The sequence below is a fragment of the Labrenzia sp. C1B70 genome, from assembly GCF_000475395.1.
GTDB classification, from domain to species: domain Bacteria; phylum Pseudomonadota; class Alphaproteobacteria; order Rhizobiales; family Stappiaceae; genus Roseibium; species Roseibium algicola.
On sequence record NZ_AXCE01000012.1, the window covers coordinates 684,929 to 742,599 of the forward strand.

General features: G+C 58.6%; 50 protein-coding genes and 1 other RNA gene (1 of these 51 cut by a window edge). 14 read left to right on the forward strand and 37 right to left on the reverse strand.

What is annotated here, in order from left to right:
• Window positions 1-246: 246 nt before the first annotated feature.
• Complete coding sequence (locus tag Q666_RS51455; RefSeq protein ID WP_023000505.1) at window positions 247-543, reverse strand: GIY-YIG nuclease family protein; 297 nt, start codon at window positions 541-543, stop codon at window positions 247-249.
• A gap of 323 nt (window positions 544-866) precedes the next feature.
• Entirely contained in the window at window positions 867-3,020 is a 2,154-nt protein-coding gene (gene ligA / locus Q666_RS51460) for an NAD-dependent DNA ligase LigA (RefSeq protein WP_023000504.1), read from the reverse strand.
• A gap of 148 nt (window positions 3,021-3,168) precedes the next feature.
• Here ligA and Q666_RS51465 point away from each other — a divergent pair, with 148 nt between their 5' ends.
• On the forward strand, window positions 3,169-3,402 hold the full coding sequence (locus tag Q666_RS51465; protein ID WP_023000503.1) for a hypothetical protein: 234 nt from the start codon (window positions 3,169-3,171) through the stop codon (window positions 3,400-3,402).
• 87 nt (window positions 3,403-3,489) lie between these two features.
• On the opposite strand, the gene recN is transcribed toward Q666_RS51465, so the two are convergent.
• The 20 genes from recN to Q666_RS51565 all read right to left on the reverse strand — a co-directional run bounded on the left by recN (window position 3,490) and on the right by Q666_RS51565 (window position 27,812).
• The gene (recN, locus tag Q666_RS51470; protein ID WP_023000502.1) at window positions 3,490-5,157 is read right to left on the reverse strand and encodes a DNA repair protein RecN; all 1,668 of its coding nucleotides are present in this window, start codon (window positions 5,155-5,157) and stop codon (window positions 3,490-3,492) included.
• Between the two features lie 122 nt (window positions 5,158-5,279).
• Window positions 5,280-6,128, reverse strand: a complete 849-nt coding sequence (locus Q666_RS51475) for an outer membrane protein assembly factor BamD (protein ID WP_051990129.1) — start codon at window positions 6,126-6,128, stop codon at window positions 5,280-5,282.
• Window positions 6,129-6,356: 228 nt separating this feature from the next.
• Entirely contained in the window at window positions 6,357-7,301 is a 945-nt protein-coding gene (gene lpxC, locus Q666_RS51480) for a UDP-3-O-acyl-N-acetylglucosamine deacetylase (protein ID WP_023000500.1), read from the reverse strand.
• A gap of 257 nt (window positions 7,302-7,558) precedes the next feature.
• Window positions 7,559-9,337 (reverse strand): cell division protein FtsZ, encoded by a 1,779-nt coding sequence (gene ftsZ, locus Q666_RS51485; RefSeq protein ID WP_031269121.1) that lies wholly within the window; start codon window positions 9,335-9,337, stop codon window positions 7,559-7,561.
• Window positions 9,338-9,452: 115 nt separating this feature from the next.
• Entirely contained in the window at window positions 9,453-10,775 is a 1,323-nt protein-coding gene (gene ftsA, locus Q666_RS51490) for a cell division protein FtsA (protein WP_023000498.1), read from the reverse strand.
• The gene (locus Q666_RS51495) at window positions 10,772-11,686 is read right to left on the reverse strand and encodes a cell division protein FtsQ/DivIB (protein WP_031269118.1); all 915 of its coding nucleotides are present in this window, start codon (window positions 11,684-11,686) and stop codon (window positions 10,772-10,774) included. The genes ftsA and Q666_RS51495 overlap by 4 nt, the downstream gene beginning before the upstream one ends.
• Window positions 11,674-12,600, reverse strand: a complete 927-nt coding sequence (locus Q666_RS51500; protein WP_023000496.1) for a D-alanine--D-alanine ligase — start codon at window positions 12,598-12,600, stop codon at window positions 11,674-11,676. Before Q666_RS51500 ends, Q666_RS51495 begins: the two co-directional genes overlap by 13 nt.
• Window positions 12,600-13,571, reverse strand: coding sequence for a UDP-N-acetylmuramate dehydrogenase (gene murB / locus Q666_RS51505; protein ID WP_023000495.1), 972 nt, complete (start codon window positions 13,569-13,571; stop codon window positions 12,600-12,602). The genes Q666_RS51500 and murB overlap by 1 nt, the downstream gene beginning before the upstream one ends.
• Before the next feature lie 12 nt (window positions 13,572-13,583).
• Window positions 13,584-14,984, reverse strand: a complete 1,401-nt coding sequence (gene murC / locus Q666_RS51510) for a UDP-N-acetylmuramate--L-alanine ligase (protein ID WP_023000494.1) — start codon at window positions 14,982-14,984, stop codon at window positions 13,584-13,586.
• Window positions 14,981-16,087, reverse strand: a complete 1,107-nt coding sequence (gene murG, locus Q666_RS51515; protein ID WP_023000493.1) for an undecaprenyldiphospho-muramoylpentapeptide beta-N-acetylglucosaminyltransferase — start codon at window positions 16,085-16,087, stop codon at window positions 14,981-14,983. Before murG ends, murC begins: the two co-directional genes overlap by 4 nt.
• 17 nt (window positions 16,088-16,104) lie before the next feature.
• Window positions 16,105-17,262: a putative lipid II flippase FtsW gene (gene ftsW / locus Q666_RS51520; protein ID WP_023000492.1), complete on the reverse strand. Its 1,158-nt coding sequence runs from the start codon at window positions 17,260-17,262 to the stop codon at window positions 16,105-16,107.
• A 1-nt stretch (window position 17,263) separates the two neighbouring features.
• Window positions 17,264-18,664 (reverse strand): UDP-N-acetylmuramoyl-L-alanine--D-glutamate ligase, encoded by a 1,401-nt coding sequence (murD, locus tag Q666_RS51525; protein WP_023000491.1) that lies wholly within the window; start codon window positions 18,662-18,664, stop codon window positions 17,264-17,266.
• A gap of 4 nt (window positions 18,665-18,668) precedes the next feature.
• Window positions 18,669-19,754: a phospho-N-acetylmuramoyl-pentapeptide-transferase gene (gene mraY, locus Q666_RS51530; RefSeq protein WP_023000490.1), complete on the reverse strand. Its 1,086-nt coding sequence runs from the start codon at window positions 19,752-19,754 to the stop codon at window positions 18,669-18,671.
• A gap of 10 nt (window positions 19,755-19,764) precedes the next feature.
• Entirely contained in the window at window positions 19,765-21,195 is a 1,431-nt protein-coding gene (locus tag Q666_RS51535; protein ID WP_023000489.1) for a UDP-N-acetylmuramoylalanyl-D-glutamyl-2,6-diaminopimelate--D-alanyl-D-alanine ligase, read from the reverse strand.
• Window positions 21,192-22,661, reverse strand: a complete 1,470-nt coding sequence (locus Q666_RS51540; RefSeq protein ID WP_023000488.1) for a UDP-N-acetylmuramoyl-L-alanyl-D-glutamate--2,6-diaminopimelate ligase — start codon at window positions 22,659-22,661, stop codon at window positions 21,192-21,194. Before Q666_RS51540 ends, Q666_RS51535 begins: the two co-directional genes overlap by 4 nt.
• A gap of 101 nt (window positions 22,662-22,762) precedes the next feature.
• Window positions 22,763-24,475, reverse strand: a complete 1,713-nt coding sequence (locus Q666_RS51545; protein WP_023014553.1) for a penicillin-binding protein 2 — start codon at window positions 24,473-24,475, stop codon at window positions 22,763-22,765.
• A 10-nt stretch (window positions 24,476-24,485) separates the two neighbouring features.
• Window positions 24,486-24,839 (reverse strand): hypothetical protein, encoded by a 354-nt coding sequence (locus tag Q666_RS51550; RefSeq protein WP_023000486.1) that lies wholly within the window; start codon window positions 24,837-24,839, stop codon window positions 24,486-24,488.
• Between the two features lies 1 nt (window position 24,840).
• On the reverse strand, window positions 24,841-25,881 hold the full coding sequence (gene rsmH, locus Q666_RS51555; protein WP_023000485.1) for a 16S rRNA (cytosine(1402)-N(4))-methyltransferase RsmH: 1,041 nt from the start codon (window positions 25,879-25,881) through the stop codon (window positions 24,841-24,843).
• The gene (locus Q666_RS51560) at window positions 25,878-26,345 is read right to left on the reverse strand and encodes a cell division protein MraZ (protein WP_023000484.1); all 468 of its coding nucleotides are present in this window, start codon (window positions 26,343-26,345) and stop codon (window positions 25,878-25,880) included. Before Q666_RS51560 ends, rsmH begins: the two co-directional genes overlap by 4 nt.
• 414 nt (window positions 26,346-26,759) lie before the next feature.
• On the reverse strand, window positions 26,760-27,812 hold the full coding sequence (locus Q666_RS51565) for an AraC family transcriptional regulator (protein ID WP_023000482.1): 1,053 nt from the start codon (window positions 27,810-27,812) through the stop codon (window positions 26,760-26,762).
• A gap of 125 nt (window positions 27,813-27,937) precedes the next feature.
• Here Q666_RS51565 and Q666_RS51570 point away from each other — a divergent pair, with 125 nt between their 5' ends.
• Both Q666_RS51570 and Q666_RS51575 read left to right on the forward strand, forming a co-directional pair.
• Complete coding sequence (locus tag Q666_RS51570; protein WP_031269111.1) at window positions 27,938-28,384, forward strand: cupin domain-containing protein; 447 nt, start codon at window positions 27,938-27,940, stop codon at window positions 28,382-28,384.
• Window positions 28,385-28,478: 94 nt separating this feature from the next.
• Window positions 28,479-29,966 (forward strand): NAD(P)/FAD-dependent oxidoreductase, encoded by a 1,488-nt coding sequence (locus Q666_RS51575; protein ID WP_023000480.1) that lies wholly within the window; start codon window positions 28,479-28,481, stop codon window positions 29,964-29,966.
• A 13-nt stretch (window positions 29,967-29,979) separates the two neighbouring features.
• Here the strand turns inward: Q666_RS51575 and rnpB are convergent.
• An RNA gene (gene rnpB / locus Q666_RS65000) (RNase P RNA component class A) lies at window positions 29,980-30,402 on the reverse strand.
• Window positions 30,403-30,830: 428 nt separating this feature from the next.
• Between rnpB and Q666_RS51580 the strand changes: the two genes are divergently transcribed.
• From Q666_RS51580 to Q666_RS51595, 4 genes are all read left to right on the forward strand, one after another.
• Window positions 30,831-31,433 (forward strand): hypothetical protein, encoded by a 603-nt coding sequence (locus Q666_RS51580; RefSeq protein ID WP_035908842.1) that lies wholly within the window; start codon window positions 30,831-30,833, stop codon window positions 31,431-31,433.
• A 12-nt stretch (window positions 31,434-31,445) separates the two neighbouring features.
• A complete protein-coding gene (locus Q666_RS51585; protein WP_023000478.1) occupies window positions 31,446-33,131 on the forward strand; it encodes a methyl-accepting chemotaxis protein in 1,686 nt (561 codons plus the stop codon).
• Window positions 33,132-33,261: 130 nt separating this feature from the next.
• Complete coding sequence (locus tag Q666_RS51590) at window positions 33,262-33,915, forward strand: 3-oxoacid CoA-transferase subunit A (RefSeq protein WP_023000477.1); 654 nt, start codon at window positions 33,262-33,264, stop codon at window positions 33,913-33,915.
• Entirely contained in the window at window positions 33,915-34,565 is a 651-nt protein-coding gene (locus Q666_RS51595; protein ID WP_023000476.1) for a 3-oxoacid CoA-transferase subunit B, read from the forward strand. Before Q666_RS51590 ends, Q666_RS51595 begins: the two co-directional genes overlap by 1 nt.
• An 11-nt stretch (window positions 34,566-34,576) precedes the next feature.
• Here the strand turns inward: Q666_RS51595 and Q666_RS51600 are convergent, their stop codons facing one another.
• Window positions 34,577-36,049, reverse strand: a complete 1,473-nt coding sequence (locus Q666_RS51600) for a PLP-dependent aminotransferase family protein (RefSeq protein WP_023000475.1) — start codon at window positions 36,047-36,049, stop codon at window positions 34,577-34,579.
• Window positions 36,050-36,133: 84 nt separating this feature from the next.
• Here Q666_RS51600 and Q666_RS51605 point away from each other — a divergent pair, with 84 nt between their 5' ends.
• Window positions 36,134-36,808 carry a pyridoxamine 5'-phosphate oxidase family protein gene (locus tag Q666_RS51605; protein ID WP_023000474.1) on the forward strand — a complete coding sequence of 225 codons (675 nt, stop codon included), beginning with the start codon at window positions 36,134-36,136 and terminating at the stop codon, window positions 36,806-36,808.
• 89 nt (window positions 36,809-36,897) lie between these two features.
• On the opposite strand, the gene Q666_RS51610 is transcribed toward Q666_RS51605, so the two are convergent.
• From Q666_RS51610 to Q666_RS51620, 3 genes are all read right to left on the reverse strand, one after another.
• Entirely contained in the window at window positions 36,898-37,497 is a 600-nt protein-coding gene (locus Q666_RS51610) for a lytic transglycosylase domain-containing protein (RefSeq protein WP_023000473.1), read from the reverse strand.
• 413 nt (window positions 37,498-37,910) lie between these two features.
• Entirely contained in the window at window positions 37,911-38,675 is a 765-nt protein-coding gene (locus Q666_RS51615; RefSeq protein ID WP_023000472.1) for an N-acetylmuramoyl-L-alanine amidase, read from the reverse strand.
• On the reverse strand, window positions 38,672-39,364 hold the full coding sequence (locus Q666_RS51620) for a DnaJ family molecular chaperone (RefSeq protein ID WP_023000471.1): 693 nt from the start codon (window positions 39,362-39,364) through the stop codon (window positions 38,672-38,674). Before Q666_RS51620 ends, Q666_RS51615 begins: the two co-directional genes overlap by 4 nt.
• Before the next feature lie 366 nt (window positions 39,365-39,730).
• Here Q666_RS51620 and Q666_RS64965 point away from each other — a divergent pair, with 366 nt between their 5' ends.
• Window positions 39,731-41,935 carry a bifunctional diguanylate cyclase/phosphodiesterase gene (locus Q666_RS64965; RefSeq protein ID WP_023000470.1) on the forward strand — a complete coding sequence of 735 codons (2,205 nt, stop codon included), beginning with the start codon at window positions 39,731-39,733 and terminating at the stop codon, window positions 41,933-41,935.
• Between the two features lie 18 nt (window positions 41,936-41,953).
• Here the strand turns inward: Q666_RS64965 and arsH are convergent, their stop codons facing one another.
• From arsH to Q666_RS51660, 7 genes are all read right to left on the reverse strand, one after another.
• Window positions 41,954-42,694 carry an arsenical resistance protein ArsH gene (arsH, locus tag Q666_RS51630; protein WP_023000469.1) on the reverse strand — a complete coding sequence of 247 codons (741 nt, stop codon included), beginning with the start codon at window positions 42,692-42,694 and terminating at the stop codon, window positions 41,954-41,956.
• Window positions 42,687-43,100, reverse strand: coding sequence for an arsenate reductase (glutaredoxin) (arsC, locus tag Q666_RS51635; protein WP_023000468.1), 414 nt, complete (start codon window positions 43,098-43,100; stop codon window positions 42,687-42,689). Before arsC ends, arsH begins: the two co-directional genes overlap by 8 nt.
• Before the next feature lie 16 nt (window positions 43,101-43,116).
• Window positions 43,117-43,455 (reverse strand): metalloregulator ArsR/SmtB family transcription factor, encoded by a 339-nt coding sequence (locus tag Q666_RS51640; protein WP_023000467.1) that lies wholly within the window; start codon window positions 43,453-43,455, stop codon window positions 43,117-43,119.
• Window positions 43,456-43,522: 67 nt separating this feature from the next.
• A complete protein-coding gene (locus Q666_RS51645; protein WP_031269106.1) occupies window positions 43,523-44,059 on the reverse strand; it encodes a winged helix DNA-binding protein in 537 nt (178 codons plus the stop codon).
• A gap of 124 nt (window positions 44,060-44,183) precedes the next feature.
• A complete protein-coding gene (locus Q666_RS51650) occupies window positions 44,184-45,488 on the reverse strand; it encodes a TRAP transporter large permease subunit (RefSeq protein ID WP_023000465.1) in 1,305 nt (434 codons plus the stop codon).
• Window positions 45,488-46,045 (reverse strand): TRAP transporter small permease, encoded by a 558-nt coding sequence (locus Q666_RS51655; RefSeq protein ID WP_031269105.1) that lies wholly within the window; start codon window positions 46,043-46,045, stop codon window positions 45,488-45,490. Before Q666_RS51655 ends, Q666_RS51650 begins: the two co-directional genes overlap by 1 nt.
• Before the next feature lie 75 nt (window positions 46,046-46,120).
• Window positions 46,121-47,116 (reverse strand): TRAP transporter substrate-binding protein, encoded by a 996-nt coding sequence (locus Q666_RS51660; RefSeq protein WP_023000463.1) that lies wholly within the window; start codon window positions 47,114-47,116, stop codon window positions 46,121-46,123.
• 223 nt (window positions 47,117-47,339) lie between these two features.
• Here Q666_RS51660 and Q666_RS51665 point away from each other — a divergent pair, with 223 nt between their 5' ends.
• From Q666_RS51665 to Q666_RS51680, 3 genes are all read left to right on the forward strand, one after another.
• Window positions 47,340-48,791 (forward strand): glycosyltransferase family 39 protein, encoded by a 1,452-nt coding sequence (locus Q666_RS51665; protein ID WP_152533358.1) that lies wholly within the window; start codon window positions 47,340-47,342, stop codon window positions 48,789-48,791.
• A 447-nt stretch (window positions 48,792-49,238) separates the two neighbouring features.
• Window positions 49,239-52,823 (forward strand): hydantoinase B/oxoprolinase family protein, encoded by a 3,585-nt coding sequence (locus Q666_RS51675; protein ID WP_031269104.1) that lies wholly within the window; start codon window positions 49,239-49,241, stop codon window positions 52,821-52,823.
• A 222-nt stretch (window positions 52,824-53,045) separates the two neighbouring features.
• Window positions 53,046-54,800, forward strand: a complete 1,755-nt coding sequence (locus Q666_RS51680; protein ID WP_023000459.1) for a methyl-accepting chemotaxis protein — start codon at window positions 53,046-53,048, stop codon at window positions 54,798-54,800.
• A 115-nt stretch (window positions 54,801-54,915) separates the two neighbouring features.
• On the opposite strand, the gene Q666_RS51685 is transcribed toward Q666_RS51680, so the two are convergent.
• On the reverse strand, window positions 54,916-55,536 hold the full coding sequence (locus Q666_RS51685) for a DUF1062 domain-containing protein (RefSeq protein WP_081713284.1): 621 nt from the start codon (window positions 55,534-55,536) through the stop codon (window positions 54,916-54,918).
• Here Q666_RS51685 and Q666_RS66770 point away from each other — a divergent pair.
• Entirely contained in the window at window positions 55,517-55,639 is a 123-nt protein-coding gene (locus tag Q666_RS66770; protein WP_286133777.1) for a hypothetical protein, read from the forward strand. The genes Q666_RS51685 and Q666_RS66770 overlap by 20 nt on opposite strands.
• Window positions 55,640-55,875: 236 nt before the next feature.
• On the opposite strand, the gene Q666_RS51690 is transcribed toward Q666_RS66770, so the two are convergent.
• Complete coding sequence (locus Q666_RS51690; protein WP_023000456.1) at window positions 55,876-56,640, reverse strand: DUF2470 domain-containing protein; 765 nt, start codon at window positions 56,638-56,640, stop codon at window positions 55,876-55,878.
• A 183-nt stretch (window positions 56,641-56,823) separates the two neighbouring features.
• Between Q666_RS51690 and Q666_RS65555 the strand changes: the two genes are divergently transcribed.
• On the forward strand, window positions 56,824-57,264 hold the full coding sequence (locus tag Q666_RS65555; protein WP_062488097.1) for a BA14K family protein: 441 nt from the start codon (window positions 56,824-56,826) through the stop codon (window positions 57,262-57,264).
• Window positions 57,265-57,434: 170 nt separating this feature from the next.
• Here Q666_RS65555 and Q666_RS51700 read toward each other — a convergent pair whose 3' ends face one another.
• Window positions 57,435-57,671 carry the 3' portion of an alanine racemase gene (locus tag Q666_RS51700; RefSeq protein ID WP_023000454.1) on the reverse strand. Its footprint extends 984 nt past the window's final position, so 237 of the gene's 1,221 nt are visible here — the last part of the coding sequence; its start codon lies beyond the right edge, outside the window; it ends in the stop codon at window positions 57,435-57,437.

The window sequence follows — 57,671 nt, forward strand, 5'->3', positions numbered from 1 at the left end:
TGACAAAGCCGCGACAGATTTCAGGAACACCAGAGGTTTGCGGTTCCGGCAAGCACAGGGGTTACTGGATCCCGGTCTTACCGCTGCGCGTCAAACCGGGATGACAAGAAGCAAAGCCATGCTCTGAAGCCTCTTCCTTGTCATCCCCGCGCAGGCGGGGATCCTGTAAACAAGGGAGCCTGTTGCTTGACCAAGCGGCGTGAGAACAAGCCATGCGCAGCAAACGATCGAACCAACGCAAAAGTGTCAAGCCAGTTTAGCAAACAGGTCGTCCCAGTTTGGGTTCCGTTCTTCGATCAAACGGATCTTCCAGGCACGATTCCAGCGTTTGAGCTGTTTTTCCCGCTTGATCGCCCACTCGATTTCCTCGTGGACTTCGTAATACACCAACCGATGCACGCCATATTTCGCGGTAAACTGGCTTCCGATGCTTTCACGGTGCTGCGAAACCCTGCCCAACAGATCATTCGTCACCCCGACATAGAGCGTGCCGCCCAGTCCGCTTGCAAGAATGTAGACATAGTATTGCTGATCAAGGTGCAACGTGGAGCCTTCGTTGAAATTCTTCCCGGATAAACGTTAGTCCTGCTGATATGACGCAGCCGATACCGGTTTCGGGAAACCCGGAGGTTTGTGATTCCTGCGAGCACAGGGGGTACTGGATCCCGGTCTTGCCGCTGCGCGTCAAACCGGGATGACAATGGATGGCGGGGTAATGTGAAATGAAAACAGAGCCCACCTCCCCATTTTGTCATCCCCGCGCAGGCGGGGATCCAGTAAACGCAGGCACCGGTGGAACAAAATGCCTCTGCCTCGGGCCTTTCGTCAAAAAAACCCGGATGACAAAACACGAAGGGAATACCCGCTCAGGCCCCCACCAGATCGAACCAGTCATCCTCGGAGATGACTTCGATCTCCAGTTCCTGCGCCTTTTTCAGCTTTGAACCAGCTCTAGGTCCGGCCACCACCAGGTCGGTCTTTTTCGACACGGAACCGGCTGTCTTGGCACCAAAGCGTTCGGCCATGGCCTTGGCTTCGTCGCGGGTCATACGTTCCAGCGAGCCGGTGAAAACCACTGTCTTGCCTGCGACCGGCGAGCCGGAGGCGTTGATCTTTTCAGCGTCCTTGGGTGACACCTCGACCAGAAGCGCATCGAGTTGGTCGAGATTGTGTTGCTCGGCAAAGAACTCCGCCAGCGCCTCGGCAACGATATGGCCGATGCCGTCGATGTCATTGAGCTCTGTCCAGGCTTCACCCGCCGTGTCATGCGCCCCCTTCATGGCTGCATAGAACGCCGCCCAAGAGCCATAGGCACGTGCCAGAAGCTTGGCGTTGCCCTCGCCCACGTGACGGATGCCAAGGGCGAAGATGAAACGATGAAGGTCAATCTCTCGCCGCGCGTTGATTGCCTCGAAAAGGTTCTTCGCCGAAACGGCACCCCAGCCTTCCCGGTTGCGCAACTTGGTGAGAGAGCGCTTGTCCCGCTCCTCCAGCGTGAAGATGTCCGCCGGTGCCATCACAAGGCCTTCCTTGTAGAAGGCGTCGACCTGCTTGTCGCCGAAGCCTTCGATGTCGAAGGCATTGCGCGAGACGAAATGCTTGAGCTTTTCCGTTGCCTGGGCCGGGCAAATCAGACCGCCGGTGCAGCGGCGCACCGCATCGCGGCGCCCGGTTTTTTCCTTTTCCTCGCGCACCGCGTGGCTACCGCAGGCGGGGCAGATCGTCGGAAACTCGAAGGCTTCCGCCCCATCGGGGCGTTTGTCCAGATCGATATCGACAATCTGCGGAATGACGTCGCCGGCACGCTGGATCTTCACCGTGTCACCGATGCGAAGATCCTTGCCGCCGCGGATCGACTCTCCGTCCTGGCCAATACCCTTGATATAGTCTTCGTTGTGGAGGGTCGCGTTTGAAACGACGACACCGCCCACCGTGATCGGCTCCAGCTTGGCAACCGGCGTCAGGGCACCTGTTCGGCCAACCTGGATCTCGATGTCGTTGAGGATGGTGTAGGCCTGTTCGGCCGGGAACTTGTGAGCGATCGCCCACCGGGGAGACCGCGAGACAAAGCCGAGGCGCTCCTGAAGGTCCAGCCGGTCGACCTTGTAGACCACACCATCGATATCATAATCGAGCTGGGCGCGGCTTTCCTCGATGCCGTGATAGACCCCGAGAAGCTCTTCCACGGTTTCGCAGCGTTTCATCAGCGGGTTGACCTGAAAGCCCCAGGCTTCCAGCTGCTTGACCATGCCGAACTGGGTGTCTTCCGGCAGCTCGCTCATCTCGCCCCAGGCATAAGCGAAGAACCGCAGTGGGCGGGAGGCCGTGATTTCGGATTTCAGCTGGCGCAACGAGCCCGCCGCCGCGTTGCGCGGGTTAGCGAAAACCTTGCCACCATTGGCTGCCATGCGCTCGTTCAGCGCCTGAAAATCCTTGTGCGCCATATAGACTTCGCCGCGCACTTCAACGACACCCGGCACCGTGCCGAACAGCTTCTCCGGAATATCCTTGATCGTCTTCGCGTTCTCGGTGACGTTTTCACCTGTGGTGCCGTCACCTCGCGTTGCGGCGTAAACCAGAGTGCCGTTTTCATACCGAAGAGACAGCGACAGACCGTCGATCTTCGGCTCCGCGGTAACCGCCAGAGCCCCCATCAACGGATCGAACTTCAGAAACCGGCGCACGCGGCCGACGAAGTCCCGGACGTCGTCATCGTTGAACGCATTGTCCAGCGACAGCATCGGCACCCGGTGAGTAATCTTGCCGAAACCGGACGCAGGGGCCGCCCCCACCTGCGCAGAGGGACCGTCTTCAAGAATGAGATTGGGAAACCGGGCCTCGATGGACGCGTTCCGCCGGCGCAGCGCGTCATAGTCCGCATCCGAGATCACCGGGGCATCTTCCTGGTGATAGCGGCGGTCGTGCTCGGCGATTTCCGCCGCCAGCCGTTTCAGCTCGACCTGTGCTTCCTCCTGCGTCAGGGCGTCGATGTCGGTTTGGGCGAAGGAAGTGTCAGTCATGATGTCTTCACGAAATGTGTCAGCGGGACAGGCCGAGTTGATGACCGGATTAAATCGGATACCGGAACCGAATGGCGGGCTCAAGCGTTGATAGCACATCGAACCGGCAAAACTCGATGCTGGTCAATGTTGGAATGAGGAGACACGAATGGCTTATCAGGACCGTGAAACGCATTATGTCGAGAAGACGAACGGCAACAGCGCTGGCTGGTTCATGGCCGGAGCGCTTGTCGTCGCGCTGATCGCAGGCGGCCTGCTCTATGCCAATGGCTTTTTCACGAACGACGAAGAGCTGAGCATCGAGCTGAATGTCCCCAATCTGGGAGAAGGTGAACTGAAGCTGCCTGACATGAAGGAAGCACCGCTCGTCAAGGAGCCGTAAGACCATTTCTCATTTGTAAACTGCACCACAGGGCGGGAGCTTCGGCTAACCCGCCCTTTTTTTGTCCACCGCGCCGGATCCTATTTCCTATTCCGCAGCCGTCAGCAGCCGGCGCGCCGCGGCGCGGGCTTCTTCCGTGATAACGCTGCCGGCAAGCATCCGGGCGATTTCCTCGCTGCGGTGGTCTTCATCAATACGCTGAACGCGTGTTGCCACCCGGTCCTTCTTGGTCGCTTCCTTGGCGATCAGGAAATGCCCTGCAGCGCGAGCTGCCACCTGCGGGGCGTGGGTAACCGTCAGAACCTGAACGCTGCCGGCAAGTCGTGCCAGACGCAGGCCGATGGCCTCGGCGACGGCACCGCCCACACCTGTGTCGATCTCGTCAAAAACCAGCGTCGGGGCCGAGCCCTTGTCGGCGAGAGACACCTTCAGTGCCAAGAGGAAACGGGAAAGCTCGCCACCGGACGCAACCTTCATCATCGGCCCCGGCTTCGTGCCTGGGTTCGTCTGGACATGGAACTCCAGCTGATCGATGCCCGAACGGCTGCGGCTTTCCGGATTGCTTTCAACTTCGACGATGAATTTTGCCCGCTCCAGCTTGAGGTCGGGCAACTCCATTTCAACAGCCTTTTCCAGTGCCTTGGCTGTCTTTCGTCGCTTGTCCGAGAGGCTGGCTGCCTTCTTGTCGTATTCGGCGCGGGCCTTTCCAGCAGCACTCACCAGCGCCGCCAACTTGTCTTCACCCGCATCGAGATCGGCCAGATCGCCGCTCATGCGGGAACACAGGGCGGACAGCTCGTCAACCGGCACCGAGAACTTGCGGGAGGCAGCACGAAGCGCAAACAACCGCTCTTCGACAGCTTCCAGTTCGCGTGGATCATATTCGGTCTCACGCAATGCGCTTTCCAGTCCGCCGCGGGTTTCTTCGAGAAGATCCATCGCCTCTGCAAGCGTGCGGACAGGCTGGCCGAGAAGATTCGGCACCTGGTCGGCCTTGCGTTCCAGACGTCGCAGCAAGCTGGCCAGTTCCGGGATTGGCGACGCAGTGCCGTTCAAGGTTTCAAAGGCTTCGTTCAGATCACCGGCAATCTTTTCGACCGCCATCATGTCCGTCCGCCGGGCCGCCAGGTGCTCCTCTTCGCCGGCTTCCGGCTTGAGGGCTGACAGTTCATCGACGGCAGCACGCAGGAAATCAGCCTCGTTGCGCGCGGCTTCTATACGTTTCTCGTGATCGGTCACTGCCTTGTCGGCAGCGCGATAGGTGGCAAAGGCCTGTGCCACGGCCTCGGCTTCGGCCGTCAGCCCTCCGAAAACATCAATGAGGGCCCGGTGGCTTTCCGGGTCAACCAGGGCACGGTCATCGTGCTGTCCGTGGATTTCCACCAGGAGCGCACCCGCCTGACGCAGCAGTCCTGCACTGACGGGTTGATCGTTGACGAAGGCCCGGGTGCGGCCGTCTGACGTCTGGATACGGCGCAGGATGATGTCGCCATCGTCATCGACATCGTTCTCGCGCAGGAACATGCGAACGGGATGATCCGCCGCCACATCAAAGACAGCCGTCACCTGTCCTTGCGCCTCGCCATGCCGCACGAGATCGGCATCACCACGCGCGCCGAGTGCCAGCGACAAGGAGTCGAGAAGGATGGATTTGCCCGCGCCGGTTTCGCCGGTGAGAACCGACATGCCGGCGGCAAATTCGAGGTCAAGACGGTCGATCAGAACGATGTCACGGATAGACAGCGCGACCAGCATGAAGGGATGCTCCTTAAAGTTCGGCCCACCATATAGGAGGACCGAAGCGTCTTGAAAGAGCCTGTTTGAGCCTTTTCAACCTCATTTGCGAGGCTGAGGCCATTTCGGGATTAAACCAGGCGTCAGATGCTCTTGAAGGCGCGGCTGATCCAGCTGCCGCTGTCTTCGGAAGGCTCGTACCCACCCTTGTTGAGCAGCGAATAGGCATCCTTGTACCACTGGCTGTCCGGGTAGTTGTGCCCGAGCACGGCTGCGGCCGTCTGCGCTTCGTTGACGACACCGAGTGCGTAGTAGGCTTCGGTCAGGCGGAACAGGGCTTCTTCCACGTGCCGCGTGGTCTGGTAATCGACGACAACTGTCTTGAAGCGGTTGATCCCCGCGATGTAGTTGCGCTTCTTCAGGTAGAAGCGACCGACCTGCATTTCCTTGCCGCCAAGCTGGTCATGCACGATGCGCAGCTTGCTTTCGGCATCCGGCACATATTCCGATTCCGGGAAGCGCTGGATCAGCTCGTTGAACGCACCGGCTGCCTTGCGGGTCACGGCCTGATCGCGGGTAATGTCCGGCATCTGGCGGAAATAGGCCTGACCGGCGAGATACAGCATGTAGGCTGAATCCTCGTCCCCCGGATAGAGCGTCACGAACCGCTTCGCCGCAGTTACGGTTTCCGTGTACTTGCCGCGCGAGTAGTTCAGGAACGCCAGGTTCACCAGCGACTTCTTGGAGTATTCAGAATAGGGATAGAGCTTGTCGAGCTCTTCGAATTTCTGGGTCGAATCGCGCAGTTTGCCTTGCGCGCGCAGGGACAGGCCTTCGTTGAACAGAACTTCCGGCGGCGTATCGTTGAGTGCCAACTCATCGAGATCGTCCTTGCCACCGCATGCGGCAAGCGCAAGCGGTACAGCCAGAACGGCCAATCTCAGGAAGGTTTTCATGTGTTTGGCTCTGTTCACTTCAGAACCAGTATCCATTCCGTTCACGCCTATACTCCCGGACCTTTCCGGCCCCTAAGGCCCATGTCATGCGGCCTTGCAAATTTATCGACAGGAGTGTTTAGCGGAAATCACCGGTCCCCGTCACGTCCTCATCGGCCATCTGACGGTTTTTTTGAGCAATTTTATGGCAACCGGTCCAAATAGGTTCCGAATTCCGCCGAAAAGAAAACGGCCGCTTCATCAAAGCGGCCGATCAAAATTATATCAGGAGACGTCAGGTCCGAAAGCAGCAGCGGCTGCGATACCGCCCTTGTCGACCTGGCCGACCTTGCGGAATGCAGGCGACTCGACGATTTCGAACGCGCTCGGATCTTCAAACAGCTTGACCAGGATCGCGTGGTTCATCTTGTGCCCGCCCTTGTAGGAGCGGTAGAGACCCAGGATCGGCAGACCGGCAAGAGCCAGGTCGCCAACCGCGTCGAGCGCCTTGTGACGTGCAAACTCGTCCGGCCAGCGGGTGCCTTCCGGATTGAGAACCTTGTCCTCGGCAATCGCCACGGAATTTTCCAGCGACGATCCCAGGGCAAAGCCCATCTTCCAAAGCTGCTCGACATCCTTCACGTAGCCGAAGGTGCGCGCACGGGAAAGCTCGTCACGGAACACGTCCGGGGTGATGTCGGAAGAGAACTGCTGGCGACCGATCAGCGGCGTGTCGAAGTCGATGGTGATATCGAACTTGGTGCCGTTGTAGGGGTGCAGCTCGCACCATGCCGTACCGTTGTCGACGCGAACGGTCTTCTTCACCTTCAGGTACCGGCGTCCCCGGTCCAGGCGTTTCAGGCCGATCTGCTCGATTGCTTCGACAAACGCAACGCTGCTGCCGTCCATGACCGGCATTTCCGGACCGTCGATTTCCACGATCAGGTTGTCGACACCCATGCCGAAAAGAGCTGCCATGAGATGTTCAACGGTCGCGACACCTTCACTGGAAGGATCGCCGAGAACGGTGCAAAGTGCTGTTGCGGATACCTTGTTCCAGAGTGCCGGAACTTCGGTGGAGTTTTCCTGGTCGGTGCGGGTGAACACAATCCCCACACCAGCTTCGGCCGGTACGAGAGTGATCGACGCGGGTTTGCCCGAATGAACGCCAATCCCGGTCAGGGTCACCTGATCGGCTAGCGTCGTCTGTCGGTCAACATATGCGGTCATAAAACCCTGCCCTTCCGGTTTGCGGCGGAAACAAGCCCTCTATTTGCCCTTAAAGGGTTACGGACTTTTAACGATCCCGCGTTGGCTGGGAACATAGTCCCGAACCCCAATTGGGCGAAATAAAGCTTTATTACGATTTGTAACGATTCACAGGCTTTCAAATCACTGAATTAAAACGCGAATTTGTTCCGTTACGGAAACAGCCCGGAGCGTGAACTCCGGGCTGTAACGATCAGGGAAGATGATCGGGTCTCGAATCAGTTGGCCTGACGGCGAAGAAACGCCGGAATTTCCAACTGTTCGTCTTCTGTTGCAGTTACCGGCTTCGGCGTTGCCCGCCCGGTGTTGTCCAGCTGGCCTGCAGCGCCATGAGCTGCGGGACGTTGCTGGGGCGCACGCGGGGCGGCCTGCTGGGCCGGCTGCATCTGCGGAGCAGGACGGGCAACCGGTGCGGCAGCCATGTCATGTTCCTGATCTTCTTCGTGATGGCGGCCAAGGCCGCTTGCAAGGCGACGCAGCAGCCCCATCGGGCGGCGGTCGTCTTCAGCGTGCTCTTCATAGCTCGGTGCCGGAGCAGGCTGCTGAGGACGCTGCTGGGCAACGGCCTGCTGAGGCTGGGCTACATTTGCAGTCTGCTGCTTTGCCTGGATTTCACGCTGAGCGATCGGCGGGAAATCCTCCACCCGCGGCATGCGCGGTGCAGGGTTATGCTCGGCGGCAACCGGCGGAATGTAAGGCTGGCTGACCGGCATGTCTTCTGCAACAGGTGCCCGGGCTTCGTCTTCGATGTCGAGCATCTGCGGCTTGGCTGCAAGCGAACCTGCTGCCGGCTGCACTTTCTTGATCTCGACAGCCGGATCGCTTGCAACGGCGACCGGCTGCGGATCCGGAATGGCAAGTTCCCGTTCCAGATTGGCAACGGCCTTGGCAGCGGCATTTTCGGCGTGGGCCTTTTCAGCCAGAGCGGCCGGGCGCTGAGTGTTGATTTCCGGCGTCCGGCTTGCTGCCGGAGCTTCCGCCTTCACAGGCTGAGATGCTGTTCCGGGAAACGTGTTGGCCGCAAGGCCTTCCTCCCTGTCAATGCCGGTTGCAACGACAGACACGCGGATGAGACCATCCAGCGTCTCGTCGAAGGTCGCGCCCAGAATGATGTTGGCGTCGGCGTCAACTTCCTCGCGGATGCGGGTAGCTGCTTCATCCACTTCGAACAGCGTCAGGTCGTTGCCGCCCGTAATGGAGATGAGCAGGCCTCTTGCGCCCTTCATCGAGGATTCGTCGAGCAGCGGGTTGGCAATGGCAGCTTCCGCCGCCTGCTGTGCACGCTTTTCGCCGCTGGCTTCGCCGGTGCCCATCATGGCCTTGCCCATGCCGCGCATCACGGAGCGAACGTCGGCGAAGTCGAGGTTGATGAGACCTTCCTTCACCATCAGGTCGGTGATGCAGGCAACACCAGAGTAGAGCACCTGGTCGGCCATCGCGAATGCGTCGGCGAAGGTGGTCTGGGCATTGGCAATCCGGAACAGGTTCTGGTTCGGAATGACGATCAGTGTGTCGACACTCCGCTGCAGTTCCTCGATACCGGAATCGGCGATCCGCATACGGCGAGCGCCTTCGAACTGGAACGGTTTGGTCACCACACCTACCGTCAGTATACCCTGCTCGCGTGCCGCCCGTGCGATAACGGGTGCGGCACCGGTGCCGGTTCCACCGCCCATGCCGGCGGTGATGAACACCATGTGCGATCCGGACAGGTGATCGTTGATTTCGTCGATCACTTCCTCGGCGGCTGCGCAGCCGACTTCCGGCTGGGAGCCTGCGCCAAGACCTTCAGTCACTGCCACGCCCATTTGGACGAGCCTGTCTGAATGGTTCATGGCCAGTGCCTGGGCATCCGTATTGGCAACGACGAAGTCGCAGCCCTGGAGACCTGCAGTGATCATGTTATTGACGGCGTTTCCGCCCGCGCCGCCGACGCCGAAGACCGTAATGCGTGGCTTCAGCTCCTGAATGTCGGGCATCTTCAGGTTGATGGTCATATTATCCTCGCGACCCACTGGCGCCCCCGGTACGGGAGTAGCCTCTTCTTCCCTAATCTCCTCTGCCATTTCTGGCAGCTCAACTTCCTGGATGTCGTCTTCTTGGCTCATGTCGTCAGAAGCTTTCCCTGATCCATTGGCCCACACGGGCCAGGTAACCAGATTGCCCGCCCCACCCTGATCTCCGGTTCTTGTGTTCGAACTGTTCGATCTGAGCGACCTGCGGATAAATCAAGAGACCGACAGCGGCGGCAAAAGCCGGACCTTTGGCAGCCTCGGGAAGACCGGCGACGCCTAGAGGCCGGCCAAGACGGACGTTGCGCCCCAGGATGTGACGCGCAACTTCTCCAAGACCCGTGAGCTGACTTGCGCCCCCGGTCAGAACGATCTGCTTACCGACACGCCCGGCAAAGCCGGACGCCGTAAGCCGATCCCTCACGAGTTCAAGGATTTCTTCCACGCGCGGCCGGATAACCCGGGTCAACGCCGAGCGTGGGATCTGGTTAGGCAGGTCGCTGTCGCTTTCCAGCGGCGGTACCGTGAGCATGTCACGATCGTCCGAGCTGGACGCCAGCGGCGAGCCGTAAAGGGTTTTCAGGCGCTCCGCATCCTGCAGACGGGTTGCGAAAGCGCGGGCGATATCGGTGGTGACGTGATTGCCGCCAACGGCAATCGCATCCAGGTGCACCATGTGGCCATCGACGAAGACCGACAATGTCGTCGTACCGCCGCCCATGTCGATGCAGGCGACGCCAAGCTCGGCTTCGTCATCCACGATGGTGGACAGGCCGCTGGCAAACGGCGTCGCCACCATGGTTTCCACATGAAGGTGACCGCGGTTGATGCACAGTTCCAGATTGCGCACAGGCGGAACTTCCGCCGTCACGACCTGCATGTCGACGCCCAGCTTGTGGCCCATCATGCCACGCGGATCGCGGATGCCGCGGCTGCCGTCCAGCGAATAGGAGATCGGCAAGGCGTGTGTGACGGCCCGGCCGTCGGTCACCGAGTGGCTGGAGCCGGCGGAAAGCACCCGCTGGATATCGGCTTCAGACACGCTGTCGCCTGCCAGCGGAACGTTGGCGCTGTAGATCTCGCTCTGCAGGCGTCCGCAGCTGATGTTTGCGATCAGCGACTCGACCGTCACGCCGGCCATGCGCTCGGCACTGTCGACTGCCAGACGGATGGCCTGTTCGGCAGCATCCATGTCGACAACGACGCCGGACTTGATCCCGCGCGAGCGCTGATAACCGTACCCCAGCACTTCCACCTTGTGGGAGCGGCTGGAAAGAATTGCCTTTTCTTCCTGCGGCACCAGTTTGGCGATCAGGCAGCAGACCTTCGTGGAGCCCACGTCCAGAACCGACATGATGACGGCACGACGGCTCGGCAGCGGCCGCATCTTCGGCAGGTAGAGGTTGTTGTCGGAGCGGCTCATGTGTCACGCTCCTTTTTGCCTGAGCGGCCCTTGCCGCCCGTCATGACCTTGCGCTGTTCGGCAGCCTCGTCGGAGAGGCGCACGGTCACGCGATCTGCCAGACGCATGTCGATGGCAACGATATCCCGGGACAGGAGCCCGCTTTCTTCATCCATTTTCACCAGATCTGCCAAGGCGGCGTCGATGTTGTCTTGGGGCAAGCGGATCGAAATCCCGTTCTCAAGCTGCAGGTCCCAGCGGCGATCGCTGATCAGGAACGCCGCGCGCACGCGCGGACGCAGGCCCGGAACCTTCTCCAGCGCGGTGTTGATCTCGGATGCCCTGCGCTGAGCACCGTGGTTCACGACAAGCAGCAGATTGGCATAACGCCCATCCACCTCGTCGGTGATCACGTCACCTGATTCGTTTACGATCGAGACCATGTCGCCGCGCTGCCACAGCGCATAGGGCACCCGTTCCTCGATGTTGATCTGCAGCGTGCTCGGATAGAGCTTCATCACCGAAGCGCTCTTCACCCAGGCCATCTCGTTAAGACGCTCGCGAGCGCTATTGGCGTCGAACAGGGCGAGCGAGGAACCCTCGTGAATTTCCAGCGCTTCCAGGATCTGGAACTCGTTGATTTCACGCTGGCCGGACAGCTTGACCGCCTCGATGCCGAAACCAGCAGCGGACAGGAGACTGTCGGCAACAAGCCGGCCGTGCCCCCCTATGACTATTCCATAACCAATTGTTAAGGTTAAGAAAGTCAGCGCAGCAGCAGATCCGGACCAGCGTGGCAGATCTGCCAGGCGCCCGGCCGAACGCCACACCGGCTGGCGGTGCAAACGCGGCACACCGCGCCCGCGCGGAGCCAGTTCAGCCTCCAGCGGGGTCATCGCGTCCCGGTAATGTTTGCGCCTTATCGACAGCAACTCGCGTCCTCAACCATCCAGCTGACCAGGTCCTTGAAACTCATCCCCTTGTGGGCCGCCATTTCGGGCACAAGAGAAGTCGGCGTCATGCCTGGCTGCGTGTTCACTTCTAGGCAAATCAGCTCTCCGGATCCGTCTTCCTTTTCATCGAATCGGAAGTCGGCGCGGGAAACACCGCGGCAACCCAGAGCCTGATGCGCCTTAACTGCTAGTGTCTCTATGGTTTGGTAAACAATCGGTGAAATTTTTGCAGGAAGAATGTGTTTTGAACCGCCTTGTGCATATTTGGCGTCGTAATCGTAGAAGCCGTGACCTAACGGCACTATGTCGATGACACCCAGGGCCGTATCATCCATGACGGCACAGGTCAGCTCCCGCCCGCTGATGAATTTTTCGCACATTAGAACGTCAGGGTAAGGCCAGTCCTCCCGACCCAGTTCCTGTGGCGGAAACTCTTGATCTTCCTTGACAATCAGCACCCCGAAGCTCGATCCTTCGTTGATGGGTTTCAGCACATATGGCGGCTTCATCGGATGCTCGCGGGTGATCTCCCGGCGGTTGACAACAAGGTGTTCCGTGACCGGAATTCCGGCAGCATTCATCACCGCTTTTGCCTTCACCTTGTTCATTGCAAGGCTCGAGGCGAGCACACCGGAATGTGTGTACGGGATGTTAAGAACTTCTAATATTCCCTGAACGCAGCCATCCTCGCCGAAGGGACCGTGAAGAGCGTTAAAGACCACATCGGGCTTCAAATCTTTGAGAACAGCGGAAATATTGCGGTCAACGTCGACCCTGGTGACCCGGTAGCCGGCTTCTTCCAGCGCATCGGCGCAGCCCTTGCCGCTGGCGAGGCTTACAGGACGCTCGTTAACCCAGCCCCCCATCAGAACAGCGACATGTTTGCTTGCCATCAGGCAGCCTCCCCTTCCTTGCCCAGAAATGGCTCGATAGCCCCCTGTGCACCAAATTCACCCAGGCGCTTGATCTCCCACTCCAGGCGGATGCCGCTGTGCGCCAGCACGCGCGCGCGCACGGTTTCCCCAAGCAGTTCGAGATCATGTCCGGTGGCCGTTCCGGTATTGATCATGAAGTTGCAATGCATTTCGGACATTTGCGCTCCACCGACGGTCAGGCCACGGCAGCCTGCCGCGTCGACCTCTTTCCATGCCGACGTACCGGGCGGGTTCTTGAAGGTGGATCCGCCGGTCTTTTCACGGATCGGCTGCGCCCGTTCACGGTGGGCGACAACGTCGGCCATTTCCTGCCGGATCGAGGCTTCGTCCTGCGGCACGCCTTCAAAGACGGCGGAGGTAAAGATCAGGTCTTTCGAAGCCTCCGAGTGGCGATAGGCATAGCCCATGTCCTCATTCGTCAGAACGTGGCGGTTACCGTCCCGGTCGACCGCGGTCAGCTCCACCATACGCTCGCGGGTTTCCGTGCCGTGAGCGCCCGCATTCATGCGCAGCGCACCGCCCACACCGCCAGGAATACCTGTGTAAAACGCAAAACCGCCGAGACCGGCCTTGGCCGCAGCTTCCGCCAGACGCTTGTCCGGCACGGCCGCCCCTGCCCTCAACCTGTTACCGCCGACTTCCTCGATGGAACCGAAGCCCTTTGCACTCAGGCGAATGACAACGCCCTTCAGGCCGCCGTCACGGATCAGCAGGTTGGAACCCAGCCCTACCGGCAGCACCGGAACATCTTTCGGAAGCTTTTTCAGGAAGGCAGCAAGGTCGTCTTCATCCGCCGGCTGGAACATCAACTGCGCGGGACCACCAGTGCGGAACCACGTGACCGCAGACAGTGGCTGGTTGGCCGTCAGCTTGCCGCCGATACCTTCGGCAAGCTCCGGATACTGCTCCAGCAGATCGGGAAACGCCATGTGACGTCCTCCTTAAAGCTCTTCCAGCTGTTTCGGCAGCGCGTATGCCCACTGGGTGATGTTGCCGGCCCCGAGGCAAACCACGAAGTCGCCCGGCTCGGCCAGTTCCTTGACAAGCGCCGGCAGCTCTTCCGGACCCTCGATCGCCCGAACGTTCCTGTGACCGCGGGTCTTCATGCCCGAGACGAGATCTGTATGTGCCGCTCCCTCGATCGGCTGCTCCCCCGCGGCGTAGACAGGAGCGATAATCACCGCGTCCGCATCGTTGAAGCAGTTCGAGAAATCATCGAACAGGCTGTGCAGGCGCGAATAGCGATGCGGCTGCATCACCGCGATTACCTTGCCTTTTGTCGACTCGCGCGCCGCATGGAGCACGGCCTTGATTTCAACAGGATGGTGGCCGTAATCGTCGAATATCTGAACGCCGCCCACCGTGCCGGTGTGCGTGAAGCGCCGCTTGACGCCGCCGAAGGCCGCAATGCCTTTTCTGAGATCGTCCGCCTCGACGCCAAGCTGTGAGGCAACCGCGATTGCCGCGGTAGCATTCGAAACGTTGTGAAGGCCCGGCATCGGCAGCGTCAGGTCGTTCAGTTCGATCACCTGCCCGCTGCGGCGGTCACGAAGGGTCACGGAGAAGATCGACTTGCCACCATCCATCGACACATCGGTGTAGCGAACGTCGGCCTGCGGATTGGCGCCATAGGTGACGACACGCCGGTCTTCGATGGTCCCGATCATCGTCTGGACTTCGGGATGGTCGAGACACATGACGGCAAAGCCGTAGAAGGGCACATTTTCAACGAACTGCCGGAAGGCAGCGCGTACGCCGGCGAAGTCGCCGTAGTGATCCAGATGCTCCGGATCGATATTTGTGACGATGGCGACATCAGCCGGCAACTTGACGAAGGTGCCGTCGCTCTCGTCTGCCTCGACAACCATCCAGTCACCCTCGCCCATGCGGGCATTGGTGCCATAGGCATTGATGATACCGCCGTTGATCACCGTCGGATCCAGACCGCCGGCATCGAGAAGTGCGGCAACCATCGATGTGGTCGTGGTCTTGCCGTGTGTGCCGCCAACGGCGATCGCCTGCTTGAAGCGCATCAGCTCGGCCAGCATTTCCGCCCGTCGCACCACAGGGATCAGCTTTTCACGGGCCGCGACCAGTTCCGGGTTGTCCTTCTTGATGGCGGAAGACACGACCAGCACCTCGGCATCGCCCAGGTTTTCTGCGGCATGGCCAATGGAAACCTTGATGCCGTTGTCACGCAGGCGCTGAACATTGGCGTTTTCCGCCATGTCCGAGCCTTGTACCGTGTAGCCGAGGGTCTTCAGCACTTCGGCAATCCCGCTCATGCCGATACCGCCGATGCCGACAAAATGAACCGGTCCGATGTCCTGCGGCATCTTCATGGCCGTTCTCCTTGTTTTGCTGCGACCTTCTCGACGAGGTCGGCAAGTCTTTTCACCGCGTCAGGCCTGGCGACGCTGCGCGCCTTTTGCGCTGCTTCGCCCAGCATTTCGGGTGCATTCATGAATCGGGTGATTTCCTGGGCCAACCGCTCCGGATAAAGGTCGACCTGACGGATCGGCCAGGCCCCACCTGCTTTTTCAAGCACCTTGGCATTGGCAGCCTGGTCCTGATCAATGGCTCCGGGCAACGGTACCAGGATGGAGGGACGGCCAAGAACGCTGAGCTCGCTGACCGACGACGCACCGGACCGGCAGATCACCAGATGCGCCTGGGCAATCCGCTGTGGCATGTCCTGGAAGAACGGCGCGCATTCGGCCTGAACGCCCAGACTGTCGTAAACAGCCTGTACCCGCTCCATGTCCTCCGGACGGCACTGCTGCACGATCCGCAAACGGGTGCGGATATCGGCAGACAGTTTTTCAAGCGCCGGCGGCAACAGATCGGAAAAGAAGCGTGCGCCCTGGGATCCGCCGAAGACCAGCAGGTTGAACGTTCCACCAGTGAGCGGTGCCGAGTAGGGCAACTCCGCAGCCGCGAGGACGGCGTCCCGAACAGGGTTGCCCGTTTCAGTCAGCTTGGCCTTGAAATCCGCCGGCAGATCTTCGATCGGCACGCTTGTGGCAATGGCGGTCACGCCCTTCGCCAACAGGCGGTTCGCCCACCCCATGACGCCGTTTGCTTCGTGCAGGATGGAGGGCGTGCCCGTGAGCCGGGCAGCATACATCGGCGGAAACGTCGGATAACCACCAAACCCGGCCACGACATCCGGCTTCAAGGCCTTGATCACCTTGCGTGCCTGCAGCGTTCCAAGAAACAGTTTCACTGCAGTCTTCGCCAGCAGGAAGGGATTGCGCCCCCGAATGGTCTCCGAGGCGATGATGTGAACCTTGCGAGCGGGAAAGGCACTGCCGTATTTGTCGGCCCGTTCGTCGGTTGCAAGTTCCACGGTCCAGCCGCGCCGGATCAACTCGCTGGCCAGCGCCTGTGCGGGGAAGAGGTGGCCGCCCGTTCCGCCGGCCGTCAGTAAAACAGTTTTGCTCATGAGTGCGGCTTGGGGCCTTACATCAGGGAAGAGGGTGAAAGCCGGCTCACCGTGACGACATCACCGCGCGACGGCTGCGGCCGCCTGCGCGTGAGCGCCAGAATGGCACCAGCGGTCATGGCGGACGACAAGAGCGACGACCCGCCGTAGGAAACGAACGGCAGGGTCATGCCCTTGGACGGAATGAGGTGAAGGTTCACCGCGAGATTGATCGTGGCCTGCAGGCCGAACAGCACGGTCAGTCCTGCTGTGGCAAGACGACTGAAAGCATCCTGATCACGGCTGGCGTGACGCAGGCCTCTCAAGACAATGAATGCAAAGACGGAGACAAGCAGCAGACAGGCGATTACGCCGAACTCCTCACCGACAACGGCGAAGATAAAGTCTGTGTGGCTGTCAGGCAGTATCCGCTTGACGGTGCCCTCCCCCGGACCACGGCCCAGCCACCCACCTGCGAGAAAGGAATCCTTGGCCGTATCGATCTGGAAGGTATCGCCGGAGCTCGGGTCGAGGAACCGGTCCACGCGGTTGGTCACGTGCGGCAGGAAGGCATAGGCGGCAAACAGGCCGACGATCCCGATGACGCCAAGCGCCATGATGATGAGCCACGAAATCCCGTTCAGAAAGAACAGCCCTGCCCAGACCAGGCCGAGCAGCATGGTCTGACCAAAGTCCGGCTGGGCGATCAGGAGAGCCGCGCAAACCGCAAAGAGTACAAAGGCGAAGAGTACCCCAGGCACCTCGCGCCGGCGGCCACTTTCCGACAGAAGGAAGGCGATCAGGATCACGAAGGCAGGCTTCAGGAATTCGGACGGCTGTATCGACAACCCGGCGATATAGATCCAGCGCCGCGCACCCTTGGCCTCAAACCCCAGGAACAGGGTGGCAACCATCATCAGCAGCGACACGATGAACAGGATGAGTGCCGCCCTCCGGACCATGCGCGGCGTCATAAGCGAGCCGGCAAGCATGATCGTCAGGGCCGGTATCAGGAACATGGCCTGTCGCTTGACGAAATAGAAGGTTTCAACGCCGATGCGTTCGGCAACCGGCGGACTGGCTGCAAACGAAAGCACCACACCGCCAACCATCAGCAGGCTGAAGGCGGCAAGCAGATAGTGGTCCACTGTCCAGAGCCATTCCGCAAAGCGGCTGCGATCGGCGCGCGAAACCATATCAGGCGACCTCCTGGGTATTGCCGGAATTGGGCAAGGCACGCACCGCATCTACAAAAGCAGCGCCCCGCAGTTCAAAATTCGGGAATTGGTCGAAGCTCGCACAGGCGGGCGACAAAAGTATGGCGATTTCAGCCGCACCGTCCTCCGCCGCCTCGGCAGCGGCGTCCTGCACGGCCTGGGTCAGCGTTCCGCTGATCTTGAAGGGCACGCGGCCATCCAGCGTCTTGGCGAAATCCTGAGCCGCCTCTCCGATCAGGAAGGTCTTGGCGATCTTCGGGAAATATTCGTCCAGCGAGGAGATACCGCCCGCCTTGGCCCGGCCACCCGCGATCCAGTAGATCCGGTCGAAACTTGCCAATGCTCTGGCCGCAGCGTCAGCGTTGGTGGCCTTGGAATCGTTGATATAGAGAACCCGGCCCTTCTTCTCCACCACTTCCATGCGGTGATGAAGTCCCGGGAAGGTCTTGAGGGCTTCTGCGATCTGCGCTGCCGGAATTTCCAGCGCACGCAGAGCCGCGAAGGCAGCCGCCGCATTCTGGCCGTTGTGGTCACCGCGGAGGCTGTCGATCCCGCCAAGCAGGGCTACTTCGATCTGGCTACCGTCATGCGCCTCGATCAGTCGCCCGTGGCGAGCGTAGATACCGTTGGTGAGTTCCTTTTCACCAGCGATCCGGCACACGGGCTTGCGCGCAAGTTCAAGCCTGTCGGCAATTACTGAGGACAACCGGTCGTCAACTCCCACCACCGCGACCTTGGCACCGGCAACAAGCCGCTCCTTGATAGCGGCGTAGTTTTCCATGGACCCATGACGATCGAGATGATCCGGCGACAGGTTCATGTGAATGCCGACAGTTGCATCCAGGGTCGGCGCCAGATCGATCTGGTAGGAAGAGCACTCCACCACATAGTGCCGACCGGGTTGCGGAGGATCGAGCTCCAGAACCGGCGTCCCGATGTTACCGCCGAGTTGCACGTCCCGGCCCAGGGCCTTCAGGAGATGCGCGATCAGGGCGGTGGTGGTCGACTTGCCATTGGTACCGGTAATCGCAATCAGCGGCGCGGACGGGCATTGTTTGCGCCGCTCACGGCAGAAAAGCTCGACATCGCCGACAATCTCGACGCCGGCATCACGCGCCAGCTCCACCGACCAGTGCGGCACCGGATGGGTCAGCGGTACCCCCGGAGCAAGAACCAGTACGGCAACGTCCGACCAGTCAAGGTCCCGAAGGTCTTGCGTTGCAAGCCCCTCGCCGGCAGCTTGTGCGACCCGAGCTTCGTTATCGTCGTAACAGACCACATCCGCACCGCCAGCCCTCAGCGCACGCGCCGTTGCAAGCCCGGACCCGCCGAGCCCGAACAGGGCAACCTTTCTGCCGTCGAATGTGGTGACCGGGATCATGCGCCTACCTCAGCTTCAAGGTTGCGAGGCCGAGCAGGGCAAGCACGACGGAAATGATCCAGAAGCGGATCACCACCTGGCTTTCGGTCCAGCCCATGATCTCGAAATGATGGTGGATCGGCGCCATGCGGAAGACCCGCTTGCCGGTCAACTTGAAGGAGAACACCTGCACGATGACCGACACGGCTTCGAGCACGAAGAGGCCTCCAATGATGGCCAGAACAATCTCGTGCTTGGTGGCAACCGCGATCGCGCCGATCATGCCGCCGAGAGCAAGTGATCCGGTGTCACCCATGAAGATGGCAGCCGGAGGGGCGTTGAACCACAGGAAGCCGAGACCCGCGCCGATCACGGCACCACAGATGACGGCAAGTTCACCGGTGCCGGCAACGTGGTGAATCTGGAGATAGCTGGCAAAAACCGCATTACCGGAAAGATAGGCAATCAGGCCGAAGGAAGCGCAGGCGATCATCACCGGCACGATTGCCAGACCATCGAGACCGTCGGTCAGGTTGACCGCGTTCCCCGCACCAACCATCACGAAGGCGGCGAAGGGAATGAAGAAAAGACCGAGATTGAGCGTCAGATCCTTGATGAAGGGAAATGTGATCGCTTCCGAGTATTCGGACACATCCAGAAGGGTAACCGCGAAGGCCGCGCCGCCAGCGATCAGGAACTCCAGGCCCAACCGGGCCTTGCCGCCAAATCCCTTGTGCGAGGACTTGGTGACCTTCAGGTAGTCATCATAAAAACCGATGCCGCCGAACCCGAGGGTGACGCCGATGACTACCCATACGTAAGGGTTGGAAAGATCCGACCAAAGCAATGCCGCGACCAGGGCCCCTGACAGGATCATCAACCCGCCCATGGTGGGCGTGCCTTTCTTGGTCAGCAGATGGCTTTCAGGTCCGTCCGCGCGGATCGGCTGCCCATGCCCTTGCCGGATCCGAAGACTGGCGATGATTTTCGGTCCGAACAGGAAAACGAAAAACAGCGCGGTCATGATCGCGCCACCGGTTCGGAAAGTGATGTAACGGAACACGTTCAGCGCTGAAATCTGATCCGCGAATTGCCCCAAGAAATAAAACATCCAATGCCCCTTACGCCGCTGCGGTGTCGTCCGCAGGCGGATATTCTTTTTTCAAGGCCTCGACAAGCGGGCCCATCCGGGTTCCGAGCGATCCCTTGATCATAACAACATCACCGGAACGGACGTCGCCCAAAAGCACGTCTTCCAGATCTTTTGCTTCTTCGCAGTAGTGTCCGCGCAGGTCATGCGGCAGCAGCTTCCAGAGCGCATGCATGTGCGGGCCCGCGCAATAGACCGCGTCGATATCGGCGTCGGTAATCGGCTGGAGCAACTCCGCGTGCAAACGGTCGGCATCGGTCCCCAGTTCGCGCATGTCTCCAATGACGGCAATACGGCGACCCGGCCTTGTGACAGGCGCCTCGCCCAGCACGGCAAGTGCTGCCTTCATAGATGCGGGATTGGCGTTGTAGCTCTCGTCGATAAGGTTGAACTCGCCCTTCTGCATGGGCAGACGGGTCACCTCGCCGCGCCCCTTGGGTGCGCGCATGGAATCGAGTGCCAGTCCTGCTTTTGCAAGATCCGCCCCCAGATCCACGACCGCGGTCAGGACTGCCAGGCTGTTCTTGACGTGGTGTTTGCCCGACGCCCCGATCTTGTAGGTGATTTCCTGGCCTAGAATGCTGGCGTCGACACTCGATCCGGCCGGATAGGAAACGGCCTTCTGGAGATGGCTGTCTGCCGAAGGGTCTTCGCCAAATGTTTGGATTTTGGAAACACCGGCAGCAGCAGCCAGAAACTTCAGCAGGTCAAATTGCAGATTGTCCTTGTTCAGGATCGCAATTCCACCAGGCTCCAGTCCGTCGAAAATTTCGGCCTTTGCCTTGGCTATCTGCTCGACGCTGTCGAAGAATTCCAGGTGTACCGGCTGAACGGTGGTGATGATCACCACGTGCGGGCGCACCATCTTTACCAGCGGCGAGATTTCGCCCGCATGGTTCATGCCGATCTCGAAGACACCGAAATCCGTGTCGGCGGGCATGCGTGCCAATGTCAGCGGTACGCCCCAATGGTTGTTGAAAGAGGCAACCGAGGCATGAACCTTGCCGGATTCTGTCAGTGTCAGGCGCAACGCTTCCTTCGTGCCGGTCTTGCCGACAGAACCGGTAACCGCGACAATGCGGGCATTACTGCGGGCCCGCGCTGCGACACCGAGCTTGCGCATGGCTTCAAGCGGGTCGTCCACCACCACGTAGCGGCCATCTTCGGGCAGATTGGACAAACGATCCTCGCCGACCAGCGCCACAGATGCACCGGCTTCCAGTGCGGCGGCAACATAATCATGCCCGTCCAGACGGTCGCCGGTGATCGCGACGAATGCATCACCCGGCTCCAGCGTCCGGCTGTCTATGGATATACCGGTAATTTCAGCGCCAGCATCACCCTGAAGGCGGCCACCGGCGGCTTCAACAAAGGCATCGAGGGTCCAAAGCGGGTCGCTCATGTGTTTCCTTCAAGACTGATGGCGCGCTTTACGGCTTCGTGATCGGAAAAGGGAATCACTGTGTCGCCAACAATCTGGCCCGTTTCGTGACCTTTTCCGGCCACACACAGGATATCGCCATCCTTTAGGCGGCGAACTCCCTCTGCGATCGCTTCATACCGGTCGCCAATCTCCATTGCATCGGGTGCGCCACCCAACACTGCCTTGCGAATGGTCGCCGGGTCTTCCGAGCGCGGGTTGTCGTCCGTGACGATAACCAAATCGGCCCTGCGAGCCGCGACTTCCCCCATCAGCTCGCGTTTTCCGGGGTCCCTGTCGCCACCGGCGCCGATAATCACGGACAGCTTGCCACGGGCAAACGGCTTCAAAGCCGCAAGGGCATTATCAAGCGCGTCCGGCTTGTGGGCGTAATCGACAAAAACTAACCCGCCTGCTGGCGTCTTACCGGCAAGTTCAAGACGGCCAGGAGCCCCCTTCAGGTTTTCAAGGGCCCGCAAGGCAGTTCCCGTGTCGATGCCAGCGGCAATCGCGAGACCGGCAGCAATGAGTGCGTTGGAAACCTGGAAGCGACCGATCAGAGGTAGCGTCACCTTGTATTCGCCGCGCGCACTCTGGATCGTCAGTTCCTGCCCTGCCCCCATCGGTTTCAGGCCGGTCAGGGTGAGGTTCCGGCCGGTTTCTCCGACCGTGAAGAGCGGCAATCCTCGCTCCTGCGCGACCGCCATGACCCTGTCAGCATATTTCTCACCCGGATCGCAGACCACTGTGCCGCCTGACGGAAGCAACTCTTTGAACAGGCGAAGTTTTGCATTCAGGTAATGCTCGATCGTCGGATGATAGTCCATGTGATCGCGGCCAAGATTGGTGAAAGCGGCTGCCGTCAGCCGAACACCGTCCAGCCGGTACTGATCGAGACCGTGCGAGGAGGCTTCAAGCGCTGCATGATTGACGCCTTCTTCTTCCAGCTCTGCCAACTGCTTGTGCAAGGCAACCGGGTCCGGCGTTGTCAGGCCGCCGTAACTTTCTCCATCCGGCTTGATAACGCCCAGTGTACCAAGACTTGCCGCTGGGTGACCGGCGGCCTGGAAGATCTGGCGGGCAAAATGAGCAACGGATGTCTTGCCCGCGGTTCCGGTGACGGCAACGATTGTGTCGGGTTGAGCGCCGTAGAAACGGGCCGCCATTCTTGCAAAAACCTGACGAGGCTCTGCGGCACTGACAACGGCAACCGTCTTCGGCACCTGTGCACGCACTGCATCTGCGGCCTCTTCAGCACACAGAATGGCAATTGCCCCGGCCGCTGCTGCGTCCGGGGCGAATTTTGTCCCGTCGACGGAAGCCCCCTTGAAGGCGGCAAACAAGAAGCCCGGCTGAACTTTGCGGCTATCAGCCGTCAGCCCCGTAATTTTCCGAGCTTCTGCCGCTTCGGGCAAGGTCAGCCCGGCAGCTAAATACTCAAGATCCATCTCACCCGATCATCCGGTTTGTGCGTCGTCATTAATGAGCTTTTTCGGAAAACCGGATTTCGGCTGCGACCCCGCCGGTTTTCAAAGCTCAGCTCGTCTCCTTAATAGGAAATCTCGATTGGTTCATCCCCTTTGCTGAACCGCGGCATCACACCAAGCATGGGAGCCGAGCGGCGAACGATTGCGCCAACCATCGGCGCGGCGTTCAGACCAGCCGTCGCACCAATGCCGTCGCGTTCCGGTTTCGGCTCGTCGATAACGACCAGAACCACGTAGCGCGGGTCGTCCATCGGGAAGGCCGACAGGAACGAGTTGCGGCGCTTGTTGTTGACATATCGACCGTTCTCGATCTTCTCCGCAGTGCCCGTCTTGCCACCGACCGTGTAGCCCGGGACATCGGCCCGGCGGCCCGAACCGGAGAGCACGTTCAGCCTGAAGAGATAACGCATCATGCGGCTCGTTTCCGGAGAAACGACTTGTTTGCCAAGCTTTTGCACGTCTTCGGGGCTTCTCGGCAGGAAGGTTGGCGGAAGCAGGACGCCACCATTCACCAGCGCTGCGGCGGCAACGGCGGTCTGCATCGGCGTTACCGAGATACCGTGCCCGAACGAGATGGTCATCGCCGCCAGCTCGTTCCATTTCGGCGGCAACAGCGGCGCTGCATTTTCCGGCAACTCGGTCTGCAGACGGTCAGTCAGGTGCAGGCGCTTCAGGAAGTCCTGCTGGCGCGCAATACCGGTCGCCAGCATCATTTTTGCGGTGCCAATGTTGGATGAATAGATGAAGATTTCAGGCACCGACAGGATGCGGTGTTTCCCGTGGAAATCCGAAATCGTGCGGCCGCCAGCCCTGATCGGACGGGTCGCATCGAAGCTGTCATTGATCGAAACAGCCCCCGAATCCAGTGCCATCGCGGTGGTGAAGGTCTTGAAGACCGATCCCATTTCAAAGACACCACCGGTTGCCCGGTTCAGGCGGTCTTTTTCCAGGGCCTGCGCCCGGTCGTTCGGGTCGTAGTCCGGCAGAGAGGACATGGCGACCACTTCGCCGGTCTTCACATCCAGAACGATACCGGCCGCGGCGATCGCCTTGTAGCGTTCCATCGCCTTCACGAGCTCATCGCGCACGACATGCTGGACGCGCAGGTCGACGGACAGCTTCACCGGCTCCATCGTCCGGTCCGACGTAAAGCCAAGCGATTGAAGGTCCCTCAACCAGGAGTCATCGATGTATTTTTCGATCCCGGCGAGGCCCTGATTGTCGACGTTGACGGAACCAACGATATGGCCCGCGGTCGGCCCACCCGGGTAGAAACGCTGATTTTCCGAAAGGAAGCCGATACCCGGCAGGCCGAGATTGTGTACTCTTTCGGCCTGCTGCGGTGTCATTTCACGTTTCAGCCAGACGAAGCCGGCGCCGCTTTCCAGGCGGCGACGCACCAGACCCTCGTTCAGATCCGGCACGATACGGATCAACCCCTCGACCGCCTCATCCACATCCATGATGCGGCGCGGTTCAGCGTAGAGCGAAGCCGTCTTGATGTCGGTAGCAAGGATCTCGCCGTTCCTGTCGATAAGGTCCGGACGGGAGGCGGCAACGGAATCCTGCGCCGAAATCCAGGCATGGGACGGCGCCTCTTCCATTTGCGCCAGCATGACCAGCCGGCCCGCGATCGCAACATAGACGCAGGCAAAGGCAAGCATGGCCACATAGACACGGGATTTGACTGCGCTGGCGGAGACGGAGTCCCTTGTCGCCCGCGGATGAGCCCGTCTTACCTGAAGGAAGCTGGCCGGTTCACTAACCATCGTCATGACCGCGCCCTCACTGGATCACAGCAGACGAGCCGGCATAGCCGCCCATCTGACTGCCACCGATTGGCTCCAGCATCACAGGACGCGCCGGGAGATCTTCCGTTGTCACGATCTGCTTCACATCAAGCGGTTCAAGAAGAAGATAATCGTTATAGCGTTCGACAAGGGACTGCAGCCGGTCCGGCTTGTTGAGAAGGCTCCACTCCGCCTTCAGATGACGAATGGAGTCGCGCTCCTCATCGATCTGCCGCTTCAGATCGGCAACCTTTTCCGCAGACTTCGTCGCTGCGAGCTTCATGTCATAGACCGTCGCCGCGCCGATCACGACCGCCAGTATGAACACGATGTTCAGCGTTCGAACCATATTAGCCCCCTAGCCCATGGAAGGCTGCGAGACGTGGGACACCCGCCTGATGGATGTCCAGCTCTCGCGCCTCAGCTTCGGTCCGCCGCCCGGCCCGAAGCTTCGCGGATCTTGCCCGCGGATTGATGTCCGTTTCAGCGTCGGCAGCTTCCACCGCCTTGCGCGTCAACAATTCGAATGTCGCCGGAGGCACGTCTTCCTCCGGCATATGTCGTGATCCGCCACCGCGGGTCCGGGTCCGATCCTGGAAGAACCGCTTGACGATACGGTCTTCGAGGGAATGGAAACTCACCAGCACAAGGCGTCCGCCCGGCTTCAGAATCCGCTCGGCCGCGCCCAGCGCTTCAGCCGCCTGATGCAACTCGCCGTTCACATAAATCCGCAGCGCCTGGAAGGTTCGCGTTGCCGGATGGATCTGTGCCTTCTTGGGTGACCGGCCAAGCACCTTTTCGATGAGGTTCGCCAGCTCCAGGGTCCGGGTGAATGGCTTTTCCTTGCGGGCCCTGTCGATGGCGTGCGCAACTGTCGTCGCCCGCTTTTCCTCGCCCAACAGACCGATGACGCGGATCAGATCCTTCACTGGCAGCTCATTGACGACATCCGCAGCCGATGGCCCGGCCTGCTCCATACGCATGTCCAACGGCCCATCGCGCAGGAATGAAAAGCCGCGATCAGCCTCATCAAGCTGCATGGAAGAAACGCCGAGATCGAGAACCACACCGTCGACACCATCGAAACCGCAACCGCGGGCATGCGTTTCAAGACCCGCAAATTGACCCGGCACGAGCATCAGCCGGCCTTCGGAAGCCTTCACAAGCTCCTGCCCGCCGGCAATCGCGTCCGGATCCCGGTCGATACCGATCACATGGGCACCACGCTCCAGAATTGCGCGGGAATAACCTCCGGCACCGAAAGTACCGTCGACAATCACCTCGCCGGGCTGCGGTGCAAGCCACTCCAGAACCTCTTTCAGGAGAACCGGCACATGGCGCTCGGGTCCGCCAGCGTCAGGAGCAACGTCTCTGTCGCCGAGCGCCATCATACCGGCTCTCCCTGAGAGGATGCGGAGCTTTGCCCCGACAGCATCGCGAGCGCACGCCGTTGGGCCTCTGCGCGGTACTCGCGAAACTTTTCAGGTTCCCAGATCTGGAACTTGTAATTCATGCCGACGAAGGTGACCTGGTCGGTAATTCCGGTGTGTTCGCGGATCATGTCGGAAATGGTCATGCGGCCATCCCCATCGATCCTCGGGTTTTCACTGGCACCGAACAGGGCGATCGCCAGTGCATCATGATCGGGAGAGAGCTTTGCAAAGGCTTCCGAGCGCTTGTTGATTTCAGCAAGCAGATCGTTTCCGCCCGCGTCGACAGCCGCGCAGTGTGAAGAAGCAATGCAATATAGGCCTTCAAATCCATCTCTCGCCAATACCGTACGGAAGGGCGCCGGGATCGACACGCGACCCTTGGCATCCAGCCGGTTGGTAAAGTGAGAAACAAAGCCGGCCATTCATCCCCTCGAAACGGGTCCCCACCCGTTCAAATCCCAAGTTCACCCGTAAATGAGAGGAAGGCCGGCAACTTGCCCGGACACGCAATTTGCAAAAACGGCACTTTCAGAACCGTTAAATCGATGTCCATGACCCTACTGAGATGGGCCCGCGCTCCCCATTCTGGGTATTTATGGGATACCATGGGAAATCATGGGCGGTCAATGGAATCTCATGGATTCCGGCTCGATTTGATCGCACACGACCCCGTCGAAAGACCTTAAGGCAAACATGCTTAATGAAGCCTTGACACAATTGGAGAATCGGATTCGCAGGAATACGGAGGTTTTCCGCATCGAAGCCCGGAAAACCGGCAATTTCTGCCTATCTGGAAAGACTTGTGGAGAAAGAAAACCGCCTTCGTGGCGAGTGTCTCAACCGAACCTGAGCGCCCGACCCGTGGCCCCTGGTGTCTCGCCGAACCGCTCCCGGTAGGCAACCGAGAACCGGCCCAGGTGCCGGTGGCCGGACCGGTAGGCCACCTCTGCCACGGGCAGACTGTGCCCCTCCGACAACAACAGGTGCCGTGCGTAACTCAACCGGACGTCCTGGAGGTACTGAAGCGGAGTACAGCCGTATTCCTGCCGGAACTGCAATTGAAGGTTCCGGGGCGAGGTTCCTGCGTGGGTACTGATATCCAGAAGACTGATGTCGTCGGCAAAACGCTCGCCGATCAGGCTGACCGCACGCTTCAGGATGGCCGGTGACCTGCCGGTCTCCCGCCGTTCCAGAAGCGGCGACGCGGTGTTCGGCTGAAATTCCAGCAGCGCTCCGACAAGGGCTTCTTCCAGGTGGCGTTGTTCCGGGCTCCCTTCCCCCTGAAAAACCCGCCCTTCCTCGACTGCGCCCAGAACACCGCGCAAGCGACGACGCCAGGCAGCACCAGCGCGAGACAGAAGATTGAATTCGGGTTCGAAGCGAACCTGACCAACACTCACACCGGCCATTCTGCTTGCAACTTCCTGCAGGAAACCGGTCTCGATCTGAAGAAGGATCTGCTGGCAGCCGGCATGCCAGCGCATGGCTGTGTGCCGGTCCGGATTGAGAATGGAGGCAACCCTCGGCGTGGACACCATGGAACGACAACCATTGCGGACCTCAGCCGTGCCGGCAATTGGAAGCTGGATCAGGTAGAACTCGGCAAGTTCTCCTGGCTCGATCGCCACATCAGCGCCATACCGCAGGTAGTTGAGAGACAGATGCTGTCCACGCGCCCGGTTCTGGCAGGCATCAAACCTGTCGGATGCCGAAAAACGTCCCAGGCGATGATTGCAGAAGTGACGGGCAACGATTTCCCTGGCTTCGTCCACATCCGTGGTTTCGAAGCATTTGAAGCGATCGAGCGGCGTTTTGCTTTCTGCCTGAGACAACATTGTGGAAGCATGCCGCTGCTGCGAGGCCCTTTCAAGCGCCACCTTGTGTGCCATGCGTCATTTTACTGCATCCGGCCAAGTAATTTCGCTTTCTGGATAAAGAAATCCATCGAGCCACGCTTAGCCTTTCTCCTGTCGGAAGACCAAAGCGCACCAAATGAGCGATGAGGGGAACAATCATGCAAGATGGCGCAGGCATTACCGCAGCTAACGCGGGACTGGACAATATCAGCTGGAATGTGGTCGGGCACACCTATACGCCGAAACTCCTGAGCGGCAACGCCTTCATCTGGCATGCGCTCATTCCGGCGGAGACCTTTGTCCCGCCTCACATACATCCGACCCAGGACGAATGGATCGTGATGCTGGAAGGGGAGCTGGAAGTCGAAATGGGTGGTCAGACCCACAAGGCAAAGGCGGGCGACACGATCCGCATGCCGATGGGTGAAGCCCACGGCATCTTCAACAGGTCCGGCAAGACGGCCACCTGTGTCTTCGGTGTTGCGCCGTCCCGTAAACTCTTCGAACTCTTCGGCGCGCTCGACGGCGTGACAGATCCGGCTGAACTGGTCCGGCTTTCCGCCTTGCACGAGGTCGACTTTCTGCCGCCTCCCGATCAGGCCTGAGCCAACACGGCCAGATCCAGCTTTTGAAGTGACGGGGTGTATTACCGGCAGATACCAGACTGCCGGCCACCCCTGAGGCGAGAGGACATCGAGAATGACGAAACGCAAGACTGTCGCCGTAATCGGCGGCGGCGTGAGCGGGCTTGCGGCTGCAAAAGCCTTTGACGAACGCGGGCACAGGGTGATGGGCTTCGAGCGAAGCCACGATTTCGGTGGTGTCTGGGAACTGTCGCGGTCCTATCCGGACGTGCAGACCCAGTCGCCCAAGGACCTTTACCGCTTCACCGACCTGCCCATGCCGGACGACTATCCAGAATGGCCGAAAGGGCCTCAGGTACATGCCTATTTGCATGCCTATGCGACAAAACACAAACTCGGCCGCCTGTTCCGGCTGAACACCAATGTCCTGTCCATGGATCGCCGCAAGGATGGCAATCCGGGCTGGACACTGACACTTGAGGCGGCCGGCAGAACCTGGTGCGAAGACTTCGACTTCGTCGCCATCTGCACCGGCCAGTTTTCGGACAAGAACGTCATTTCCCACCCTGGGCAAGAAGCCTTCGAGGCCGCCGGCGGCCAGGTGCTGCACAGCTCGGACTATACCGACAGCAGCATGGCGCGGGGCAAACATGTGATCGTCCTCGGCGGCTCCAAATCCGCGACCGACCTGGTGGTCAACGCCGCCAGAAACGGTGCGAAATCGGTTACGCTGGTTTACAGGGAACCCGTCTGGCGCGTGCCTTATTTTGTCGGTGGCATCAATTTCAAACGCCTGCTCTACATGCGCGCCCAGGAACAGCAGTTCAACGGCTGGGGCCAGACCGGCCTTGCAAAAGCGGTCTATGCTGCCTTCAAGCCGTTGATCTGGGCAAATTTCAGAGGGCTGGAAACCCTGCTCAAGTTTCAGCTCAAGTTGAAGAAATGGGACATGGTTCCGGATATCCCGATCGAAAAGGACGCCTCCTGTTCGTTGCCGATCGTGACACCGGGGCTTTTCGAAGGTTTTGAAGCGGGCAGCATCCGCCCGGTTCGGGGAACCTTCGAGCGCTATGAGAATGGCAATGTCATCCTGTCCACGGGAGAAGCACTGCCCTGTGATCTGGCTGTGCTGGCCGTGGGCTGGAAACTCGGCATTCCCTATCTGGCGAAGGAATACCGGGACAAACTGATTGAGCCCGACGGGCAATACAGGGTCTACCGTTTGTCCGTGAACCCGGACCTGCCCGACATGGGGTTTGTCGGCTTCAACTCCAGCTTTTGCACCGTGCTGTCGGCGGAAATGATTGCCAACTGGCTGGTTCGCTATGCCGATGGGCAACTGGCTCATCAGCCGACGGATAGGGAAATGCGCACCAACATCGACCAGATGCTCCACTGGCGGCGGCGGGAACGGCCGGCTGCCCAGGTCTATGGCGGTCTTTGCTCTGCCCCCTTCCACTTCCGGCACTTCGACGAACTGCTGGCGGATATGGGGGCTGCCAAGCGAAAACGCGCAAACCCGTTGGCGGAGCAGTTTTCCTACCCGAACGCGGAAGCTTACGGGACATTTCTTGGCAGCACGCCGCAATATGCAGCGGGCTGAACAGGGAAGGTTAAGAGCCAGCCGGCCTGTAAGCCGGGTTCTGTATGGCCCGGCCAGATACGAGACCTGAAGCGGACGTGACAGCCATTCATCTGTGACGTCTGTTGCCAGACGCCTATCGCAACCAACCCGGACAACTGGCCTGGAAACCGGCCTGAACCGGATCGCTCCGGTTCGCGCTGTCCCTATTCGGTTTTGCTCCCGGTGGGGTTTACCATGCCGCCGCTGTTGCCAGTTGCGCGGTGGGCTCTTACCCCACCCTTTCACCCTTACCCCGGGAAAATCTCTCGATCTGTCCGGGGCGGTTTGCTTTCTGTGGCACTTTCCCTAAGGTCGCCCTCGCCGGGCGTTACCCGGCACCGTGTTTCCATGGAGCCCGGACTTTCCTCCCCCGCGGCCTTTCGGCACTTGCGGCAGCGGCTGTCCGACCGACTGGCGCATGGGACTTAGGAGGCTTTGCGGACAAGGTCAAGCGACAGTCGATGCCGTGCAGCGCGAATTCCCGGGATAGCGTCCCCGTCCTGTGTCATTCCGCCGACCTGCCGTCAACTGGCGGCTGCGACTTCGCGCCCCGCCTCACCCGTTCGCACGCTTCACAATCCTCACGCAAGCTAGCTCTTGCAGGGCTATAGGCTGGCAAAACTGTCAAGGTGCCATCGGGCCAGACACCCAGGAGCCTGCGGCAAAACCCGCCAACCCCGGAACGGCGAAAAGAGGAAAGTAATTCTAATTATTGCAAAAATTACCAATATAAATTTTTACTCGATCTTCGAAAGATAAAAACTTTTTCCCGCCATTGCCCAAATATTAAGCAATAAGAAACCCATGTGACGGAAGGTAATGGGAACAAACATGGAGCTAAAAATGCGTCAACTGTGCGTCTTCCTGCCTGCGATCATGCTGGCAACTGCAGCCCAGGCTGCGGAAACACCGCCCGATGCGAAAGCGTTGATCCAGCCGGAGATTGTGGAAGCCGTTGCCGAATGGCTTTCCAACCCGATTGTCGCCTTGTCGATCAACGCACAAAACAATTTGCGCGGATCTCTTTCCCAGGCAGACATCGACGCACTGGACGCCCAATGGCGACAGGAACGCGAGGCAGCGGACAAGCCCCTGATTTCCGCGACCTTGTCCGCCCCCTTGTCGATCTATCTCCTGCGCGTTCAGGCAGGGTCCCTCGGCCTCTACCCAGAAATCTTCGTCATGGACGCGAACGGTCTGAACGTCGGGCAAAGTGCGATTACCAGCGACTACTGGCAGGGAGACGAGGCCAAGTTCCAGAAGACCTTCCCGAACGGCCCTGAAACCGTTTTCATCGACGAACCGGAATGGGACGACGGCAGCAAGATCTGGCGTGCCCAGCTCAACATGACGATCACTGACCCCGAAACCAAGAAAGCCATCGGGGCTGCAACAGTCGAATTCAACCTGACCGAACTGATGCGTCGTCAGGGTACGGGATCCTAAGCGGGAAATACCATGTTCAAAAATCTATCCGTCAGCAAAAAGATCGCCGCAGGTTTCCTGACGCTCGCATTGGTCGGCGCAGTGGCCGGTGGCATGAGTGCCTATCAGACGCATTCGGCTCTGGATGAAGTCAAGACAGCAAACAACCTGTCGGATCTCAACGTGGAAACGGCTGAACTCACGGAAAAGATCGCAGCGCAGGCTCTGTCGGTGAAATCCTTCCTGCTAACCGGCAACCGTGATCTTCTCACCCGGTCCCAGGATCTGAACGATGAAATTCAGACAGGTTTTTCGGAAGTCGGCTCACTTGTCGACGCAAGCCTGCCTGAATTCCAAACTCATCTCTCCGAACTGAAATCAAGCTGGGAAACCTGGTACAGCCAGATTGCCGCACGCCAGATCGAACTGATGCGCACACCGGAGACGGTCGACATGGCGCGTGCGATTGACCTGACACCGGAAAGCTCGGGTCTTTTGTCAGCTGTTCAGCAGCAAAGCCGACAGCTTGCCGACGCAGTTGATGCGGAACGGCAGAAATCGGTTATTGCCCAGAACAGGTCACTGAACACGGTCCAGATCGTCTCGCTCTCCAGCACACTGATCCTCACCGTGCTTGCGATGATCCTCGGCTTCCTCAATCACATCGCGATTTCAGCGCCGCTATCGAGACTGTCCGTCATAACCGACAAGCTGTCGGCCGGAGACACGTCTCAGACGGTTGATATCAGCGACCGTAAGGACGAAATCGGTCTTCTCGGCCGCGCGCTCGGCGTCTTCCGCGAAAACCTGATCCGCACACGCGAACTTGAGCAACAGGCTGAAGCGGAACGCATCAACGCCGAACGCATCAAGCGCGAGGAAATGGAGAAGGTTGCCAGCGACTTCGAAGCAACTGTCCTCAACATCTGCGACGGGATGATTACACGACTGGATGCGCTGACCAGTTCCGCCGGATCACTGTCAACGATTGCCAACAACACCACGGACCAGGCCCTGGCCGTTTCGGCAGCAGCAGAACAGGCAACCACCAACGTGAATACCGTTGCCAGCGCGACAGAGGAACTTTCAGCTTCCATCCGTGCAATCACGGAACAGGTGCGATCATCCTCGGAAATCGCCCAGGAAGCGGAACATGAAGTTGGGCGATCCAACGAAGCCGTGGCAACGGTACAGCAGGTGGTTTCGCGCATCGGCGACGTTACGAAGCTGATCACTGATATTGCCGAACAAACCAACCTGCTCGCCCTCAACGCGACCATTGAAGCTGCCCGTGCCGGCGAGGCCGGAAAGGGCTTTGCCGTTGTTGCATCCGAGGTCAAGGCACTCGCGGAACAGACATCCAAGGCGACGGAGGAAATCGACCGGCAGATCACGGAAATGCGCCAGGCCGCGGATGCTTCGACAGAAGCAACCGAGTCTGTTGCCGGTCTCGTCCAGAAGATTTCGGAAAACACGCACGCCATGTCCGGTGCAGCGGAAGAACAGAACCTGGCAACGACCGAAATCGCCAGCAGCGTCTCCGAAGCCGCACAGGGTACCGAAAGCGTTTCGAGATCCATTTCCGAGGTCAGTGGCGCTGCCAGCGAAACGGCAAACCTGAGCTCGGACATGAATGCGGCTGTCGGCGAATTGCATGAACAGTCCAATACACTGCGCCACGCCATGCAGGACTTCCTGGGCAAGGTGCGGGCAGCGTAACCAGCCTTGATCGAGCCCTGTAATGGGTTTCACGGTCTCGGTAAAAATACTGCGTCGCACAAACTTCATTTCTCTTGTGCGACGCCAGCGGCTAACGTCCCCTTAGGATTTCATTCCGGGGGACGTTTTCGTGAAACACGCGATCAAGACGCAGGAAGCTGCGGACCTCATTCCAGACGGAGCCACCCTGCTGGTGGGAGGTTTCATGGGGGTGGGTTCGCCCCACCGGTTGATTGACGCCATCGTGGCGAAAGGCACCAGAAACCTGACGATTGTGGCCAATGACACGGCCATGCCGGGTCGTGGCATCGGCAAGCTCGTCAGCGCAGGTTCGGTTTCAAGGGTGATCGCTTCGCACATCGGCCTCAACCCGGAAACCCAGCAGAAGATGATATCCGGCGAGATTGATGTCGAACTGGTTCCGCAGGGAACCTTGGTCGAACGCATCCGGGCGGCCGGCGTCGGTCTGGGTGGCATCCTGACCCCGACCGGCATTGGCACGCTCGTTGAGGAAGGCAAGCAGAAGATCACCGTCGACGGCAAGGACTATCTTCTGGAGACCCCCATCCATGGCGATTTCGCCCTTCTGGCCGCCTACCGGGCGGACTACGTCGGCAATCTGGAGTATTCCCTCACCGCCCACAATTTCAACCCGACCATGGCTCTGGCGGGCAAGACCGTTATCGCGGAACCGCACACGATCGTGCCCGTGGGTGTGATTTCGCCAGATAGCGTGAAAACACCCGGCATTCTCGTCGATCATCTTCTGGAAAGGGCCGCCTGATGGACGACAAGGAAATCATCGCCCGCCGCGTGGCACAGGAAATCAAGGCCGGTACGCTGGTCAATCTCGGCATCGGCCTGCCGTCACTTGTGGCCAACTACCTGCCGAAGGAAGTGCATGTCTTCTTTCAGGCCGAAAACGGTGTGATCGGCCTGGGTGCCCGCCCGCCGGAAGGGATGGAAGACCCCGACCTCACCGATGCCGGCGGCGGTTTCGTGACCGCCGTTCCGGGAGCTGCCTCCATCGACAGCGCCATGAGCTTCGGCCTGATCCGCGGCGGCCATCTGGACATGACGGTTCTCGGCGGCTTGCAGGTGGACGAACGTGGCTATCTCGCGAACTGGATGATCCCGGGCAAGATGGTTCCAGGCATGGGCGGGGCAATGGATCTTGTGGCCGGCGCCAAACAGGTGATCGTCGCAATGGTTCACACGGCCAAGGGTCACCCCAAGATCCTGAAGGAATGCACACTTCCCCTGACAGCTCGCCGTCGTGTCAGCCTGATCGTGACGGAAATGGCCGTGATCGAACCGACCGACGACGGCCTCGTCTTGCGAGAAACGGGCCCCGGCCTGAGTGTCGATGATGTCATCTCCGCAACAGAAGCCTCGCTGATCGTTCACGGGGACGTCCCGACCATGCGGCTTTGAAGGAAGACTGGTCAATACGCGTGTCCAGTACCAAGCAAACCGGCAAGGGCGTCCACGCCCTCCTCGATCTGCCGTGCATTTGCACCGGCAAAGCCGACAATAAGCCCCGGCCGCCCTCCTTCGGCTAGATAACAATTGCTGAGCGGTGAAACGGCAAAGCCGCGGTCCTGCATGGCGACTGCAAGGGCAATATCGTTGACGGGCTCCCGGAACATGACCGTCAACTGCACATTGCCTGTAAGAGGCGCAACTTCGACACGATTGCCCAGCCTCTGCCGTAACGCGCCCGCGAGCATCGTCCCCCGCTCCAGATAGACCGGGCGGATCTGTTTCAGGTGCTTCTGATAGGCCCCGCAATCCATGAAGTGTGCGAGTGCAGCCTGGGCCTGAACATTGGCAGAACAGCCGATATTGCGCATGGTCTGGGTGAGCGGGGCCACAAGAACCTCAGGCACGACGCAATAGGCAATCCGGAGCCCGGGGAGCAGGCTCTTCGCGAACGTGCCCATGTAGACAACCTGTCCCTCGTCCGCCAGTCCGTGCAGCGCAGCCACAGGCCGGCCCTCGAACAGGAACTCGCTGTCATAGTCGTCTTCCAGGATCACCGCGCCGCAGGTACGGGCAACATCAAGAAGCATCAGACGCCTCGCCAAGGGCATGCGTGCTCCAAGGGGATAGTGATGGGACGGTGTGACGTAGATCAGCTTCGGCGGCTGATCCAGATGGGCCATCTTCGACGCGTCCGCGCCCTCGCCGTCGGTTGGCAGCGGCCGGATCGTCAGACCTGCCCCGGAAAAGGCCGTCCGCGCGCCGAGGTAGCCTGGTTCTTCCAGCCAAACGTCGTCACCCGGATCAGTGAGCACCTGGCTGAGCATCGTCAGGCTGGCCTGTGTTGAACTGGTGACAAGAATCCTATGAGGGTCAGCCCGAACCCCGCGTTCGGCCGCAAGGTGCCGGGCGATCTGCCGCTTGAGCACCTCAAGACCGGCAAAATTCTGATAGTGGAGATCCGCGCTGCGTTCGAGCCGGGCGGCCCTGCGCAGTGATCTTGCCCATTCCTCGTAGGGAAACAGATCAAGTGCCGGCGCACCCGGTTGCAAGCCTCCCTGGCGATAGGCCCACCCCTCGCCGCGCAAGTTGGCACTCAATGTCCTGCCTCGTTGCGACAGCTTCAGCCCGGATGCTTCCACCTTGCACTGCGCCTGCACACCTTCCAGCACCAGCCCTTCGGTAATGCGGGGAGCAGCGCCGGTGCGCACGGTGATCACGCCTTCGGCTTGCAGAAGGTCATAAGCCGTGTTGACGGTGTTGCGTCCAACGTTGAGCGACGCCGCCAACCGCCGCGTGGATGGCAACCTTGTTCCCGAGCGCAGCAAGCCTGTGCGCACGGCGTCACGAAAGCCGCGATAGATCTGTTCCGACAATGGCACGTCAGCCGACCGCTCAAGAGACAGGATGCCTTCAGGAAAAACTGGTTCTGTCATTTTCCAAAAACCGGACCTTCTTTGGAGCCAATTTATCGGACAAACAGCACAACACAAGACAAACAGTCAATTGGAGACGAGACCATGTCCACTCTGGAAAAACGCCAGGCAGCGGATCTGCCCCGTTATGCCAAGATCCGCCAGATGAACCGCGGCGGATACGACAGGACCGTTGCCTACGACATCCTGGATGCGGGCCTTGTCGCTCATTGCGGCTTCATTCACGAAGACCGACCGATGGTGATCCCGATGGCATATGCCCGGATCGACGACCGCATCTATATTCATGGAGCGAGCACCACCCGCATCATCAAGTCAAACGCGGAAGGCGTACCGGCGAGCCTTACCGTTACACTTGTGGATGGTCTGGTGGTCGCGCGTTCCGCTTTCCATCATTCCATGAACTATCGCTGCGCGATCGTGCATGGCACGGCGAGGCTTGTCGAAAGCGAACAGGAACAGATCGAGGCTCTGGCCGCTATCACCGACCATCTTCTGCCTGGCCGCTGGGATGAATGCCGCGAAATGATGCCGAAGGAACACAAGGCAACCGGTGTGCTTGTCATGGATATCGACCATGTCAGCACGAAGGTCCGCACCGGCGGACCGGTGGACGACAAGGAAGATCTCGGGACCGATATATGGGCTGGTGTGGTGCCTGTGGTGACCGCACTCGGCCAGCCCCTATCGGCACCTGATGTGCCTGGCGAAACGCCGGTTCCTGCGTCGGTTCCAGCCGCCCGCAGGAAATTCGCATAAGCTGACAGCCTTCAGCGCACAAAAAGAAAACCCCGCCGGAAATCCCGGCGGGGTTTTCAGTTTGCCCACGGCTGACCGCCCTGCTGCTTTTAGCTGGAGGCCAGGATCTGCTTGACCTTGGAACAGTAGCGCTTGCTGACCGGGTTCATCCGCTTAGCGAAATGGCCGGCATTGTAGCGCAAGATGGTACCACAAACGTCGCCGCCCGCCTTCTTGTGCGCGCCGGCAAGGTACTTCATGCCCCATTCCAGATTGGTTTCGGGGTCATAGAGCGCCTTGGTCGACCCGCGGTAGCCGATGCCACGTGCGGTTGCCGGCTTGATCTGCATCAGACCGACTTCACCGGCGCTGCCGCGTGCACGCGGATTGAAGTTGCTCTCCACCTGGACCACTGCCTTGGCGATCTTGACCGGCACACCATGTTTGGCGGCGGCCTTTCGGATGAGCTTGGCGTATTTGTCGTTGCTGACAACAGCCGTCCGCTTCGGGGACACCTTGCGCGTCAGGCTGGCAGTTCTTGTCTTCTTGGCAGGTTTTTCCTGCGTTTCCTGCTTGCTCGATTCAATGATGTGCAGGATCGGTTTGGAACCAGAGCCGACCGACGGCTTGGCTTCGGCAGGTTCGCTCTTCTTGTCCGGGTCGATGATATGGAGGATCGGCTCCGACCCGGAACCCGTACCTTTAGCCATTGCAGCCGGTGCTGCAAGAGTGGTTGCATAGGCGAAAAGGCACAGCGCCCCAGTAAGTGTCTTGAATGACCGTAACATTCAGTCCAGCCCTTTTGGTTTTCGTTGCGTTGAAATCAGGCGGGAGAAATGCCGGAGCTATTGGACGAAAATGGGCGCTAATACATCACGAATTATTTCAAATTATTACATAAAATTACAGGAATTTAATGCTGTTCTTAGTCATTTTCTGTAGTTTGTGGCCAAAATTAGCAAGCAATTCGGCAATGGATGGGCCATCAGAAGAAATTCTGTGACCACTTGTGGCGCAGAGGCGCCTAAAAATGCTGCGTTGCGGGAACTAATTTTGTTGACTGCGCGTTTAATTCGTTGGTCCGAACTCGTAACCGCACAAGAAAACCAAACCGACCGTTCGATCAGGCTGACAGGGAAGGCAGCTTGCGCAGCAGCGCATGCAACGTTTCGATGGTCGATTGATCGACGACACCGTCAACCTTCTCTGGTCGGAAATGGCGTTGAAACGCGGCAACCACCTGGCGTGTCTTCAAGTCGAAGTCCCCGGTGATGTCCAGCTCGTAGCCATAGAGTGCGAGCATCGACTGCACCGCTTCAACAGGCTGGCCGCTATCGCCCTCCTGCATCAACAGACCCGCCCCGAGTGGAAACGGTTTTACATATAAACCGATGCCGGCTTCTGACAGGCGATCCCATGGGAACAGTTCACCCGGGTCTTCCTTCCGGGCAGGAGCAATATCCGAATGCGCCAGGACCATCCACGGATGGATCCCGTGACGGGCACAGATATCGCCAACGAGCGCGACAACGGCTTCGATCTGTGGCTCCGGAAACGGTTGATAGCCGTGCTCATGCCCCGGATTGACGATCTCGACGCCGATCGATCGGGAATTGATGTCGGTCTCGCCTTTCCAGAAGCTGCGCCCCGCATGCCAGGCCCTGCGGGATTCAGGCACGCATTGCAGGATGCTGCCATCCTCGTTGACGACATAGTGGGCGGAGACTTCCGAACGAGGATCACATAGGCGCTGCAAGGCTTCTTCGCCGGTCGGCATGCCGGTATAATGGAGCACGACCATATCCACAGGGGCTCCCTGCGCCCGCTGTCCGTGGTTGGGAGACGGATGGACCCTGGCCTTCACACCGGTATCAGTCGCAACGCTCATATGCCTCTTTCCGCGCAGATCTTCGCCCAGGCTTCGTTCAGCGCCGCAAGACGATCATTCGCAATCCTGACGAACTCCTCCGGAACGCCTCTTGCGATCAGCCGGTCGGGATGCGTTTCCTGGACCTCGCGGCGGTAATGGGACTTGAGTTCCCCGTCACTTGCCTCCGGTCCCAAACCCAGCACCTCGTAGGGGTTGCCATCATTGCGCACATGTCTGGCGAGTATCCTGGAAAACTCCCGGTCATCGATCCCGAAGACCTCCGCCACTCTGGAAAGGTAGCCTATTTCGCTTTCGTGGACGACGCCGTCAGCTTTCGCAATGTGAAAAAGCCCATCCAGAATGTCGAGCAGCGTCTTGCGGTCGTAAGGGAACAGATCCGCCAGTTTCTTGGCATAGACCTCGAAGCCGGCAATGTCTTCCTGCGCCAGATTGAACAGGCGGGCGACATTGCGTTCTTCGTTGGGCGGTACATCGAAAAGTTCGCGGAAAGCGATAATTTCATCGGTGGTCACCACACCATCGGCCTTGGCCATCTTGGCCGACAGCGCAATCATCGCAACGGTGAAGCCGACACTGTTGGTCCCCTCCGGCCGCGCAAGCACGAGCTGGACCAGACGGTCGACGATCTGCGCCCCTCCTGTTCCGATCGAACTTACAATAGCGCCGAGGCTACTCCAGACACTCACACTTCAGCTCCCGCTGGGCCGGTGGGAAAAGGCAGGCAGGAAAGCTTGCCGTGAACCGCATGAATCGATGCGTTGCAGACTCTTATCGGCATGGGCCGGATTTGACCAGATCAACGCTCGCCTGTCCCCATTGGTGCTTCAGCTGGTCGCGCCCCTGGACGAGCGAAAACCGAGTTCCCGAGCGCGAATGTTTTGGACCTTCGAATGGACCACTGCAACACAGCTCCGCAGTTTGCGCACAGCCAGGCCTACCCCGCCATTTTCCGCGGGTTTCCCTTGGGTTTGAGCAAGCTTGCGATTCATGATGGTTAAAGGAATTACGCTTAGCCTTTCGCGACTCGTGTTCGCAAGATGGTTCCTCGCCGGATGGCAGTCCCCCTGGGAAGAAGCAACATTGTCATTTTTTTCATTTCCATGTCGCTGGTGCTGACGCTGGCGCTGGGTGTCTACGCGAGCAATCGGCTTCTAACACACTGGCTGGTCGTCCGGGGTCTTGAACAAGCTTTCCTGCCGCAGGAAAAGACTTTCAACTCGATCCTGCAGTCATTGGCGAGCCGGATCGAAACCGAACCGGCAGCCGACATGCCCGCATTGCGGCTGACCGAAGAGGCTTCTGCCGACAGCCGGAAGTCGAACGACCTGGTTGGCGAATTGCAACGCAATGCCGGCCAGGCTCTGGACACATCCAAGGTACTGGACGCGGTCGCGATCTTCCCTGCGCCAACCGGATCCAGCCTCCAGCGCCCCTCACCGGTGAAAATTCACTGGCATAGTGAAGGGCGGCTTCGTACCAGCAATACGATCTCGCAGGCCAAGGCCGCTCTGAACGGCAACAGCCCGCTCGTTGCCATCCCGGACATGTCGTGGCACGGAACGTTTGGGGCGAATGCACTGATTGCCTACCGTCCCGAAGGAGCCTCCCCGGACTTTCCGGGGCTCTTGCTGTTGGTGACCCAGTCGGAAATCCTGAATGGCCTCACGCCGCTGATCTGGTTGATCAGTGCCGCGATTGGCGGCCTTTGCCTGGCCTCCTTCATGTTTGCTGGCATTCTCCTCTGGCTGCGCTTCTATGACCAGCTCCAGACCAGCAGAGACATTCAGTATCTGGCGCATCACGACACGCTGACCGGTTTGCCGAACCGCGCCGTCTTCAACGCGCGCCTGACCGAAGCGCTGCGCCTTGCACAGGCCAAGGCTTCCAATATCGGCGTCATGCTGATCGACGTCGACAAGTTCAAGGAAATCAACGACACCTATGGTCATGGCATCGGCGACGTTTTTCTTCAGATCGTGGGGGAGCGCCTGAAGGCGGTTTTCGGAAACCACCTGGTCGCCCGCCTTTCAGGCGATGAATTTGCTGTCATGCTGACATCCTTGTCCGACCCCGCCCGCATGACCCGACTTGCAACGGACATGATTGCCGCCACTGAAGCTCCCTGCACGATCGACGGCAAGGACATCAGGATTTCGCTGTCCATTGGTCTAGCAAGGGCAACCGACGGCTCCTGGCGTTCCTCTCGTTTGCTTCATTGCGCGGACCTTGCTCTATATCGGGCCAAACACAGCGGGCGTTCCACCTTCTCGTGGTACACACAAAGCCTTGATGCAGAGGCGCAGAAACGCAAGGAAGTGGAAGAAGGCCTCGCCAAAGCGCTCAAGTTCAACCAGTTCAAGTTGCTCTATCAGCCGCAATATGCGCTGAAGGACGGAACACTGAAAGGCTATGAGGCGCTGATCCGCTGGGACCATCCCACCAAGGGTATCATCCGGCCGGACGATTTCATCCCGATTGCAGAAGACACGGGCCTTATCGAGGAAATCGGAACATGGGTCCTCAACCACGCCTGCCGCGAAGCAGCGTTATGGCAGGACCGCTCGCGCAAGGTCGCAGTCAATGTTTCTCCCGCTCAGTTCATTGCCGGCGAAACCCAGAAACGCGTTGCCCAGGCGCTTCAGAATTCCCGTCTAGACCCCAAACGGCTTGAAATTGAAATCACCGAGAGCCTGCTGATTTCGAACACGGACGCCGTCATCGAGACGCTTCAGCAGATCCGCGACATGGGTGTTTCTATCGCCATGGACGATTTCGGAACCGGCTATTCATCTCTGAGCTACCTGAGCCTGTTTCCCTTCGACAAGATCAAGATCGACAAGGCCTTCATCCAGAACCTCGGCAAGGATGCCAGTACCGACGCCATCGTGACGTCGATCGTGGGCCTCGGCCGCTCGCTGGATGTTACGATTACCGCGGAAGGTGTCGAAACCGAGGAACAGGCCATACTGCTGAGCGCAGCCGGATGCGATCTCGTCCAGGGTTTCCTGTTCGGCAAGCCTGATACCGTTGCAAAACACGAGGCCGCGTATCCGGTGTTTCCACTCAGCCCAGCCGGTAGACGCTGGTTCCCCCGAATGCAGCAACAAGCGACGCCGGCCCAGGTGCCACCGCGCATTCGCCTTGCCCCCAAACTTGCCAAGAGCGTTAGACCCGCTGGCCCGCAACCGGCTATCGGAGGGGAAAGCGAGGACCCGACGTCGCAGATTGAGCAGGTCCCCTTGCAGACTGCAGGCTGAAACCGCGATTGCAGGTTTTCAGAGGCTAACCCCGGCTGCGGCATCCTGAGCGGCCGACTGCCGCTCGCGGTCTGCCTTGCGTTCGGAGTAACGATCGACAAGATAGTCCGATCGGCCACGAACCAGCAGCGTGAACTTGACGAGCTCTTCCATGACATCGACCACCCGGTCGTAAAGGGCTGATGGTTTCATCCGGCCATCATCGTCAAATTCCTGGTAGGCCTTGGGCACCGACGACTGATTGGGGATGGTAACCATCCGCATCCAGCGGCCGAGGACACGCATCTGGTTGACCGCATTGAAAGACTGCGAACCTCCCGAAACCTGCATCAAGGCCAGTGTCTTGCCCTGTGTCGGCCGGATGGCGCCAAAACTCAGCGGGATCCAGTCAATCTGCGACTTGAGTACACCGGTCATTGCCCCATGGCGTTCGGGAGAGCACCAGACCTGTCCTTCGGACCAGGCACATAGATTTCTCAGTTCGGTGACTTTGGGATGATCGGCACCACTGTCATCGGGAAGCGGCAGACCTGATGGATCGTAGATCCGGGTCTCCGCACCATAAGCCTGCAGCAGCCTTTGTGCTTCGTGTACGAGGAAGCGGCTGTAGGACCGCTCGCGCAGGGAACCGTAGAGCAGCAATATCCGAGGTGGATGCGATGGTCCTGTTGGAACCTGCAACTTCTCCCGGTTGATTTCCTGGAAATCTGCCGCCGTCACATTCTTCAAGTCTGCATGCGAACTTTTCGCCTCAGACATCTGACGCTCCGGACGAAACCACTTCGCCGTCTTCCTTGGTGAAAGACCCGATATCCTTTGGCAACAGATCCAGCACCTTCTCGGAGGGACGGCACAGGCGGACGCCTTTTTCTGACACCACGATCGGCCTGTTGATCAGGATCGGATGTTCCATCATGAAATCGATCAGTTGGTCGTCCGTCCACCTGTCTTCACCGAGACCCAATTCATCATAGGGCGTTCCCTTCTGGCGAAGGATGTCCCGCACCGGAAGACCGGTGCGCTTGATGAGGTCAACGAGTTCTTCGCGGCTCGGCGGTGTTTTCAGATATTCGATAACCTGCGGCTCAACGCCGGATTTACGGATCATTTCCAGCGTGTTGCGGGACGTGCCGCATTTCGGGTTGTGATAAATCGTCATGCTCATGTGAGGTATCGTCCTGTCAAAGTCCCGAAGGTTTCTTAAAATCTGCGGCCGGAAAACAGCAGACAGCGGGATCGTTGCCGCAGCAGTCTTCCATCAGAAAACCCAGAAGGTTCCGCATGCGGTCATAGTCGACCGCATAAAGGATATGCCTGCCCTCCCGGCGGGTCGTCAGCAGCCCGGCCCGTTCCAACGTGGTCAGATGAAACGACATCCTGGTTGGCTGTATGTCCAGTCGCTCGGCAACCGAGCCGGACGGCAAGCCATCTGGCCCGACCGTCATCAGCAACCGGAACGCCGCCAGCCGGTCTTCCTGTGCCAAGGCGCCCAACGCAGAGACTGCTTCCTGATCTTCCATAATTCGATACTACAAGAAATTTTGGAATATTCAACAAATGAAAGCGAACGTCCCCCTGTGCGCGATATCACATGGCTGCAGCGGCGCGAGCGGCCTGATCGTAATTGCCGGACACCAGTCTCAATGTAGCGGCAAGTTTGGAGAGTTCGTTTTCGTCGAGGCCCAGCGCTTTCATTGGCTTGACCAGGAGAGCCTCGCGCAGACGCCGGTACTCAAGACAGGCTGTTTCGCCTGAATTCGTGATTTCGGCGGTCTTTTCCTTGCCCCGACGGCCAGATGAAATGAGGCCAGCCTTTTCAAGCTTCTTCAGCGCATAGGTAACCGTGTGAGTGTCTTCGATGTTCAGCACAAGACAGATGTCTGACAGTGTCTTGGCTCTGCCACGGTGATTGACCGAATGAAGCACAAGCACATCCAGAGGCCCAAGCCCCTGCGACCCGCTGGCCGCCATACAGCGTACCATCCATCGGTGATAGGCATTGACCATCATGGTCACCGCGAATTCGATCTCCGAAAGCGCAGGCATTGCACCGGAAGCAAGATGCGCTGCAGAGACAACAGGCCCGATGGGGGCATCGCTTCTGGAGTCGGGATTATCCGTCACATCTGATCTCCGGCACAGTTTCGTTTTTCAGCGGGCCTCCAACCGGAACCGGTCGAAGGCCCTTTTCTGATCGTTTCAAAGGTGTGCGTACATCCGCCCCTGTTCGTTCACGGGAAGGAATGCACTAGTTGCTCAACATCGTCTGCGGCAACCAAAGAGCCAAGCCCGGAAAGGCCACAATCAAGACGATTGCCAGGATCATCAACAGGAAGAACGGCAAGGCCATGCGGGCAACCTTGAAGATGTTGTACCCGGTCATGCCTTGCAGCACGAACAGATTGAACCCGACAGGTGGCGTGATCTGGCTCATTTCGACAACCAGCACCAGGTAAATACCGAACCAGATGAGATCGAGGCCGGCCTGCTCCACCATAGGAAGGATCACGGAGGTCGTCAGAACCACCACCGAAATGCCATCCAGAAAACACCCGAGCACCACGAAGAACAGCGTCAGGGCAATCAGGAGCGCATAGGGTGACAGGTTCAGCGAGCCGATCCAGGCAGCCAACTCACGCGGGATGCCGGTGTACCCCATGGCAACGGTCAGGAATGCTGCGCCGGCCAGAATGAACGCGATCATGCAGGATGTCCGCGTTGCGCCCATCAATGCTTCAGCAAAGCTCTTGCGGTTCAACGTTCCGCTTACCCAGGATAGAAGCAAGGCCAGCATGACGCCGATGGCCGCCGCCTCTGTGGGCGAAGCAAGACCCGCATAGATCGAGCCGATCACACCCACGATCAGACCGATCACCGGAAACAGCCTGCGCGTTGCAAGAAGTCGCTCGATGAAGGGAATGACTTCCTCCTTCGCAGGCATCTTGTCCTTGTTCAGCAGTGCCCAGATCGCGACATAGCCCATGAACAGGAGGCAAAGCATTGCCCCTGGCAGAACGCCTGCCATGAACAACCGGGCAATCGACTGCTCGGTCGCAGCGCCATAAACAATCAGGATGATCGATGGCGGAATGAGCAGGCCCAGTGTGCCCGACCCTGCCAGTGTGCCGATCGCCATGCGTTCGTCATACCCGCGCTGCTTCAGTTCGGGTAGAGACATACGACCGATGGTGGCGGTGGTAGCGGCTGAAGAACCCGACACGGCGGCAAAGATACCGCACCCGAGAATGTTCACATGCAGCAGCCGGCCCGGCAGATTGCGCATCCAGGGCGAAAGACCGGCGAACATGTCCTCCGACAGTCGAGATCGGAACAGGATTTCACCCATCCAGATGAACATGGGTAGCGCCGTCAGATCCCAGGAGTTCGATGCCCCCCAAACCGTCGTTGCCAGAACGGGACCGGCAGGCGCAGATACAAGAATCATCATTGCAGCAAGCGCGACGGCAAACAGCGCAACAGCTACCCAGATACCGGTTGCAAGCGCCGCCAGCATTCCAATGCCGAGCAGGAGGGCGACAAGGGAGAGATCCATTATTCTTTCCCCTCTATCGGATCGGCCTTCACGACCGATTCAAAACTCGGCGCCTTGCCAGTGAGCGCCATGATCAGGTCGTCCAGCAAAGCGATTGAGAACACCAGCAGTCCGAAAGTCATCACCGACTGCGGAAAGACGAGCGGGATCGGAATGACGCCGTAGGAGGTTTCGTTGAATTTGAAGCTGTCGAGCGCAAGCTGTCCGGCGTTCCATGTAAAGAATGCCGCCAGCGCAAGAGCGACCGCAACCGCCCAGACATTCAGGATGCGCGCCCCAGCTTTGGGCACGGACTGCAGCAGGATCGCGACCCTGATGTGATCACCGTTGCGCAGCGTCCCGGATAGGGCAAGAAAGGATGCCCCTACCAGCAGAAAACCTGCAATTTCAGCAAGTGAAGGAACCTGCAGCCCAAGTGGCTCAAGACCAAAGACCGTTCGAGACCAGTCGAATATGCGTCCAAACACCTGAAGAACAACGAGACTGGCAATGACAACGAGACAACACGCAGCCATAGCCGTTGACGCTTGATAAAGCGTATTCAAAGCCTTTCGCATCGGCTTCCCCTACCGGATGTGCAGCTGATATTAAAAAAACGCCGGACTTGTTAGGTCCGGCGCTTCTTTAGCTGTTTAGTTTTTATAGGCTTCGAGAACGGCTTGGCCGGTTTCACCGGCTTCCTCTTGCCATTCGGCAGCCATCGTCTCGCCGATTGCTGCGAGATCCTGGATCAGCTGGCTGCTCGGCTGAACGACAGTGATGCCGTTGTCGACCAGAACCTGGGTCTGCGTCTTGGTTTCTACCTTGGAAGCTTCCCAGCCGCGCTTCTCAGCAACATCGGCGGCTTCAAGGACAGCTGCCTTTTCGTCGTCGCTCAGGGCGTCGAAAGCACCCTTGTTGACGAACACCATGTTTTTCGGCAACCAGGCCTGGGTGTCATGATAGTGGCTCAGGAAGTCCCAAGCCTTGGAATTCGCACCGGTGGACGGTGACGTGATCATGGCTTCGACACGACCGGTGGAAAAGGCGGTCGGAATATCGGGCACTTCAACCTGCGTCGGCACGGCGCCAGCCAGCTGGGCCAGGCGCTCAGTCGCTGTGTTGTAGGCACGGAATTTCAGACCCTTGAGATCATCACCCTTGGTGATTTCCTTTTTGGCGTAGATACCCTGGGGCGGCCACGGCACGGCATAAAGCAGCTGCAGTCCCTGCTCGCCGAGCTTTTCTTCCAGTGCAGGCTTCGACGCCTGGTAAAGCTTCCAGGCCTGATCATAGGACGGAGCCAGGAAAGGCACGGAATCCACTCCGAAGACCGCGTCTTCGTTGGAAAGGCGGGACACCAGAATTTCGCCGATCGGGGCAAGCCCCTTGCGGACCGAGTTCTTGATTTCCGGATGTTTGAACAGCGACCCCGCAGAGTGGATCTGGATGACCAGCGAGCCGTCAGTCTTTTCCTTCACTTCTTCAGCGAAGGCAGCAATGTTCTGTGTGTGAAAGTTGCTGTCACCATAAGGTGTCGGCATGTCCCACTTGGTTTCAGCGGAAGCAGCGGTGAAACCCGCAAGGCCAAATGCGGCGGCAGCAGCCAGATGGATTCCGGCACGTGTCAGGGAACGAGATTGCAGCATGATTTTCTCCTCTAGGAAGCGGGGATTACCCGTCGGGATGCTGCTCGAGGTGCATTCTTCGAACACCTTGTGGAGCACATCTTCACAAACACTAGACTCAAAAATCGTCAACATCAACAATTTATCGATAAATTGTGATTGTCATCTTCAAATCCAAAGCGTCCTTCCCTCCGCGAAAAGGATTGGCTAGCGTTCCGGCCAGACAACCTGGAAACCTGAATTCGTGCCAAACACCAACCAACGCCTCTTGACTGGCAACAGCGCCAACCGCCTGATTTTGGCACTCATTTTGGCAGTGGCGGCCTTGCTACGCTTTCAGAACCTGGATAGGACGAGCCTTTGGTACGATGAAGCCGTCAGCTGGAGCCAGTCCAAGGGAACCATCGCCGAGCTGTTGACCGCCGTTGCAGCTGACAATTATCCGCCGCTGCATAATATTTTGCTCTGGCTGACGATGCCCTTGGCAGGTGACAGTGAAACAGCATTGCGCTTGCCATCCGTGTTGTTAGGTGTTCTTGCCGTCTGGCTAATCTATCTGACTGGCAAGACGCTGGCCGGAAACACCACTGGCCTGCTTGCTGCCGCTCTCCTGACCGTCTCTCCGTTCCACATCTGGTATTCGACAGAAGCCCGCATGTATGCCCTGCTGGCAACATGCGGGCTCGCCTTTCTGCTCCTGGTTCTGAAAAACCTTGAAAGGCCATCGGCCTGGCGGCTGGTGGCGCTTGGAGTGGCTGGAGCCCTGTTCCTCTACAGTCACATCTACGCCCTTCTGGGCTTCGCATCCGTTGGTGTGGTCTGCGGCATCCTGGCATTGACCGGCATTTTGAAATCCGGCCGCATCAGTCTCACCAATGCGGTTCTTGTCTGCCTTGCAATGGCAGCGAGCGCGCTTGCCTTTTTACCCTGGTTGATCATCCTGGCGATGCGAGCAAGGTCGGTAGCCGAAGAAGGCTTCTGGATTGCTTATCCTGATCCGACGTTTCTCATCAACATCGCCTTCAGTATGGCCGGATCGCTGCCATTGTTCTGGGTGCTGGCAGGTTTGGCCGTCGCCAGTCTCCTGACCGTCGTTCACATGCCAGGCAGGTACTTCGGCAAACCGCAAAGTGCGGACGCAATCCTCGTTTGCTTTGCCTACACCGTTGGGCCACCGCTTTTGGCCTATCTCTATTCCATAAGCGTGCAACCGATCCTTTTTGATCGATACCTGATCGCGGCATGGCCAGGGCTTGTCCTGCTCGCCTCGGTAACAGCCCAGCGCCTGGCGCCGCAGGTTGCACCGATCGCATTGTTTGCTGCCGCGATATGGTTGAGTTTCCCCGAATTGAAATTCACGCTGCTGGAGAGAATACGCCCCGAATGGCGCCTGATTGCACGGGACTATCTGGAACAGAAAGCCGATGGCGATCATCTCTTGCTGTTCAAGGGATTTGCCGCACCGGCGCTGTCTTATTACCTGCGCGACCCCAACACCTTCACGCCAGTTGAGACAATTGCCGAAATAAACAAGGGCACCGCTGATGCCCGATGGCTATTGATCGTCCACACAAGCAGTGAGGAACTAAGCAAAGCGCAAGAAGCCTTTGCCCCGCGGGAAGGCACTCCGGCAGCCAGGCGCTTTGGCTGGGGAGCCAGTGGCCTGACACTTTTGGAGCGAGGCCCTGTCGAATAATCTCACTCGCCTGGATGCAAGTCGCAAAACAACCAGAAACAGACAGCAATAGCCGCAAGTACCCCTGCACCAATTGCAACTTCCAGAAAAAGCCCAAGCAGGGAAACGCCGAGAAGCAGGGCGACAAGCAGGAAGATGCCAACGAACCAGAGGTCTGCTGTCAGTATACTGATTGTGAAGTCGACAGCCTCCGCCAGACGCAGCAGAAACGGATCCCGTTCTTCTGATTAATCGTTTTCCGACATCGCCAGCTTTCAGTTTTCCCTTTTACCACAAGGTCATATGGGGGTACCGCAGGCGATAAAAAGATCAAATAACAACCCATTCAGATTTTTTCATCGACATTTTATCGATAAAATGTCAGCATAAATTCACTTGCTATCAAAACGCTAATTATCGGCATGGAATCGCGTGTTCCTTAAAGCCGGCAGCATCAGAGGGAAGATCATGACAGCCAAGTGGGATTTCTGGATCGACCGTGGCGGCACCTTTACCGACATCGTCGGCAGGTCACCGGACGGCACGCTGCATCCGCACAAGGTGCTCTCCGAAAATCCGGAAGCCTATCGCGATGCCGCCATTCAAGGCATCCGGGAATTGCTTGGTGTGGAAAAAGGCGCGACCATTCCCTCGGACAAGATCGCGACCGTAAAGATGGGCACGACCGTTGCCACCAATGCACTTCTGGAGCGCAAGGGTGAGCGAACAGCTCTGTTCATCACGAAAGGCTTTCGGGATGCGCTCGAGATCGGCTACCAGGCGCGACCGCATATTTTTGCCAAGGAAATCATAAAGCCTGAGCTGCTCTATGAGAGCGTCCACGAGATCGTCGAACGTGTCCGCGCCGATGGCGAACTGGAACTCGCACTGGACGAAGGACAGGCCCGTAGTGCAATGCAGGCCGCATGGGATGACGGCATTCGCTCCATCGCAATCGTGCTGATGCACGCTTACGCCTATCCGACCCATGAACAACTTCTCAAAAAGATTGCTGAAGACATCGGCTTCCCGCAGATCTCGGTGTCCCATGAAGTGTCACCGCTGATGAAGCTGGTGGGACGCGGCGACACCACTGTGGTCGACGCCTATCTGTCACCCATCCTGCGCCGCTATGTGAACCAGGTACAGGAAGAACTGGGTGAAGGTCCGCGGCTGATGTTCATGCAGTCTTCCGGAGGTCTCACCGCTGCAGACCTCTTCCAGGGCAAGGACGCAATCCTGTCAGGCCCGGCCGGAGGTGTTGTCGGCGCAGTCGAGACCTCACGTATGGCCGGTTTCGAAAAGATCATCGGTTTTGACATGGGCGGCACGTCTACAGACGTCTGTCATTACGACGGCGACTACGAACGCGCATTCGAAACGGAAGTCGCCGGTGTGCGCATGCGCGCTCCGATGATGATGATCCATACGGTTGCAGCTGGCGGCGGTTCGATCCTTCATTATGCAGACGGCCGCTTTCAGGTGGGCCCCGATTCAGCCGGGGCAAATCCGGGTCCGGCCTGCTACCGACGCGGCGGGCCTCTCACCGTTACAGACGCCAACCTGATGACAGGCAAACTGGCACCGGAATTCTTTCCGAAGATCTTTGGCCCGGACCAGGATCAGCCGCTTGACGGCGATGTAGTTCGCAAACGTTTCACGGATCTGGCTGTGCGCATTGGCGATGGACGCACCCCGGAAGATGTTGCAGACGGCTTCTTGAAAATCGCCGTCGAGAACATGGCCAATGCCATCAAGAAGATTTCGGTCCAACGCGGCTACGACGTGACCGAATACGCGTTGACCTGCTTCGGTGGCGCTGGTGGCCAGACCGGCTGCCGCGTTGCCGACAGTCTCGGCATGAAGACCGTCATTCTGCACCCGTTCTCGGGCATCCTGTCGGCATACGGCATGGGACTGGCTGATATCCGCGCAGACCGGCAACAGGCCGTCGTGAAGACACTTACGGACGATTTGATCCCTGAACTGCAGGCTCTTCGTGATCAGCTTGCCAGCCAGACGGAAGCGGAACTCGACAGGCAGTCGATCACTGCCGCCGCGCGCCGCACGACCGCAACCGCACACTTGCGTTACGACGGCACCGACACTCCGCTACCGGCCCCCCTCGGGTCCGTCTCTGAAATGCGGGCAGCCTTTGAGGATGCACACAAGAAACAGTTCGGCTTTGCCTATGAGAAAAAACCGGTCGTCGTTGAAGCCCTGGAAGTCGAAACGGCCGGTGGCGGCGCCGGTCTCACCGAGCCGGATCTGACATTGGCCACAGGGACGCCCTCCCCGGCAACCTCCACAAGCATTTACTCCGAAGGCACCTGGCACAAGGCCGGTATCTTCAAACGCGAAGTGCTGAAACCGGGCATGAAGGTGACCGGACCTGCGGTGATCATCGAACCACATGCCACGATCGCTGTTGAAGACGGCTGGCAGGCAGAGATCAATTCAAAGGATCACGTGATCCTGAAGCGTATCGTGCCGTTGAAACGCGCAGAAGCCATCGGAACGCACGCCGACCCGGTCATGCTCGAAGTGTTCAACAACCTGTTCATGTCTATTGCGGAACAGATGGGGGTCACCCTTCAGAACACCGCATACTCGGTCAACATCAAGGAACGTCTTGATTTCTCTTGTGCCGTCTTCGACGCAGACGGTGCCTTGGTTGCCAACGCACCACACATGCCGGTTCATCTGGGGTCCATGGACCGTTCGGTGGAAACGGTCATCAAGCTCAACAAGGGCAAGATCAAGCCGGGCGACGTGTTTGCATTGAACGCCCCGTACAACGGTGGCACGCACTTACCGGATATCACAGTTGTGTCGCCGGTCTTCGATGACGAAGGCAAGGAGATCCTTTTCTGGTCGGCGTCCCGTGGCCACCATGCTGATGTCGGCGGCTCCGCCCCAGGCTCCATGACGCCGCGCGCGACCAACGTGGACGAGGAAGGTGTTCTGTTCGACAACTTCAAGATCGTCGACGAAGGACGTTTCTGCGAACAGGAACTAGTTGAGCTTCTGACCAACCATCCCTACCCCGCCCGCAACCCGCATCAGAACGTCGCCGATTTGTCCGCACAGATCGCCGCAAACGAAAAGGGTATCCAGGAACTTCGGAAGATGGTCACCCACTTCGGACTGGACGTGGTCCAGGCTTATATGGGGCACGTCCAGGACAACGCGGAAGAAAGCGTTCGCCGCGTGATCGAAGCGCTGAAGGACTCCGAATACGAGTACCCGACTGACCAGGGCTCCGTGATCAAGGTCAAGATTACCGTCGACAAATCAAAGCGCGAGGCAACGGTCGACTTTACCGGGACCTCGGGCGTCAAGCCGAACAACTTCAATGCGCCAGAACCTGTGACCCGTGCGGCAATCCTTTATTGCTTCCGGGTGATGGTAGACGGCGACATTCCGATGAACGCCGGCTGTCTCAAACCGATCAACATCATCATTCCGGATGACTGCATGTTGCGGCCTTCCTATCCGGCTGCGGTCGTGGCGGGTAACGTGGAAACGTCCCAGCATGTAACCAATGCCGTCTTCGCAGCTCTTGGTGCCATGGCCAATGCTCAGGGAACGATGAACAACCTGACATTTGGCAACAACACGTATCAGTACTATGAAACCATCTGTTCCGGCTCGCCGGCGGGGCCTGGCTTCAATGGTACGGATGGTGTCCATACCCACATGACCAACTCCCGGCTAACCGACCCAGAAGTATTGGAGTTCCGTTTCCCGGTTCTCCTGGAGGATTTCCATATCCGCAAGGGGTCCGGTGGCAAAGGCAAGTGGTCAGCGGGTGACGGCACCAGGCGGACCTTGCGTTTCCTTGAGAAAATGGACTGTGCGATCCTGGCGTCCCACCGTACCGTTCCACCGAAAGGATTGGACGGTGGCAGCGACGGCGAACTCGGCCGCACCGAAGTTCGGCGGCTGAACGGCGAGATCCAACAACTGGAGGGCTGTGATCAGACGGTTCTTGAGGCAGGAGAAGCGGTCACCGTCATCACGCCCACGGCGGGTGGTTGGGGCCACGCCTGATCCAAATTCCAATAGATCGAAGAAAAAGAACGGCCATCTGATTGGGTAGCCGTTCTTTTGTTATTTGGTTGCAGATATGCACATCGTCACTTCTACCTATACGAGAATTATTCTTTCTCTCAGGGACAAAGTTTACCGTTTTTTCAATCTGAGTCCGCCTAAACTGACACAACTTCAACTCTGCCGCTGCCCATGGCGACGAGAAACTCGGGCTTTTGAGATATGTTTGCATCAAATCCCATTGCAACTTCGGTTGCCGCGAAAATTCTAGCACTGGTTGCCTTCCTCAGTCTTGGCCTGCTTGTTGTGGCCGCAGTCGCCATCATTCAGATGGGTTTAATCGGGAAGGAACTTCAAAACATTGCGGATAAGGATATTCCACTCACGCAAGCAATCAGTCAGGTTGCCAATCATCAACTACAGCAGGCAGCGGTGATTGAACGGATCATGCGCGTGTCCGGCCTGACCTCCGGCGAAGATGCTGAATCAACCGCTGCCTTGAAATCCACTTTGGCCGCTCTGAACGAACAGGTTTCCGATGAAATTCTGAAAGCGGAAGCACTCGCCCTTTCGGCGCTGGAAAAGTCGGCATCCGACACGCAACGGGACGAGTTTTCCCAAACGCTCGAACAGCTCAAACGCATCGAGAATGAGTATCAAACCTATTCTGCAGAAATAGCTGGTATCTTGGCGAAGATCGAACAGAACAACCTCTCCGATGCGAGCACCCTTCTCGTTGAGTTGGAAAAGGAACAGAACCGCCTCGACCATGAACTGGTGTCGCTACTCACCGAGATCGAGCGTTTTACGCAAACAGCGGCGTCATCTGCAGAAGAACACGAGAAACAGGCCTTTCAGCAAATCGCGATCACCGCGGCGCTGACTTTGATTTTGTGCCTTGTCGGCTCAGTCCTTTTCGCCAGATATCTGATTTCCCGTCCCTTGCACCAGGTCACCGCAGGCCTTCTGGAGCTCGCCAGAGGCAACACGGATGTGGAAGTAAATGTACGCACGAATGACGAAATCGGTCAGGTGGCAAGCGCATTCGAAACCTTCCGTGAAAACACGATCGAGATGAAGCGCCTGCAGGAACAGGCTCGCGAAGAAGAAATGCAGGCAGAAGCGGATCGTCGCGATACAAGATTGCGGTTGGCCGACGAGCTTGAAAGGCTCCTGATGACCAGCTGCGACACAGCGGTTTCTGCATTGAGTGAACTTGCGTCCGGTGCCGACGAATTGGCGCGCAACAGTCATGAGACCATTGAAAGGTCCAACACGGTTGCCGCTGCAGCCGAACAGGCCACAGCATCGGTCCAATCTGTTGCATCCGCGTCTGAGGAACTGGCGAGTTCAATTCACGAAATCAGCCGCCAGATTACACTCGCGAATTCCTCCACCTCTCGTACATCTGAACAGGCCGAAGTTTCCGGAGAGACAGTCGGAAAACTGTCTACATCGGCAGAGGAGATCACGGATGTCCTGAAACTGATCAGCGACATTGCTGCCCAGACCAATCTGCTGGCCTTGAACGCAACTATCGAAGCAGCGAGAGCTGGCGAAGCAGGCAAGGGATTTGCCGTCGTGGCTTCTGAAGTAAAGGCGCTAGCCACGCAAACCGGACAGGCAACCGATCAGATTGGTTCACAGCTGAGCGGTGTCCAGTCCGGGGCGGCAACCTGTTCTGATGCAATTACCACGGTTGTCAAAGCCATGATGGAAATTCGCGAACAGATTTCCGGAATTGCCTCTGCGATTGAAGAGCAAAACGCAGTTACGTCAGAAATAGCCAAAAACGCGCATCAGGTCGCGCAAGGCAGTGCCGACATTACCTTCAATATCTCCGAAGTGAACCAGGCAGCGCAGGTATCCGGCGACAGGGTGCAGGAAGTCGTGGGAGGCATTCAGAACATTTCCTCCCAGATAACGACAATTCGCGACGGGTTGGGCGATTTTCTCGGTCACCTGCGCGCAGCTTGACAACTGCTCGCCATGCTCTCCGGAACACCTGCCAAAACGACTGACCGCTGCCCCGTGTCCGCAACGCGGACACGGGGATCTGGAGCCATTCGGTTTCTAACTCCCGCTCCTGCGGTTAATTCATGCAGACCAGATAATTCCAAAAGACCGATCTGTCGCTTGCCGGACCAATGAAAAGTTCGATACAGATCTTGTCGGGAACCCGTCTCTTCAAGATCTTCACATTGTTCATGGGAAATCTCAGCGATCCTTGCTCCACCAGGAGCAGAACGCGGTTGCGCGAGAGACCAAGCCCTTTTGCAAGGACCTTATCCAGACGAACCTGGACGTGATCCGAATTCAGGATTGTCAGTGCCACAGTGCAGGCATCTGCACAATCGCTGGCAACCATTCGTCGTTTCAGGCTGAAATCAGTGCCCCCCTTGCCTCCGCCTCTCCCTTTGGTGTTGCAGGCGAAGGTGCTCGCCACTCCCTCATCGTTCCGCTGCAAGGCTTCGATGAGTTCTGCCGAAAGGCTGCTCACGGCTCGACGTTCAAAAATGGCCCTGTTCCATCTGCTTCCACAGACATCGCAACGATAGATCAGCCAGGCGTCAAGCTGGCTTCCATTCGCGTTCAACCGGAATTTGCCCGTCGAACCAAAAGGTTGCACAAACCCGCATCGTTGGCAGGGACGCTTTATTCTAGGTGTCTGAGAACGGACAACGGACCATTCCATGTTCAATATAGACGACATTCCGTGGGTCTTCCTCGCACGGGAAGTCCGTCACAGGCAGTCGGGACGGCCGGACAGCGTCAGCTATCGGCACTCAGTCTGGCTGGAAGCTTTTTCGAAATGAATGCAGTGAACCGAAACAGGATCAGATGCGCATGGCCAAGCCACACCGGCCCCGATCCGCCGCCAGGACGAACAAAGTTCATGACGCATTCGAGCGAATGCATGGCGGGATCGATGACCGGTCAGAGTGTTGGCAAAACAAACGTCCAAATTGAAACAGATGAGCCTCGATAGCGCTTACGAAAATGACAAGCAAGCTCAACTTGGAGTTTCGACGAGACGTCGTTTGAATTGTGTTCAGGTGTTGCGCGCCTGCAAAGCCAGAGCGACCAGTGCAGGCCTCAGTTCAGACGGATCTTCCAATGGATCTGCAAACCAGAGACGTTCAACCTTATCTCCAGCCACAAGATCAGCGCCTTCGGGATCCAGACAGGCAAGCCGCCAATTGGCCTCTCCGGCCTTCAGCAAATTCTGCGCATAAAGTTTCACCGCATCCCTATGGTCTGCGTTCATATGCGCAACCGCTCCGGCTTCCATTGAAGACCAGTCACCAGGCGAACTAACTTTTGCCAATAAGTCCTCTTCCTCCAATTCAAAAGCCTTGCCAAAGCCTCCATTCAGGCTGGCCCTGGAGAGCTCCAACCTGAAAAAGGAAAAGTCTCCGAAATCGACATAAAGTTCGGCTTTGGGATGACGAGAGAGGTAACGGTTGCGCAACCGCTCATGATCCGAACTTCCTCTCGATATCTTTACTGCCTTGCAGAAAAGAGAAATTCTCGGATGAGCGAGCGGATCGCCTTTTCCAGGTTCGCCCAACAATAGCGAACATGAAGGGTTCTCCAGAATTGCCGCCGTGTGTCCGGACAATGTACTTGTGAGGATGAAAGGTGCACCATCCAAATCGGTCGCCACCGCAACCCGACTGGCAAGTGGATGCCGCGTTTCGGCTTCGAGCACCGCCAAAGCACCAAACCTCGCGGTTCTGATCAACTCCTTGGCCAATCTTCTGGCTTGATCATCGGTCGGCCGGATTACTGATTTCGGTTCTTTTTCCAGGCTCACGGCCCCTCCAAGTTCTGTTTTCTGTCGGCGCAGACAATTTGCATTCCACGGTTTTCGCCTTCCCCCCGAATTCTGAACGTCAGATGAACAGACATCTCAGAACCGGTTCAGGGCGCCTATGCGATTGTCTCACCATCAGATACGGCGCCAATCGAGAACAGCGCCTGCCTTTGGAGAAAACCAATGAAGACCATGAGCAAACGTCTTGTTGCCGCCGCCCTCACGGGCGCCCTTCTTTTGCCGACCTTCGCGGCTGCTGAAGCCGGCTCGCGCAACGGTTGGCGTGACCACCGTGGCGGCCACCACCATAACCAGAGACACAATAATCGAAATCATAACCGACACAAAAACAATGATAATCTTGGCGCGGCTGTCGCGGCAGGTGTCATCGGCCTCGCTGCAGGAGCAATTCTGCTGGGTGCGACCCGCCAGCCGAGCTACGCAGGCCCGCCGCCGGTAAATCACTACCCGCCGGCTCCTTATCCTGGTCGCGTCAACACGGCCATCGGTTATCAGCCGTGGAGCCCAGCCTGGTACCAGTACTGCTCTTCGAAATACCGGTCGTTCAACCCGTCGACCGGTACCTATACCACCTACCAGGGTGAACAGCGTTTCTGCCAATAAGCTTGCGCCCGCCTGGTGGTACTGAAGAACTCGTGGCAACAAACGACCGACCGGCCGAACCGGTCACCCGTTTGTTGTCATTCTTTTCAGAAGGGTCATGCTCCAAGGGAACTGAACAGCCTCGGTGGGCAAGTGCAACCAGGTTGTTTCGTTCAATCAGCCTGTTTGCATCAATCCGCCATGGTTTCTATTGAAGCGAAGCCTTCCGGCGCAGCACCGAAATCGAACGGCGTGTCGACCTCAATGACCTTGTCGGGATAAAAACCATTGAACCTTGTGCGAAGCGACAAGCTGTAGGCACCGATATGGCCAATCTCGATCCAGTCTCCCGTGTCGACTGTCTCCGGCAGCCAGAAAGGCCTGGAAAGAATATCAACGCTGTCGCAGGTTGCGCCGCAGACCTTGAA

Excerpts from the sequence above, each read along its gene's own strand:
- Q666_RS51685 (WP_081713284.1), bottom strand. The coding sequence starts at position 55,536 with ATGTCGTCTATATTGAACATGGAATGGTCCGTTGTCCGTTCTCAGACA.
- Q666_RS51500 (WP_023000496.1), bottom strand. The coding sequence starts at position 12,600 with ATGGCAAGCAAACATGTCGCTGTTCTGATGGGGGGCTGGGTTAACGAG.
- Q666_RS51540 (WP_023000488.1), bottom strand. The coding sequence starts at position 22,661 with ATGGATCTTGAGTATTTAGCTGCCGGGCTGACCTTGCCCGAAGCGGCA.
- Q666_RS51605 (WP_023000474.1), top strand. The coding sequence starts at position 36,134 with ATGTCCACTCTGGAAAAACGCCAGGCAGCGGATCTGCCCCGTTATGCC.
- Q666_RS51545 (WP_023014553.1), bottom strand. The coding sequence starts at position 24,475 with ATGACGATGGTTAGTGAACCGGCCAGCTTCCTTCAGGTAAGACGGGCT.
- Q666_RS51565 (WP_023000482.1), bottom strand. The coding sequence starts at position 27,812 with ATGGCACACAAGGTGGCGCTTGAAAGGGCCTCGCAGCAGCGGCATGCT.
- lpxC (WP_023000500.1), bottom strand. The coding sequence starts at position 7,301 with ATGACCGCATATGTTGACCGACAGACGACGCTAGCCGATCAGGTGACC.
- Q666_RS51595 (WP_023000476.1), top strand. The coding sequence starts at position 33,915 with ATGGACGACAAGGAAATCATCGCCCGCCGCGTGGCACAGGAAATCAAG.
- Q666_RS51475 (WP_051990129.1), bottom strand. The coding sequence starts at position 6,128 with ATGGATACTGGTTCTGAAGTGAACAGAGCCAAACACATGAAAACCTTC.
- ftsZ (WP_031269121.1), bottom strand. The coding sequence starts at position 9,337 with ATGACCATCAACCTGAAGATGCCCGACATTCAGGAGCTGAAGCCACGC.
- Q666_RS51640 (WP_023000467.1), bottom strand. The coding sequence starts at position 43,455 with ATGGAAGATCAGGAAGCAGTCTCTGCGTTGGGCGCCTTGGCACAGGAA.
- Q666_RS51660 (WP_023000463.1), bottom strand. The coding sequence starts at position 47,116 with ATGCTGCAATCTCGTTCCCTGACACGTGCCGGAATCCATCTGGCTGCT.
- Q666_RS51615 (WP_023000472.1), bottom strand. The coding sequence starts at position 38,675 with ATGAGCGTTGCGACTGATACCGGTGTGAAGGCCAGGGTCCATCCGTCT.
- Q666_RS51570 (WP_031269111.1), top strand. The coding sequence starts at position 27,938 with ATGCAAGATGGCGCAGGCATTACCGCAGCTAACGCGGGACTGGACAAT.
- Q666_RS51675 (WP_031269104.1), top strand. The coding sequence starts at position 49,239 with ATGACAGCCAAGTGGGATTTCTGGATCGACCGTGGCGGCACCTTTACC.
- Q666_RS51580 (WP_035908842.1), top strand. The coding sequence starts at position 30,831 with ATGCGTCAACTGTGCGTCTTCCTGCCTGCGATCATGCTGGCAACTGCA.
- Q666_RS64965 (WP_023000470.1), top strand. The coding sequence starts at position 39,731 with ATGGCAGTCCCCCTGGGAAGAAGCAACATTGTCATTTTTTTCATTTCC.
- Q666_RS51535 (WP_023000489.1), bottom strand. The coding sequence starts at position 21,195 with ATGAGCGACCCGCTTTGGACCCTCGATGCCTTTGTTGAAGCCGCCGGT.
- Q666_RS51465 (WP_023000503.1), top strand. The coding sequence starts at position 3,169 with ATGGCTTATCAGGACCGTGAAACGCATTATGTCGAGAAGACGAACGGC.
- ligA (WP_023000504.1), bottom strand. The coding sequence starts at position 3,020 with ATGACTGACACTTCCTTCGCCCAAACCGACATCGACGCCCTGACGCAG.
- ftsA (WP_023000498.1), bottom strand. The coding sequence starts at position 10,775 with ATGAGCCGCTCCGACAACAACCTCTACCTGCCGAAGATGCGGCCGCTG.
- Q666_RS51575 (WP_023000480.1), top strand. The coding sequence starts at position 28,479 with ATGACGAAACGCAAGACTGTCGCCGTAATCGGCGGCGGCGTGAGCGGG.
- Q666_RS51560 (WP_023000484.1), bottom strand. The coding sequence starts at position 26,345 with ATGGCCGGCTTTGTTTCTCACTTTACCAACCGGCTGGATGCCAAGGGT.
- arsC (WP_023000468.1), bottom strand. The coding sequence starts at position 43,100 with ATGAGCATGACGATTTATCACAACCCGAAATGCGGCACGTCCCGCAAC.
- mraY (WP_023000490.1), bottom strand. The coding sequence starts at position 19,754 with ATGTTTTATTTCTTGGGGCAATTCGCGGATCAGATTTCAGCGCTGAAC.
- Q666_RS51655 (WP_031269105.1), bottom strand. The coding sequence starts at position 46,045 with ATGCGAAAGGCTTTGAATACGCTTTATCAAGCGTCAACGGCTATGGCT.
- arsH (WP_023000469.1), bottom strand. The coding sequence starts at position 42,694 with ATGTCTGAGGCGAAAAGTTCGCATGCAGACTTGAAGAATGTGACGGCG.
- rsmH (WP_023000485.1), bottom strand. The coding sequence starts at position 25,881 with ATGATGGCGCTCGGCGACAGAGACGTTGCTCCTGACGCTGGCGGACCC.
- murD (WP_023000491.1), bottom strand. The coding sequence starts at position 18,664 with ATGATCCCGGTCACCACATTCGACGGCAGAAAGGTTGCCCTGTTCGGG.
- murG (WP_023000493.1), bottom strand. The coding sequence starts at position 16,087 with ATGAGCAAAACTGTTTTACTGACGGCCGGCGGAACGGGCGGCCACCTC.
- murC (WP_023000494.1), bottom strand. The coding sequence starts at position 14,984 with ATGAAGATGCCGCAGGACATCGGACCGGTTCATTTTGTCGGCATCGGC.
- recN (WP_023000502.1), bottom strand. The coding sequence starts at position 5,157 with ATGCTGGTCGCGCTGTCTATCCGTGACATCGTTCTGATCGACCGTCTT.
- Q666_RS51550 (WP_023000486.1), bottom strand. The coding sequence starts at position 24,839 with ATGGTTCGAACGCTGAACATCGTGTTCATACTGGCGGTCGTGATCGGC.
- Q666_RS66770 (WP_286133777.1), top strand. The coding sequence starts at position 55,517 with ATGTTCAATATAGACGACATTCCGTGGGTCTTCCTCGCACGGGAAGTC.
- Q666_RS51585 (WP_023000478.1), top strand. The coding sequence starts at position 31,446 with ATGTTCAAAAATCTATCCGTCAGCAAAAAGATCGCCGCAGGTTTCCTG.
- ftsW (WP_023000492.1), bottom strand. The coding sequence starts at position 17,262 with ATGGTTTCGCGCGCCGATCGCAGCCGCTTTGCGGAATGGCTCTGGACA.
- Q666_RS65555 (WP_062488097.1), top strand. The coding sequence starts at position 56,824 with ATGAAGACCATGAGCAAACGTCTTGTTGCCGCCGCCCTCACGGGCGCC.
- Q666_RS51680 (WP_023000459.1), top strand. The coding sequence starts at position 53,046 with ATGTTTGCATCAAATCCCATTGCAACTTCGGTTGCCGCGAAAATTCTA.
- Q666_RS51600 (WP_023000475.1), bottom strand. The coding sequence starts at position 36,049 with ATGACAGAACCAGTTTTTCCTGAAGGCATCCTGTCTCTTGAGCGGTCG.
- Q666_RS51610 (WP_023000473.1), bottom strand. The coding sequence starts at position 37,497 with ATGGCTAAAGGTACGGGTTCCGGGTCGGAGCCGATCCTCCATATCATC.
- Q666_RS51650 (WP_023000465.1), bottom strand. The coding sequence starts at position 45,488 with ATGGATCTCTCCCTTGTCGCCCTCCTGCTCGGCATTGGAATGCTGGCG.
- murB (WP_023000495.1), bottom strand. The coding sequence starts at position 13,571 with ATGGCGTTTCCCGATCTGCTGGAGCAGTATCCGGAGCTTGCCGAAGGT.